53 protein-coding genes, 1 tRNA gene and 2 pseudogenes (1 of these 56 only partly in view) are annotated in these 56,358 nt (G+C 57.8%); 28 read left to right on the forward strand and 28 right to left on the reverse strand.

Annotation, left to right across the window (positions count from 1 at the left end; all coding sequences use genetic code 11):
* From OQ248_RS15965 to OQ248_RS15990, 6 genes are all read right to left on the reverse strand, one after another.
* Window positions 1–1,216 carry the 5' portion of an OprD family porin gene (locus OQ248_RS15965; protein WP_265813285.1) on the reverse strand. 101 nt of this gene lie to the left of the window's left edge, so the window shows 1,216 of its 1,317 coding nt (coding positions 1–1,216); its start codon is at window positions 1,214–1,216; its stop codon lies off the left edge, out of view.
* A gap of 194 nt (window positions 1,217–1,410) precedes the next feature.
* Complete coding sequence (locus tag OQ248_RS15970; protein ID WP_085709734.1) at window positions 1,411–1,632, reverse strand: hypothetical protein; 222 nt, start codon at window positions 1,630–1,632, stop codon at window positions 1,411–1,413.
* Window positions 1,633–1,911: 279 nt separating this feature from the next.
* Complete coding sequence (locus OQ248_RS15975) at window positions 1,912–3,276, reverse strand: heavy metal sensor histidine kinase (protein WP_114885418.1); 1,365 nt, start codon at window positions 3,274–3,276, stop codon at window positions 1,912–1,914.
* Window positions 3,266–3,943, reverse strand: a complete 678-nt coding sequence (locus OQ248_RS15980; RefSeq protein ID WP_053123617.1) for a heavy metal response regulator transcription factor — start codon at window positions 3,941–3,943, stop codon at window positions 3,266–3,268. The genes OQ248_RS15975 and OQ248_RS15980 overlap by 11 nt, the downstream gene beginning before the upstream one ends.
* 8 nt (window positions 3,944–3,951) lie before the next feature.
* On the reverse strand, window positions 3,952–7,053 hold the full coding sequence (locus tag OQ248_RS15985; protein WP_265813286.1) for a multidrug efflux RND transporter permease subunit: 3,102 nt from the start codon (window positions 7,051–7,053) through the stop codon (window positions 3,952–3,954).
* Entirely contained in the window at window positions 7,050–8,210 is a 1,161-nt protein-coding gene (locus OQ248_RS15990; protein ID WP_265813287.1) for an efflux RND transporter periplasmic adaptor subunit, read from the reverse strand. Before OQ248_RS15990 ends, OQ248_RS15985 begins: the two co-directional genes overlap by 4 nt.
* 917 nt (window positions 8,211–9,127) lie before the next feature.
* On the opposite strand from OQ248_RS15990, the gene OQ248_RS15995 reads away from it, so the two are divergent.
* The 3 genes from OQ248_RS15995 to OQ248_RS16005 all read left to right on the forward strand — a co-directional run bounded on the left by OQ248_RS15995 (window position 9,128) and on the right by OQ248_RS16005 (window position 11,592).
* Window positions 9,128–9,487, forward strand: a complete 360-nt coding sequence (locus OQ248_RS15995; RefSeq protein ID WP_265813288.1) for a DUF6124 family protein — start codon at window positions 9,128–9,130, stop codon at window positions 9,485–9,487.
* Window positions 9,488–9,621: 134 nt separating this feature from the next.
* Complete coding sequence (locus OQ248_RS16000; protein WP_265813289.1) at window positions 9,622–9,849, forward strand: hypothetical protein; 228 nt, start codon at window positions 9,622–9,624, stop codon at window positions 9,847–9,849.
* 150 nt (window positions 9,850–9,999) lie between these two features.
* Window positions 10,000–11,592: a PAS domain-containing methyl-accepting chemotaxis protein gene (locus OQ248_RS16005; RefSeq protein WP_265813290.1), complete on the forward strand. Its 1,593-nt coding sequence runs from the start codon at window positions 10,000–10,002 to the stop codon at window positions 11,590–11,592.
* Window positions 11,593–11,688: 96 nt separating this feature from the next.
* Here the strand turns inward: OQ248_RS16005 and OQ248_RS16010 are convergent, their stop codons facing one another.
* The 5 genes from OQ248_RS16010 to norR form a co-directional block, all read right to left on the reverse strand.
* Window positions 11,689–12,438: a YkgJ family cysteine cluster protein gene (locus tag OQ248_RS16010; RefSeq protein ID WP_265813291.1), complete on the reverse strand. Its 750-nt coding sequence runs from the start codon at window positions 12,436–12,438 to the stop codon at window positions 11,689–11,691.
* Window positions 12,439–12,525: 87 nt separating this feature from the next.
* Window positions 12,526–12,843 (reverse strand): hypothetical protein, encoded by a 318-nt coding sequence (locus OQ248_RS16015; protein ID WP_265813292.1) that lies wholly within the window; start codon window positions 12,841–12,843, stop codon window positions 12,526–12,528.
* Window positions 12,844–12,904: 61 nt separating this feature from the next.
* Window positions 12,905–13,363 (reverse strand): GNAT family N-acetyltransferase, encoded by a 459-nt coding sequence (locus OQ248_RS16020; protein ID WP_119427690.1) that lies wholly within the window; start codon window positions 13,361–13,363, stop codon window positions 12,905–12,907.
* 27 nt (window positions 13,364–13,390) lie between these two features.
* A complete protein-coding gene (locus tag OQ248_RS16025) occupies window positions 13,391–14,293 on the reverse strand; it encodes a chemotaxis protein (protein WP_085709366.1) in 903 nt (300 codons plus the stop codon).
* Between the two features lie 308 nt (window positions 14,294–14,601).
* On the reverse strand, window positions 14,602–16,158 hold the full coding sequence (gene norR, locus OQ248_RS16030; protein WP_265813293.1) for a nitric oxide reductase transcriptional regulator NorR: 1,557 nt from the start codon (window positions 16,156–16,158) through the stop codon (window positions 14,602–14,604).
* Between the two features lie 163 nt (window positions 16,159–16,321).
* Here norR and hmpA point away from each other — a divergent pair, with 163 nt between their 5' ends.
* The 3 genes from hmpA (at window position 16,322) to OQ248_RS16045 (ending at window position 18,837) form a co-directional block, all read left to right on the forward strand.
* Window positions 16,322–17,503 (forward strand): NO-inducible flavohemoprotein, encoded by a 1,182-nt coding sequence (hmpA, locus tag OQ248_RS16035; protein ID WP_265813294.1) that lies wholly within the window; start codon window positions 16,322–16,324, stop codon window positions 17,501–17,503.
* Window positions 17,504–17,741: 238 nt separating this feature from the next.
* Complete coding sequence (locus OQ248_RS16040) at window positions 17,742–18,302, forward strand: ester cyclase (protein WP_265813295.1); 561 nt, start codon at window positions 17,742–17,744, stop codon at window positions 18,300–18,302.
* 25 nt (window positions 18,303–18,327) lie between these two features.
* The gene (locus OQ248_RS16045; protein ID WP_085709370.1) at window positions 18,328–18,837 is read left to right on the forward strand and encodes a disulfide bond formation protein B; all 510 of its coding nucleotides are present in this window, start codon (window positions 18,328–18,330) and stop codon (window positions 18,835–18,837) included.
* 494 nt (window positions 18,838–19,331) lie between these two features.
* Here OQ248_RS16045 and OQ248_RS29040 read toward each other — a convergent pair.
* Window positions 19,332–19,633, reverse strand: a pseudogene (locus OQ248_RS29040) (hypothetical protein).
* A gap of 27 nt (window positions 19,634–19,660) precedes the next feature.
* On the opposite strand from OQ248_RS29040, the gene cyoA reads away from it, so the two are divergent.
* The 8 genes from cyoA (at window position 19,661) to OQ248_RS16085 (ending at window position 25,972) form a co-directional block, all read left to right on the forward strand.
* Complete coding sequence (gene cyoA, locus OQ248_RS16050) at window positions 19,661–20,602, forward strand: ubiquinol oxidase subunit II (protein WP_065261342.1); 942 nt, start codon at window positions 19,661–19,663, stop codon at window positions 20,600–20,602.
* Between the two features lie 3 nt (window positions 20,603–20,605).
* Window positions 20,606–22,636, forward strand: coding sequence for a cytochrome o ubiquinol oxidase subunit I (cyoB, locus tag OQ248_RS16055; RefSeq protein WP_114885397.1), 2,031 nt, complete (start codon window positions 20,606–20,608; stop codon window positions 22,634–22,636).
* 3 nt (window positions 22,637–22,639) lie between these two features.
* Window positions 22,640–23,266, forward strand: coding sequence for a cytochrome o ubiquinol oxidase subunit III (locus OQ248_RS16060; RefSeq protein WP_007956720.1), 627 nt, complete (start codon window positions 22,640–22,642; stop codon window positions 23,264–23,266).
* Window positions 23,266–23,601 (forward strand): cytochrome o ubiquinol oxidase subunit IV, encoded by a 336-nt coding sequence (cyoD, locus tag OQ248_RS16065; RefSeq protein WP_065261339.1) that lies wholly within the window; start codon window positions 23,266–23,268, stop codon window positions 23,599–23,601. Before OQ248_RS16060 ends, cyoD begins: the two co-directional genes overlap by 1 nt.
* 10 nt (window positions 23,602–23,611) lie before the next feature.
* On the forward strand, window positions 23,612–24,499 hold the full coding sequence (cyoE, locus tag OQ248_RS16070; protein ID WP_039765651.1) for a heme o synthase: 888 nt from the start codon (window positions 23,612–23,614) through the stop codon (window positions 24,497–24,499).
* A 126-nt stretch (window positions 24,500–24,625) separates the two neighbouring features.
* Complete coding sequence (locus tag OQ248_RS16075; protein ID WP_265813297.1) at window positions 24,626–24,970, forward strand: toxin; 345 nt, start codon at window positions 24,626–24,628, stop codon at window positions 24,968–24,970.
* On the forward strand, window positions 24,967–25,281 hold the full coding sequence (locus tag OQ248_RS16080; protein WP_007956715.1) for a helix-turn-helix domain-containing protein: 315 nt from the start codon (window positions 24,967–24,969) through the stop codon (window positions 25,279–25,281). The genes OQ248_RS16075 and OQ248_RS16080 overlap by 4 nt, the downstream gene beginning before the upstream one ends.
* Before the next feature lie 199 nt (window positions 25,282–25,480).
* Window positions 25,481–25,972 carry a RidA family protein gene (locus tag OQ248_RS16085; RefSeq protein ID WP_085709372.1) on the forward strand — a complete coding sequence of 164 codons (492 nt, stop codon included), beginning with the start codon at window positions 25,481–25,483 and terminating at the stop codon, window positions 25,970–25,972.
* A 69-nt stretch (window positions 25,973–26,041) separates the two neighbouring features.
* On the opposite strand, the gene OQ248_RS16090 is transcribed toward OQ248_RS16085, so the two are convergent.
* From OQ248_RS16090 to OQ248_RS16100, 3 genes are all read right to left on the reverse strand, one after another.
* The gene (locus OQ248_RS16090) at window positions 26,042–26,746 is read right to left on the reverse strand and encodes a hypothetical protein (protein ID WP_085709373.1); all 705 of its coding nucleotides are present in this window, start codon (window positions 26,744–26,746) and stop codon (window positions 26,042–26,044) included.
* A gap of 119 nt (window positions 26,747–26,865) precedes the next feature.
* Window positions 26,866–28,386 carry a HAMP domain-containing sensor histidine kinase gene (locus OQ248_RS16095; protein ID WP_265813298.1) on the reverse strand — a complete coding sequence of 507 codons (1,521 nt, stop codon included), beginning with the start codon at window positions 28,384–28,386 and terminating at the stop codon, window positions 26,866–26,868.
* Entirely contained in the window at window positions 28,383–29,099 is a 717-nt protein-coding gene (locus OQ248_RS16100) for a response regulator transcription factor (RefSeq protein ID WP_265813299.1), read from the reverse strand. Before OQ248_RS16100 ends, OQ248_RS16095 begins: the two co-directional genes overlap by 4 nt.
* Window positions 29,100–29,250: 151 nt before the next feature.
* On the opposite strand from OQ248_RS16100, the gene msrB reads away from it, so the two are divergent.
* From msrB to msrA, 3 genes are read left to right on the forward strand one after another with little or no spacing between them, the layout of a single operon-like run.
* Complete coding sequence (gene msrB / locus OQ248_RS16105; protein WP_265813300.1) at window positions 29,251–29,769, forward strand: peptide-methionine (R)-S-oxide reductase MsrB; 519 nt, start codon at window positions 29,251–29,253, stop codon at window positions 29,767–29,769.
* A 43-nt stretch (window positions 29,770–29,812) separates the two neighbouring features.
* Window positions 29,813–31,621, forward strand: a complete 1,809-nt coding sequence (locus OQ248_RS16110; RefSeq protein WP_265813301.1) for a cytochrome c biogenesis protein DipZ — start codon at window positions 29,813–29,815, stop codon at window positions 31,619–31,621.
* 15 nt (window positions 31,622–31,636) lie between these two features.
* Complete coding sequence (gene msrA, locus OQ248_RS16115; protein WP_265813302.1) at window positions 31,637–32,341, forward strand: peptide-methionine (S)-S-oxide reductase MsrA; 705 nt, start codon at window positions 31,637–31,639, stop codon at window positions 32,339–32,341.
* A gap of 18 nt (window positions 32,342–32,359) precedes the next feature.
* On the opposite strand, the gene OQ248_RS16120 is transcribed toward msrA, so the two are convergent.
* Both OQ248_RS16120 and OQ248_RS16125 read right to left on the reverse strand, forming a co-directional pair.
* The gene (locus OQ248_RS16120; protein ID WP_265813303.1) at window positions 32,360–32,875 is read right to left on the reverse strand and encodes a DUF6622 family protein; all 516 of its coding nucleotides are present in this window, start codon (window positions 32,873–32,875) and stop codon (window positions 32,360–32,362) included.
* An 85-nt stretch (window positions 32,876–32,960) separates the two neighbouring features.
* Window positions 32,961–33,866 carry a LysR family transcriptional regulator gene (locus OQ248_RS16125; RefSeq protein ID WP_265813304.1) on the reverse strand — a complete coding sequence of 302 codons (906 nt, stop codon included), beginning with the start codon at window positions 33,864–33,866 and terminating at the stop codon, window positions 32,961–32,963.
* Between the two features lie 102 nt (window positions 33,867–33,968).
* Here OQ248_RS16125 and OQ248_RS16130 point away from each other — a divergent pair, with 102 nt between their 5' ends.
* Window positions 33,969–35,156 (forward strand): aspartate aminotransferase family protein, encoded by a 1,188-nt coding sequence (locus tag OQ248_RS16130; protein ID WP_265813305.1) that lies wholly within the window; start codon window positions 33,969–33,971, stop codon window positions 35,154–35,156.
* On the opposite strand, the gene OQ248_RS16135 is transcribed toward OQ248_RS16130, so the two are convergent.
* The 5 genes from OQ248_RS16135 to OQ248_RS16155 form a co-directional block, all read right to left on the reverse strand.
* Window positions 35,150–35,404 carry a Txe/YoeB family addiction module toxin gene (locus OQ248_RS16135; protein WP_265813306.1) on the reverse strand — a complete coding sequence of 85 codons (255 nt, stop codon included), beginning with the start codon at window positions 35,402–35,404 and terminating at the stop codon, window positions 35,150–35,152. The genes OQ248_RS16130 and OQ248_RS16135 overlap by 7 nt on opposite strands.
* Complete coding sequence (locus OQ248_RS16140) at window positions 35,401–35,655, reverse strand: type II toxin-antitoxin system prevent-host-death family antitoxin (RefSeq protein ID WP_115079126.1); 255 nt, start codon at window positions 35,653–35,655, stop codon at window positions 35,401–35,403. Before OQ248_RS16140 ends, OQ248_RS16135 begins: the two co-directional genes overlap by 4 nt.
* A 199-nt stretch (window positions 35,656–35,854) precedes the next feature.
* Entirely contained in the window at window positions 35,855–37,774 is a 1,920-nt protein-coding gene (locus tag OQ248_RS16145) for an alkaline phosphatase D family protein (RefSeq protein ID WP_265813307.1), read from the reverse strand.
* A gap of 72 nt (window positions 37,775–37,846) precedes the next feature.
* Window positions 37,847–38,590, reverse strand: a complete 744-nt coding sequence (locus OQ248_RS16150) for a hypothetical protein (RefSeq protein WP_265813308.1) — start codon at window positions 38,588–38,590, stop codon at window positions 37,847–37,849.
* A 117-nt stretch (window positions 38,591–38,707) separates the two neighbouring features.
* Window positions 38,708–39,070: a hypothetical protein gene (locus tag OQ248_RS16155; protein ID WP_265813309.1), complete on the reverse strand. Its 363-nt coding sequence runs from the start codon at window positions 39,068–39,070 to the stop codon at window positions 38,708–38,710.
* 121 nt (window positions 39,071–39,191) lie between these two features.
* Here OQ248_RS16155 and OQ248_RS16160 point away from each other — a divergent pair, with 121 nt between their 5' ends.
* A complete protein-coding gene (locus OQ248_RS16160) occupies window positions 39,192–39,938 on the forward strand; it encodes a hypothetical protein (RefSeq protein ID WP_265813310.1) in 747 nt (248 codons plus the stop codon).
* A 7-nt stretch (window positions 39,939–39,945) separates the two neighbouring features.
* Here OQ248_RS16160 and OQ248_RS16165 read toward each other — a convergent pair whose 3' ends face one another.
* A complete protein-coding gene (locus OQ248_RS16165) occupies window positions 39,946–40,275 on the reverse strand; it encodes a hypothetical protein (RefSeq protein WP_265813311.1) in 330 nt (109 codons plus the stop codon).
* Between the two features lie 261 nt (window positions 40,276–40,536).
* The gene (locus OQ248_RS16170; RefSeq protein WP_265813312.1) at window positions 40,537–41,862 is read right to left on the reverse strand and encodes a hypothetical protein; all 1,326 of its coding nucleotides are present in this window, start codon (window positions 41,860–41,862) and stop codon (window positions 40,537–40,539) included.
* Between the two features lie 932 nt (window positions 41,863–42,794).
* On the opposite strand from OQ248_RS16170, the gene OQ248_RS16175 reads away from it, so the two are divergent.
* Genes OQ248_RS16175 through OQ248_RS16185 form a run of 3 tightly spaced genes read left to right on the forward strand, consistent with a single transcriptional unit; the run spans window position 42,795 to window position 47,373 of the window.
* The gene (locus OQ248_RS16175) at window positions 42,795–45,773 is read left to right on the forward strand and encodes a hypothetical protein (protein ID WP_265813313.1); all 2,979 of its coding nucleotides are present in this window, start codon (window positions 42,795–42,797) and stop codon (window positions 45,771–45,773) included.
* Window positions 45,773–46,222, forward strand: coding sequence for a hypothetical protein (locus OQ248_RS16180; protein ID WP_265813314.1), 450 nt, complete (start codon window positions 45,773–45,775; stop codon window positions 46,220–46,222). The genes OQ248_RS16175 and OQ248_RS16180 overlap by 1 nt, the downstream gene beginning before the upstream one ends.
* Window positions 46,219–47,373 (forward strand): hypothetical protein, encoded by a 1,155-nt coding sequence (locus OQ248_RS16185; RefSeq protein ID WP_265813315.1) that lies wholly within the window; start codon window positions 46,219–46,221, stop codon window positions 47,371–47,373. Before OQ248_RS16180 ends, OQ248_RS16185 begins: the two co-directional genes overlap by 4 nt.
* 142 nt (window positions 47,374–47,515) lie before the next feature.
* Here OQ248_RS16185 and OQ248_RS16190 read toward each other — a convergent pair whose 3' ends face one another.
* The 4 genes and pseudogenes from OQ248_RS16190 to OQ248_RS16205 form a co-directional block, all read right to left on the reverse strand.
* Window positions 47,516–47,881, reverse strand: a complete 366-nt coding sequence (locus tag OQ248_RS16190) for a histone-like nucleoid-structuring protein, MvaT/MvaU family (RefSeq protein ID WP_265815101.1) — start codon at window positions 47,879–47,881, stop codon at window positions 47,516–47,518.
* A 313-nt stretch (window positions 47,882–48,194) separates the two neighbouring features.
* Window positions 48,195–49,037, reverse strand: a complete 843-nt coding sequence (locus tag OQ248_RS16195; protein ID WP_265815102.1) for a chromosome segregation protein SMC — start codon at window positions 49,035–49,037, stop codon at window positions 48,195–48,197.
* A 219-nt stretch (window positions 49,038–49,256) separates the two neighbouring features.
* Window positions 49,257–49,659 (reverse strand): annotated as a pseudogene (locus OQ248_RS16200) (DNA/RNA helicase, superfamily II protein); the annotation flags it as partial.
* A gap of 350 nt (window positions 49,660–50,009) precedes the next feature.
* A tRNA-Leu gene (locus OQ248_RS16205) sits at window positions 50,010–50,094 on the reverse strand.
* Window positions 50,095–50,202: 108 nt separating this feature from the next.
* Between OQ248_RS16205 and queA the strand changes: the two genes are divergently transcribed.
* The 6 genes from queA (at window position 50,203) to OQ248_RS16235 (ending at window position 56,303) form a co-directional block, all read left to right on the forward strand.
* Window positions 50,203–51,267: a tRNA preQ1(34) S-adenosylmethionine ribosyltransferase-isomerase QueA gene (gene queA, locus OQ248_RS16210; RefSeq protein WP_265813316.1), complete on the forward strand. Its 1,065-nt coding sequence runs from the start codon at window positions 50,203–50,205 to the stop codon at window positions 51,265–51,267.
* A 14-nt stretch (window positions 51,268–51,281) separates the two neighbouring features.
* The gene (gene tgt, locus OQ248_RS16215) at window positions 51,282–52,397 is read left to right on the forward strand and encodes a tRNA guanosine(34) transglycosylase Tgt (RefSeq protein WP_162803510.1); all 1,116 of its coding nucleotides are present in this window, start codon (window positions 51,282–51,284) and stop codon (window positions 52,395–52,397) included.
* A gap of 43 nt (window positions 52,398–52,440) precedes the next feature.
* Complete coding sequence (gene yajC, locus OQ248_RS16220; protein ID WP_065257675.1) at window positions 52,441–52,776, forward strand: preprotein translocase subunit YajC; 336 nt, start codon at window positions 52,441–52,443, stop codon at window positions 52,774–52,776.
* Window positions 52,777–52,840: 64 nt separating this feature from the next.
* Entirely contained in the window at window positions 52,841–54,709 is a 1,869-nt protein-coding gene (gene secD, locus OQ248_RS16225; protein ID WP_248742673.1) for a protein translocase subunit SecD, read from the forward strand.
* Between the two features lie 9 nt (window positions 54,710–54,718).
* The gene (gene secF, locus OQ248_RS16230; protein WP_085709391.1) at window positions 54,719–55,633 is read left to right on the forward strand and encodes a protein translocase subunit SecF; all 915 of its coding nucleotides are present in this window, start codon (window positions 54,719–54,721) and stop codon (window positions 55,631–55,633) included.
* Window positions 55,634–55,754: 121 nt separating this feature from the next.
* A complete protein-coding gene (locus OQ248_RS16235) occupies window positions 55,755–56,303 on the forward strand; it encodes a glycine zipper 2TM domain-containing protein (protein WP_085709392.1) in 549 nt (182 codons plus the stop codon).
* Window positions 56,304–56,358: the final 55 nt, after the last annotated feature.

Raw genomic sequence — 56,358 nt, forward strand, 5'->3', positions numbered from 1 at the left:
GTCGTACCGCCAGGTCTTTGGCCTGGCCGCTCTGCACCACGTACTTGAGGTCGATGTCGCGTTCCCAGTGCTTGGCGTTGCGGCCTTCGGCGCTGTACCACGAGGCGTAGCCCTTGCTGTCCGGGTCGACTTTGGTCAGGTCCAGCGTACCGCGCGAGTAAGACACCGCCGAGGTCAGGCCCGGCAGGCCGACGCCTGCGAAGTCGTAGGCGTACTTAAGTTTCCACGAGCGCTCGTTCGGGCCGTTGAAGTCCGAGTATTGCTGGGAGTTGTCGAGGTAGATGCTGTCGCCCTGGCTGATGTAGTCGAACGGCGTGTTGCCGTTGACCCGCTGGTACGCGGCGGTGACGCTGTGGCTGCCGATGCCGACGGTGAAATGCAGGCTGTAGGTGTTGTTGTCGATGTTGCCCAGCAGCGCGTCGCCGGTGTCCTGGGTGTGATAGAAGTGCAGGCCCGGGTTGAGGGTCACCAGATCGTTCAGCGCCCAGGTGTAGTCGAGGTCGTAGTAGTACTGGTTCCAGATGTCCTTCAGCTCGGCGGCGTACAGGTTGCTGGTCAGGCCTTCGATGCCGCTCCAGGACACACCGGCCCAGTTCAGGTGCTGGCTTTTATCGCCCTCGGCGAGGGTGCCGTACGAGGTGCCGATGCGTTTGTGGCCGCTCTGGTTGTACGGCTTGGTGAAGCTGGCCTGGCCACCTTCGATCATCCAGCCGTCGAAGCTGTGGTTGGTCACGCTGACGCCACGGAAGGTCTGCGGCAGCATGCGGCTTTCACCGCCGGCGATCACCGGGTTGGTGAGGAACAGGTCACCGGCCTTCAGTTCGGTATCGAACGCGCGCATTTTCAGCGTGCCGCCCGCCGTGGAGAACGAGCCCGGCGCTTTACCGTTGCCATCGCTGACCGGCAGGATGCTGGAGTTGTCCGTGCCGCCACCGCCGTCGAGTTTCAGCCCGAGCATGGCGTGGGCATCGATGCCGAAGCCGACCGTGCCTTCGGTGTAACCCGACTGGAATTTGCCGAGGAAACCCTGGCCCCACTCGATGTTGTCGTCCGCTTTCTGCAAGCGGTTGCGATTCATGTAGTAGTTGCGGGCGTTGAGATTGAGGCTCGAACCTTCGACGAAACCTTCCTTTTCGGGTTCGGCGGCGTGGGCGGTGGGGGCAATCGTTGCGGCGATTGCAATGAACAGCGGGGTAAAGCGGACTGGGTAACGCACTTGCGGTAAAGCTCCTTGGGTCAACTGACACTTCAATGTCTTGAGGTGCGGGATGTTTCTAATTGTAAGAGACGAACTGGACCGCTTTCACACCACAACGAAAAAAGGCCACTGAACATCAGTGGCCTGGAAGGACGACGGTTGAACGGGAAGAGCCAAACAACCGCGTCGAGGGAAACTGTGCTGTGCGTGACTCAGCTGTCTTTCTCGGCTGCCTGAGCCTGGGAAGTTGCGGCCTGAGGGGCTTGTGTGGCGTCTTGGGCCTTGGCCATCACTTCTGCCTGATGCTGTTCGAATGCGTGAGCGCGAGCGGCATTCTGCGCTACAAACGACTGCGATTCTTCAGCCATCGCCATCGGCGACAGGATCAATGAGGACAAAACGAAAGCGCTGGCAATACCCATACTGTTGGACATCTTGAAAACCTTCTTGCTTGGCAAGTGCTGTTTGGTGCGGGCAAAGATAAGGTCGCCGGGCACCGGGAAACAGCGTGATTTTCATAAATGACTGTTACAGCAAAAGCAAAAGTCACCCCCTCACCCCGGCCCTCTCCCCCAAGGGGGCGAGGGGGAAAGGGAGCCGATTGGGGACTTTTCAAAGCCTGAGTTCGGCGCGGTGGTTCAGGTCGATGTAACTCGAAACGACAACTCGGTCAGTCCCCTCTCCCTCCGGGAGAGGGTTAGGGTGAGGGGCTTTCAGACCGGAAGGTGAATACCAAAAGTGTTCATCCCCCGGTCACTGCGCACAAACACATCCCCCCCATGCATCAGCGCAATCGCCTTGACGATCGCCAGCCCCAGGCCGTGGTTGTTGCCACTGTTACTGCGCGATGCATCGACCCGGTAGAAGCGCTCGAACAGCCGTGGCAAATGCTCGCTGGCAATCGGCGCACCGGGGTTGGCCACGCCGATGCTGACCTGATGTTCCTCGACCGTGATCTGCACTTCGATCACCTGTCCCGGCGCGGTGTGCTGCACCGCGTTGCTCAGCAGATTGATCAACGCCCGGCGCAGATGGGCGATCTCGATCTGCACCTGAGCGTCGCCACTCACATGGACCTGGACCTGTGCATCTTCGAGGATGAAATCGAGGTATTCGAGGGTGGTCGCCACTTCGTCGGCCAGCGACGTGGAGGTCAGTTTGGTGGCCTTGCTGCCCTGATCGGCGCTGGCCAGAAACAGCATGTCATTGATGATCGAGCGCAGGCGTTCCAGCTCTTCGAGGTTGGATTGCAGCACTTCGAAATAATGCTCGGCGGAGCGCCCGCGAGTGAGGGCGACCTGGGTCTGGCCGATCAGATTGGTCAGCGGCGAGCGCAGTTCATGGGCCACGTCGGCGTTGAACGATTCCAGCCGTGAATACGCCTGTTCGACCCGCTCCAGCGTCGAGTTGAACGAGTCGACAAACTGTTCCAGCTCCGGCGGCAGCGGCGACAGACGCAAGCGCCCGGCCCGCAGCGGCGGCGCCAGGCGTTGGGCCTCGTGGGAGAGTTTGATCAGCGGCTTGAGGCCGATTCGCGCCACCCAGTAACCCAGCGCCGAAGCCAGCAGCACGCCGACAATCGCCAGGCCGATCAAGGCGATCAGCAAGTTGTGTTGAGTCTGGTGAAACGTCTCGGTGTCGATGCCGATCATGAAGCGCAGAGGCGGGCGTTGATCCTTGGCCGGGAACTGGCTGACCAGCACTTTCAACGGGTAGGGCTGACCCGGCAATTGCAGGTCACGCATGCCCAGCGGGCCATTGGCGAATTCGCGAATCTGCGGGGTGAAATCGCCGTACTCGTACTGCGGATCGCCGCTGCTGATCCAGAAACTGATGCGCTTGTCTTCTTCGCCGAGCAGCTTGAGTTTGCTGTTGATCTTGACCCAATGCTCGGGCGTGCCGTAACGGCCGACGGTGGATTCGAGCACGCTGTAGCGCGCATCCAGCTCGGCTTCCGGTAAAAGCCCCAAGCCCTTGTCCACTTGCTGATAGAGCGCGCCGCCAATCAACAGAAACACCAGCAGCGCCACCAGCGTGAACATGCCGCTCAAGCGCAAAGCGATGGAGTTACTGGACACCACGGCTCTCCAGCACATAACCCATGCCACGGATGGTGTGCAGCAGCTTCTCGTCAAACGGCCCGTCGAGCTTGGCCCGCAGGCGCTTGATCGCGACTTCGACCACGTTGGCATCGCTGTCGAAATTGATGTCCCAGACCATTTCCGCAATCGCGGTTTTCGACAGGATCTCGCCCTGACGCCGGGCCAGTACGCTGAGCAGCGAAAACTCTTTCGCCGTCAGATCCAGCCGGGTGCCGGCGCGGGTGGCCTTGCGACTGATCAGATCGATCCACAGGTCGGCGATGCTCACTTGCACCGGTTCATGGCCGCCACTGCGGCGGGTCAGCGCTTGCAGGCGCGCCACCAGTTCGAGGAAGGAAAACGGTTTGCCGAGGTAATCGTCGGCGCCGTCGCGCAGGCCCCGGATCCGGTCTTCGACCCGTTCGCGGGCGGTGAGCATGATCACCGGCGTCTGCTTGCGCGCACGCAAGGCGCGCAGCACGCCAAAGCCATCGAGGCCCGGCAGCATGACGTCGAGGACGATCACCGCGTAGTCGCTTTCCAGCGCCAGGTGCAGGCCCTCGATGCCGTCGCGGGCCAGATCCACGGTGTAGCCCTGTTCCGTCAGGCCGCGGTGCAGATAGTCCGCGGTTTTCTCTTCGTCTTCGATAATCAGGACGCGCATGACCCGCCTCAGTCTGTCGTTGCCAGCGCCGCAACGGGCGCCGGTTTGGGCTTGTGGAACAGCCGCTCAAGCCACAAGTATATGACCGGCGTGGTGAACAGCGTCAGCATCTGGCTCACCAGCAAGCCACCCACCACGGCGATCCCCAGCGGCTGACGCAGTTCGGCGCCGGTGCCGTAGCCGAGCATCAGCGGCAGGGCGCCGAGCAGGGCGGCGAGGGTGGTCATGATGATCGGCCGGAACCGCGTCAGGCAGGCTTCGAAAATCGCATCCTGGGGTGCCAGTCCACGATGACGCTGGGCTTCGAGAGCGAAGTCGATCATCAGGATGCCGTTCTTCTTGACGATACCGATCAACAACACCAGCCCGATCAGCGCCATGATCGAAAAGTCCTGGCCGCAGATCCACAGCATGATCACCGCACCCAGACCTGCCGCCGGCAAGGTCGAGATGATCGTCAGCGGATGGACAAAGCTCTCGTAGAGCACACCGAGAATGATGTACACCGCCACCAGCGCCGCGAGAATCAGCCATCGCTGACTCTTCAGCGAACTCTGGAACGCCTGGGCCGCACCCTGGAAGTTGCCGCTGATCGCGGTCGGCATGCCGATCTCGGCCTTGGCCTGGTTGAGCAGGATCACCGCATCGCCCAACGCCACGCCGGGCGCCAGGTTGAACGACAGGTTGGCGGCCGGGAACATGCCGTCGTGGGCGATCGACAGCGGGCCGATGGTCGGTGCATCGAATCGGGCCAGCGCCGACAGCGGCACCATTTCCCCGCTCAGCGGTGAGCGCAGGTAGAAGTAGTTGAGGCTTTCGGCCTTGCCGCGCTGCGCGGTGTCCAGCTCCAGGATCACGTTGTACTGGTTGACCTGGGTCTGGAACTCATTGATTTGCCGTTGCCCGAACGCGTCGTACAGCGCCTCGTCGACATCACTCGCCGTCAGGCCGAAACGCGCGGCGGCGCTGCGGTCGATGCTGATATGAGTGATGCTGCCGCCCAGTTGCAGGTCGTTGGAAATGTCGCGGAACGCCGGGATGCTGCGCAGTTTTTCCGTGAGCTTCTGGGTCCAGGTGGCGAGGGTCGGCCCGTCGTTGCTCTTGAGCACATATTGATACTGCGCACGGCTCGGGCCGGAGCTGAGGTTGATGTCCTGACCGGCGCGCAGATACAGCACGATGCCGGGGACTTTCATCAGCTGCGGACGGATGCGGTCGATGAACTGGCTGGCCGAGACATCGCGGTCACCGCGTTTTTTCAGGGCGATCCAGAAGCGGCCGTTGGCGATGGTCTGGTTGCTGCCGGACACGCCCACCGAATGGGAAAACGCCTGCACGGCGGGATCGGCGGCGACGATTTCCGCCATCGCCAGGTGCTTTTTCACCATGTCGCTGTAGGAGATGTCCGCCGCGGCTTCCGTCGTACCGAGGACGAAACCAGTGTCCTGCACCGGGAAGAACCCTTTGGGGATAAAGATGTAGCCGCCGATGGCCAGCGCAACCGAGATACCGAATACGCCGATCATCAGTTTCTGGTGGGCGAGGGCGCGACGCAGGCCTTTTTCGTACCAGCCGAGCAGGCGTTCGCTGAAGCCCGGTTTGTCATGGGCGTGATGCACCGGTTTGCGCATGAACAGCGCGGCCAGCGTCGGCGCCAGGGTCAGCGACACCACCACGGAAATCATGATGGTCGAGGTGGCCGTCAGTGCAAACTCCTTGAACAAACGCCCGACCACACCGCCCATGAACAGCAACGGAATGAACGCCGCCACCAGCGAGAAACTGATCGAGACCACGGTGAAACCGATCTCGCCGGCACCCTTGACCGCCGCTTCGCGCATGCTGTCGCCGGCCTCCAGATGGCGGTGAATGTTTTCCACCACCACGATCGCATCGTCGACCACGAAGCCTACCGCCACGACGATGGCCACCAGCGTCAGGTTGTTCAGGCTGAAACCGAGCAGATACATCAAGGCGAAACTGGCGGTCAGCGACACGCCGAGCACCGCCGACACAATCATCGTCGCCGACAACTGACGCAGGAACAGCGCCATCACCGCCACCACCAGCAGGATCGCGATCAGCAGGGTGATTTCCACTTCATGCAGGGAGGCGCGAATGGTCTGGGTACGGTCGATCAGCACCTTGACCTGCACCGAGGCCGGCAACATGGCTTCGAGGCCGGGCAGGGCGGCCTGGATGCGGTCCACGGTCTCGACGATGTTGGCCCCCGGCTGGCGGGATATCACCAGGTTCACCCCCGGTTGATCGCCGGCCCAGGCTTGCACGTAGGCATCTTCTGAACCGTTGACGACTTTGGCGACATCCTTGAGGTGAACCGGGGCGCCATCCTTGTAGGAAACGATGAGCTGGCTGTATTCCTCGGGGTGGAACAGTTGGTCGTTGGTCGACAGCGTGGAAATGCTCGACTCGCCGTATAACGCACCTTTGGCAAGGTTGAGGCTGGTCTGCTGGATCGCCAGACGAATGTCGGCGAGGGTCAGGCCGATGGCCGCCAGTTTGTCCGCCGAGGCCTGCACGCGAATCGCCGGACGTTGCTGACCGGTGATGTTGATCTGGCCTACGCCGTCGATCTGACTGATCTGACGGGCCAGCAGGGTTTCCACCAGGTCACTGAGTTCGGTGCCGGGCATCTGCGTGGAACTGACGCTGAGGATCAGCACCGGGCTGTCGGCCGGGTTGACCTTCTTCCAGGTCGGCAGGGTCGGCATGTCTTTCGGCAGTTTGCCGGCGGCGGTGTTGATCGCGGCCTGCACTTCCTGGGCGGCGGTGTCGATGCTCTTGTCGAGGGTGAATTGCAGGGTCAGCAGGCTGGAGCCCAGCGCACTGCTGGAGGTCATCTGGGTCATGCCGGGGATGGCGCTGAATTGTACCTCCAGGGGCGTGGCCACGGACGAGGCCATGGTGTCCGGGCTGGCGCCGGGCAATTGTGCGGAGACCTGAATGGTCGGAAATTCCGCTTCCGGCAACGGCGCAATCGGCAGGCGCGGGAAGGCAATCACCCCCACCAGCACCAGCGCGATGGTCAGCAGAATCGTCGCCACCGGGTGATCGATGCACCAGGTCGAAACGCCTTTGTGCTGCTTCATGGCTTGGGCTCCGCTTGCACCACCTGCGGCGGCTCGGTCATGACCTGCACGGTCGAACCGGGTTTGAGCCGTGACTGGCCATCACTGACCAATACGTCGCCGGGGTTCACACCCTTGATGATGTCCTGGCCGCTGCCCTGATAAACCATCTGCACCTGCACGGCTTCAACCTTGTCGCCGTTGACCCGATACACGAAGTGTTGATCCAGCCCACGCTGTACGACGGTGGGCGGAACCACCAGCGCATCTTTATCCAGTGCCGTCTGAATCTTTACCGTCACCAGCAGGCCGGGCCAGAGCTTCTGGTTGGGGTTGTCGAACTCGGCCTTGGCGCGGATGGTGCCGGTGTTGGCGTTGATCTGGTTGTCGATCAGGGTCAGGTGACCTTCGCCGAGCAGGTTGCCGGTTTCGCCATCGGTGTCGGCGCCGATGTAGGCCTTGACCTGGGCGCGCTGCGGATCGCTGATCAGGCCCTGAAGGGTCGGCAGCATTTGCTGGGGCAGAGAGAACTCGACGGCGATCGGGTCGATCTGGGTCACGGTGAACAGACCCTGGGTGTCGGTCATGCGCAGGAAGTTGCCTTCGTCGACCGTGCGAATGCCGACGCGACCGGTGACCGGGGAGCGAATCTGGGTGTAGGAAAGCTGCACCTGTGCCGCGTCAATCGAGGCCTGATTGCCCTGGGCGGTGGCCTTGAGCTGGTTGACCAGTGCCTGTTGCTGATCGTAGGTCTGCTTGGAGACACCGTCGTCGACGCTGAGCAGTTTGTAGCGCTTGAGGTTGACCAGCGCCACTTGCAGTTGCGCCTGGCTTTCGCCCAGTTGCGCCCGGGCCTGATCGAGGCTGGCGCGGATCGAGCGGTCGTCGATGGTGGCGAGCAGGTCGCCCTGTTTGACCAGTTGACCCTCTTTGACCAGCAGTTTGGTGAGGATGCCGTCGATCTGCGGACGTACCACCACGCTGTGCAGCGAGAGGACCGAGCCGATGCCGCTGGTGTAGCGGGGGACGTCTTTTTCGCTGACGGCGACGACCCTGACCGGGATCGCAGTCGGGGCGGCGAGTTTGGCCGGTGCGGGTTTTATCGCATACCACAGGCCGGCGGCTGCGAGGGCGATCAGCAGGGTGGCGAGCAGGGCCTTTTTCTTCTGGATTTGCATGCTTGTGGGGCGCCAGGGGGACGGGGTTTGGGCAGGTTGGTTCTTTATAAACTTGTTTGGGGGTCAGGAGGGTGACGGCTAGCTGACGGCGCTGTCAGTTTCGGCTTTGGCTTGGCGGCCTTTGGGCCGACCATGCTGTTTTGGGTTTGGGTGTATATCCGTTTCTTCGGGTGTTGCGGCTGGCGGTTCCGCTCTTACAGCGGCTCACTTTTCCAAACGCCGAAAAGTAAGCAAAAGGCTTGGCCCCTGCGTTCGGCGCCTCGCTGTGGCTCGGCGTTCCTTCGTTCCGGGATTCATCCGGGGCATCGCCTACGGTTTGCTTCGCTGCACCTCCTCTCGATGTGTTTGGCTTCGCCAAACGGTCGCTGCGCTCCCACCCCGGATAAATCCCTCCACTCAGCCTTCCGATGGGGCCGGCACGTCAAAAGCGGTACTCGAGCTAACGCTCATCGTGTTGAGTGGTGAAGAGCGTAGTGCGGTGCTGCTCAAAACTGGAGTTCAGCTCGGTGATTCAGGTCGGTGTATTACGTATAAACAACACGGTCAGTCCCCTCTCCCTCTGGGAGAGGGCTAGGGTGAGGGCAGCTCTTGAAGTTGTTTAAATTTCAACAACAACTCCGGATCCTTCCCACAACGTTTTCAGGTTGTCCGTCGGAAGCACGCTCTCTAGTCTTTGGCTGTCGCTGCCAATTCAGCGAACAGGTGTGGAAACCTGATTTCAAGTAGTTGCAAAGCATCTCCCCGTAATCGTTGCCGATGTCTTCTTTCGTCTGCAAACTGCGTCGCGGCGGCTGTGCGCAGGCAGACTTCGGTCTGGCCGGTTGCCTACTTATCGGTTTTCCACCCTGCGTACAGCTGCCACCTTTTGTCGTGTGGAAACGACAAAGGATGGCTCCATAGCCAAGTAGGAGTTTTTCATGGACAAACTGATACCCGATCCACCCCTCGAATCCCCCACCCTTCTCGAAGAAGCCATGCGCGCCGAAGACCTCGCCCGCAACCGCGAAGCCATCAAACGCGCTCTCGACTATTACCTTTGCCCCAACCCCTCCAAGCCGCGCCCGAGCACAATGTTCATGGTCACTCCCAATATCGACACCGAAAGCCTGTTGGCCAATGCCTGCGAATCCCTGGCCTCGGCCAGTACCATCGCCAGCAATTTCGCCAATGAACTCACGGGCCCGCAGCGCAGTACGGCGTTGGGAATCCAGCAGATCATCATGCTGGCGGAGCTGGCGGTGAACAGGGCGCTGGATCGGGTTGATCCGCAGGCGTGATCCGTTAGTCGAGCAGTCCCAAAAAGGGACCGGTCGTACCCTTTTTGGGACTCTTTAAAGTCCTCGCGCACAGGTATACTGCGCGCCTTCGCGGCTCATCCACCGGGCCGGACTTTTTGCTTTCCGGAGCTTTCATGACTTCTCCAATCGACAACGCTGTGAGCGATGTCCCGGCAGAGCTGGCCGAGGCCGGTGAGACCAAGCCGACCATTCCTGCGTTCAAGTTTCCGTTCAAGCCAGGTGAACTGGCCGCCGCCAAAGCCGCCAAGCAGCCGCAATTCAAGGGCAAGGACGGTGACCGTCACGCCAGGACCCCGGGTGTGGCGCCGTCGGGCACTCGTCGTTCGATGGGCAAGCGCTGATTCACTTCCCTCCTGCAGCCATCGTCTGTGATTTTCGGTCACAGTGATGGCTAATTGCTCAGTTCCTGAGCCAGATCAACGTTTAACCGATTAGTGCGCTTAGAGTCAGCAGCCCTGCCGACTCTTTCCAATAAAACGAGCGCGCTTTCCATGAAGATCAATCTCCCGGTGACCGAGCGCAATGTCGATGTTGCGCCGGATGCGAACATTCTCTCGACCACCGATCTGACCAGCGCGATCACCTACGCCAACGACGACTTCATCAAGATCAGCGGTTACAGCCGTGACGAGCTGCTGGGTACGCCGCATAACCTGTTGCGTCATCCGGACATGCCGGCGCAGGCGTTTGCCCATATGTGGCAGACGCTCAAGCGCGGGCGATCGTGGATGGGGCTGGTGAAGAATCGTTGCAAGAACGGTGATCACTACTGGGTCAGTGCCTATGTCACGCCGGTCACGCAGAACGGTGCGGCGGTGGAGTTTCAGTCGGTACGCACGCGGCCGGATGCGCGGCAGATCGCGGCGGCGGAACGGGCCTACGCGCAGTTGCGTGGCGAGCGGGTGCCGCGTTGGCAGCGGCTGCCGGTGTCGGGCTTGCGGGCACGGATCATGGCGTTGACCAGTTCGGTGCTGGCGGTAGTGCTGGGGATTGAAGCCTGGTTGCGGCCGGAGTCCATGGGCATCGAAGCCGCTGCGCTGGTGGCTGGCAGCGGCGCCTGTGCTCTGGGCGTGAGCTGGTTGTTGCGTCCGCTGGAGCGGCTGACCGAACGCGCGAAACAGATTGCCGACAACCCGTTGAGTCAGGGCATTTATACCGGGCGGCGGGATCAGTTCGGGCAGATCGAGTTTGCCTTGCAGATGCTCGAGGCCCAGGTCGGCGCGGTGGTCGGGCGGATCGGCGATGCCTCGCAACGGCTGGCCGGGCATGCGGCGCAACTGGTGGATCATCTGCACAGCAGTCATACCAGCACGTTGGCGCAGCAGGCGGAAACTGATCAGGTGGCGGCGGCGATTCATCAGATGGCGGCCAGTGTCGCCGAGGTGGCCAGCCATGCGCAGCAGGCGTCGGTGGCGGCCGATATGGCGGGGACGGAAACCCGAGAAGGTCATCTGCTGGTTGGCGAGAGTCGCAGCGCGGTGTTGCGGCTGGCTGAGGAGTTGGGCCGGGCGACCGAGGTGATTCATCAGCTCGAAGGCCACAGCAGCGAGATTTCCGGGGTGCTGGAGGTGATCCGCAGCATCGCCGAGCAGACGAATCTGCTGGCGCTCAACGCCGCGATCGAAGCGGCGCGGGCCGGGGATGCCGGACGCGGGTTTGCGGTGGTGGCCGATGAGGTGCGGGGTCTGGCCCAGCGCACCCAGCAGTCGACCAACGAGATTCAGCGGATGATCAGCACTCTGCAAAATGGTGCACGGGATGCGGTGCTGGTGATGCAGCAGAGCAGCGAGCATGTGGATAACAGCGTCGAACAGGCGCAACGCGCGGCCCGGGCGCTGGACGGGATCAGCGGGCGCGTCGAACAGATCACCGAGATGAGCCTGCAGATTGCCGCCGCAGTCGAGGAGCAGAGCGCGGTGAGCGAGGACATCAACCGCAACATCGTCAGTATTCGCACGGCGTGTGAACTGACGGTGGATGAAGGGCGCCAGAGCCAGCTCAACTCACAGGATGTGGCGGGGCTGGCGGGGGATTTGCGTTCGCTGGCGCGGGAGTTCTGGGGGCGGCGGCAGGTTCGGGATTGAGGCTGCTTTCTCCGGCCCAATCGCTAGCAGGCTAGCTCCCACATTTGAAATGCGTTTCCCTGTGGGAGCTAGCCTGCTAGCGATTGGGCCATCAAATCAAGCCGCTCTTAATGAAATGAACGCGTAAGTCTGCGGCGGTTCGGTCACCACCTGTGCCCCGGCCGCCAGCACTTGTCCGGCGACATCATCACCGGAGAGGTGAAACAGCCATTCGCTGGAAACTTCGCTCAATGGCTGCGCCGTGACCTGATCGATCACCGAGGAAAACGCGCCCATGTCCGGCAGGTATGCAGTAAAACCGTCGCCTTTTAGCGCGGTGGTGCGGATGCCGAGCAAGCCGCAAATCGCATCCTTGATCCGGATGTCGTCGCGATCGGCCTGACGGGAGCGCTGGATCAATGTCACCAGTTCCTGATCCACCAGTTCGCCACCGACGATCAGCTCCGGTCCCTGTTCCCACGATTCCGGCGGGCAGTCCTTGGCGGCAGGGTTCAGCGCAATATGCGGATTGATTTCGGCAGGATAGATGCGGCACACCAGCGGCCGGCGCTCGTAGATGCGGCACAGCTTGTCTTCGTCAAGATTCCGGCAGGGGCCGACGTTGTAGGCGGCGAAGGTGATCGCCACATGAGCGTCGGACGTTCCGCTGCGCACCACCGCCGAACGACGCTGCGCATGCTCACGCTGTTGCGCCGGCAAACCCAGGCCGTTGGCGAGAAAGGCCTCCACCAGCACGATCACCTGACCGCCGTCGGCCGCCCACATGCGGGCTTCGGCCAGGGTCAGGGGTACATGGTGATCGGTGCAGCATTTGCCGCAACCTACGCAGGAAAAGGTCGTATTCATTGGGCGGGCAATCTTCAATCAGGGTTTGAGTCGGCGACATAAAGCCGCCGTACATGCCCGGAGTGAAGCAAGTTGTGCGCCATTCGCTCAGGGTTTGGCGGTCGGGCGGATCGAGTCCCATTCGGTGACGTACGCGGTTTTCGACTTCTTGTTGTACAGGCACAGCTCGGTGCCTTGCTGGCCCTTCATGTGTTTTTGCGGGTACTGGCCTTGCAGCAACAGCGCGGTGTAGCCGACGCGGTCATCGAATTGCGCGGTGTTGCCGACCGGTTTGGCGTCTTTCAGGCCGCTGGCCTTGGTGCAACTGGCGAGCACGGTTTTGTCGTAGGCGGCCCAGGCGTCGGGGCTGGAAGCGTGGGCAAACGGGGCGATGAGACAAAGTATGGAGAGGGCGAGGCGTTTCATGGTTCGGGCATCCTTGGAGGTTGATCGCCAGGGTTTGAGTATGCCGCAGGATTTTAGTTTGTCAGTCCGGCACCAATTCCCGGCGGACCGCATACATTCCAGACTTTTCGTACAGCCGTCGCGCCCGCAAGTTGTCCTCCAGCACCTTCAGATCGACAAAGCCCTCGCGCCGATCCTGAAAAGCCTTGAACGCATGCAGAAGTAACGCCCGACCGAGTCCGCGACCTTGCGCCCGGGGATGCACCACCAGATTCTTGATATAGGAACTGGTCCAGCATTGCGCCACACCGATGACGCCGTCGGCATCGCTGGCGATGAAACACAGCGCCGGATCGTATTCGGCGTCCGTTTCATATTGTTGCTGCCAGACGTCCAGTGCCGGCACCCGCCCGCCGCCTTCGCGGTAACCGATTTGCATCAGTTCATGCACGGCGGCCGCCCGTTCAACGCTGTAGGTGGTGAGTTCGATGCCGTTCGGCCACTCGATGGCCGGCACGTCCTGGCTCAGGTCGCGCCGCATCAGAAAGCAGAATGTCTCGCTCAAGGCTCAGTAACCCTGGGCGGCGACGTGTTTGGCCGCTTCGATCAGGCAGTGGGTCAGCTCCGGCGAGGAGAACTTGGTCAACACGCCGTTGGCGCCGGCGAGGCGGGCCTTCTCGCTGTTCATCGCGCTGTCCAGCGACGTGTGCAGCAGCACGTAGAGGTGAGCGAAGTCCGGGGTTTCGCGCAGGGTTCGGGTGAAGGCGTAGCCGTCCATCTCGGACATTTCGATGTCGGAGACGATCAGGTTGATCTGCTGCGCGGTGCCTTGCAGGTCCAGCAGGCAGTCGATGGCTTCCTTGGCGCTGCGGGCGGTGTGGCATTGCAGGCCGAGGTTGCGCAGGGTGTGAACCGATTGCTGCAACGCCACCTGGCTGTCGTCGACCACCAGGATCCGCGCGTTGCCCAACACTTCGGCGTCTTCCATGCTCAGCTCGGTCGGGGCCATGTCGATCTGCGCCGGGGCGATACCATGAATGACTTTTTCGATGTCCAGCACTTGCACCAGCGTACCGTCCACCGAGGTTACGCCGGTGATGTAGGCGCGGGAGCCGCCGGAGCCGAACGGCGGCGGTTTGATGTCGGTGGTCAGGCAATGCACGATTTTGCTCACCGCCTGCACATGCAGGCCCTGTTTCGAACGGCTGACGTCGGTGACGATCAGGCAGCCGCCGTTCGGGTCCTCCAGCGGGCGCTCTCCGATGGCGCGGCTCAGGTCGATCACCGACAGCGAAGCGCCGCGCAGGGTGGCGATGCCTTTGACGTGCGGGTGCGACTCCGGCAGCTTGGTCAGCGGCGGGCAGGGGATGATTTCACTGACCTTCAGCAGGTTGATCGCCATCAGCTTGCCGCTGCGCAAGGTAAACAGCAGAAGCGAAAGTGAATCTGCGCGGGCTTTGTTGGAAGACATAAAAACCTTCTGTGGAAAAAGGTGGTGGGCGAGGGTGGAAATCGCCAGAAACTATTGATGCCGGGTTATCGGCGTCAAAAGGTTGGGCTTTAGGTTAGTTGTCGGGTGGCGTCGAGATCCAGAGCCCCTCACCCCAGCCCTCTCCCGGAGGGAGAGGGGGCCGACCGAGGTGTCTTGCGTCTTACATCGACCTGACCCACTGAGTCGATTATGGATTCAGTAAAGATCGTTCACGTCGGCGGACTTCTGCAATATTCCCCAATCAGTCCCCTCTCCCACTGGGAGAGGGCTAGGGTGAGGGTGTGCTTTTAGCCCTTCATCCCCAACCGCTTGGCCAGCCGCCCCAGGTTCGCCCGGTCCAGCCCCAGTTCGCGGGCGGCGCTGGCCCAGTTGTCCTGATTGTGCTCGAGTGCTGAAGTGATCAACTGCCGCTGATATTGCTCGGTGGCTGCGCGCAGATCTCCGAAAATCAATGGCATCGCAACGACAGCACTGGCCGGTGACGGCGAGTTATCCACAACCTCGCGCGGCAGATCGAGATCCATCGCGCTCAAGCTGAGAATCTTGGGCCGCACCTTGCAGTTGCCCAGTGCCTTTAGCGCGCTGCGCCCGATCAGGTGTTCCAGTTCCCGCACGTTGCCCGGCCAGGTGTAGGCCAGCAGCGCTTCCTGGGCATCGCTGCTCAGGCGCAGGCTGTTGAGGCCCATGCGCGAGCGATTCTGCTCCAGAAAATAGCCGCTGAGCAGCAACACATCGCGACCCCGTTCACGCAGCGCCGGCACCTGCAACGGGTACACACTCAGGCGATGGTAGAAGTCGGCGCGGTAGCGGCCGCTGCGCACTTCTTCGGCCAGATCGCGGTTGGTTGCGGCGATCAGGCGCACATCGACCTGATGCTCCTTGTCCGACCCCAGACGCTGCAACTGGCCGCTCTGCAAAACCCGCAACAACTTGGCCTGGACGGTCAGCGACAACTCGCCGACCTCATCGAGAAACAGCGTGCCGCCGTTGGCCAGTTCGAACTTGCCGCGCCGGTCGCTGGTGGCACCGGTGAAAGCACCGCGTACGTGGCCGAACAGTTCGCTTTCCACCAGCGTATCCGGCAGGGCCGCGCAGTTGAGGCTGATGATCGGTTTGTCGGCGCGCTGGGAGGCGGCATGGATCGCCTGGGCCACCAGTTCCTTGCCGACCCCGGTTTCCCCGGTGATCAGCACGGTCAGGTCGCTTCCGCCCACCAGATTGATTTCTTCCACCAGCCGTTTGTGGGCCTTGCTCTGGCCGATCATTTCGCGGTTCTGCTGGCCGCTGGCCTGGCGATAGACCTCGGCGCGCTGGTGTTCGTCCTCGGCGCGAGTCGCCAGACGTTCGATGCGTTCGGCGGCGTTGACCGTGGCCGAGGCGAGGCTGGCGAAGGCTTGCAGCGCGTCGAGTTCGATGGGTTCGAAACGCTCGGGATCAAGGGCGTCCAGGGTAATCAGGCCCCAGAGTTTTTCATCGACGAACAGCGGGCAACCGAGGCAGTCGTGGACTTCGAGGTGATCGTCGAGGCCGTCGACCAATCCGTCATAAGGATCGGGCAGATCGCTGTCGGCGGCGAAACGGGTCGGCCCTTCGCCGGCCAGCAGCACTTCAAAGCGCGGATGTTCGCTGACCTTGAAGCGGCGACCGAGGGTATCGGTGCTCAAACCGTCGACAGCCAGCGGCACCAGCCATTCACCGTCGAGGCGCAACAGGGCGGCGGCGTCGCAGGGAAGCAGGGCGCGCATGGCTTCGAGCAGTCGTCGGTAGCGTTCGCCTTCAGGCAATTCGCGGGACAGGTCGGAAACCAGCGGGAGCAGGGCGGTAAGCAGTGATTTGGCGGACATAGGCTTGTAGTCAAAGAGACGCGTTGTAGTCGAAGCGACTATAGAGGTGCTTGTGTCGATCTGACTACATAAATTTCAACTTATTGATTTATATAGAAAAAATACTTGGCACGATTACTGGAATACATAAGGCACTTTTAGAGAAAGCTCAGGAGTCACCCTTATGCTTAGCGTCCAGGATCGTGCCATCGTCAAATCCACTGTGCCTCTGCTGGAAAGCGGCGGTGAAGCGCTGATCACCCACTTCTACCGCATGATGCTCTCCGAGTACCCGGAAGTCCGCCCGCTGTTCAACCAGGCTCACCAGGCCAGCGGTGACCAGCCTCGCGCGCTGGCCAACGGTGTATTGATGTACGCCCGTCACATCGATCAACTCGACCAGTTGGGCGATCTGGTGGCGAAGATCATCAACAAACACGTGGCGTTGCAGATTCTGCCGGAGCACTACCCGATCGTCGGCACCTGCCTGCTGCGCGCCATTTCCGAAGTGCTGGGCGATGAAATTGCCACGCCGGAAGTGATGAGTGCCTGGGGTGCCGCTTATGGCCAGTTGGCCGAGATCCTGATCGGTGCCGAAACCGCGATCTATGACCAGAAGGAACAGGCCGTCGGCGGCTGGCGCGGGGCGCGGGAGTTCATCGTCGCGGCCAAGGTCGAGGAGAGCGCGGAAATCATTTCGTTCTACTTCGAGCCGGCGGACAAAGGCCCGATTCTCGCGGCCGAGCCAGGTCAGTACATCGGCATGAAGCTGATCCTCGATGGCGAAGAAATCCGCCGCAATTACTCGCTCTCGGCCCTGGCCAACAAAGGTCAGTACCGCATCAGCGTCAAGCGCGAACCGGGTGGCCGCGCCTCCAATCACTTGCACGATCAATTGCACGTCGGCGCCAGCATCCAGCTGTTTCCGCCATCGGGCGAGTTCACCCTGACTGCCAGCGACAAACCGCTGGTGCTGATCAGTGGCGGTGTGGGCATCACGCCAACCCTGGCGATGCTGGAAGCGGCGCTGGAAACCGAGCGTCCGGTGCATTTCATTCACTGCGCGCGCAATGGCAGCGTGCATGCGTTCCGTGACTGGATCGATGGTCTGGCCGAGCGCCATCCGCAGCTCAAGCGCTTCTATTGCTACGCCGAAGATGACGGCGTGAGCCCGGCGGCGGACAAGGTCGGGCTGTTGAGCCAGGAACAACTGGGCGAGTGGCTGCCGGCGCAGCGTGATGTTGACGCCTACTTCCTCGGGCCGAAAGGCTTCATGGGGGCGATCAAGCGTCATCTGAAGGCGCTGGGTGTGCCGGAGAAGCAGAGCCGGTATGAGTTCTTCGGGCCGGCGGCGGCTCTGGAATAAGCCTTAAGACCGAGTCGTCTGTATCGCGGGCAAGCCCGCTCCCACAGGGGTTGGTGTCGTTCACAGATTGTGTATACGACGCCAATCCCTGTGGGAGCTGGCTTGCCAGCGATTGGCCGTTACACGGTCCTGATTCTTAAATTCTGTTTAAAGGTTAATCGTTTCTTAACCGGTTTATCGTTTATTCCCCGATGCTGATGATAGGCGCTCGTTCGTTTACATGATCAGGATCGCCCCCATGTCGCACATCGCCTCTTCCCGTCGTTTCAGCCTGGCCGCGTTGGGCCTGTCGGTTGCCTTGCTGTCCAGTCCGTTTGCCTTTGCCGAATCCGCGTTGATCCAGCCGCAGACCCTGATCGTCGATCAGAGCCTGCCCCAGGCCCAGCGTGATGCAATGGAACTGGCGGCGCGGCGTTACGGCAGTTTCTGGAACACGGGCGAAGAGGCGCTGGCCACGGCGGCCCTGTCGCCGCAGTTTGTCGACAAGACTCCGCCGGAAGGCCGGGTGCAAGGGCCGACCGGGCCGCTGCTGGCGTCGAAGTTCTTTCGCACGGCGGTGCCGGACCTGAGCTGCGAGATCGAGCAAATGATCGTCGCCGGTGATCGCGTGGTGGTGCATCTGCACTTTCGCGGGCAATTCACCGGTACGTTCAAGGCTCTCAAAGGGCAGGGCCAGCGTGTAGACTTCCGGGCAACCGATATCTATCAGATCGACAACGGTCGCATTGCGGCCAATTGGCATATCGAAGACAACATCAGCCTGATGGCGCAACTGCAAGCGCAGCCGCCGGCCAGCTGAACCATGGACATGAAAGGGAAACGCGATGAGCGAGGAAACGATTCGATTGGGACGTGAACGGCGCTATCTGGTGTTGCTGGGCGTCATCTGCCTGGCGCTGATCGGTGGCGCGCTGTACATGCAGATCGTGCTGGGCGAGGCGCCATGCCCGCTGTGCATCCTGCAGCGTTACGCACTGCTGCTGATCGCGCTGTTCGCGTTCATCGGCGCGGCCATGCGCACCCGCCGCAGCATCACCGTGTTCGAGGTGCTGGTGGTGATTTGCGCGATTGCCGGAGCCGGCGTCGCCGGGCATCACGTGTACACCCAGTTCTACCCGGCGGTGAGTTGCGGCATCGATGTGCTGCAACCGATCGTCGATGACCTGCCGCTGGCGAAGATCTTCCCGCTGGGCTTCCAGGTCGACGGTTTCTGCTCGACGCCGTACCCGCCGATCCTCGGTCTGTCGCTGGCGCAATGGGCACTGGTGGCCTTCGTGCTGGTGGTGATCCTGGTGCCGCTGCTGACCTCGCGCAACCGAAAAGCATTGCGCTGAATCAACTTTTCGGCCCCTGCGCCGATAACACAAACGCCTCGATTTGCAGTGACGCAAATCGGGGCGTTTTGCATTTCAGGGTCTTTGTGAAAACGTCGTGACGAACGGCAAGGGACGGTGCGACAGGTGTGCGACATGTTGTCACACACGCCATGTCGCAGTGGCTTTCGCAGGCCCGGATTGGAGTGTTGTTACAAAAAAGGATTGGTCTGTTTCAGGGTTTTTCGGCTTTGGGACGCTGGTGCCGGAACAGGCAGTTTTAACAACCTGTGGCAATTGGCCAAAGCCCTTGGGTTATCGGGGTTTAAGCGCTTCACGGTGTCGGAAAAAGTCTTCGGAACTGTCTGATCCGAGCCAGGTACACCTACATTTTTTGGTGTTTTTGTTGAGAATCGATTTCGATAACATGCGGAACTTTTGCAAAAACGGTGATGGATTGTTGCTCTGAGCGATAAAAATTATTTCGGGATAAGACATGGTGTATAGGGCGCTACCTATCTACAATCGCCCGCACTGAATTCCCGGCACTGTTCAGCCTTTATAAGGAACTGAGCAGGAAGTCGGGTGTCGAGGGGCCGAAAGGCTTGCGAGACACCCAGGTGTCGGTGCCTTCCAACTTTCCGCACCAAATGGAATTGGTCTTTAACAAGGCCTTTGACCACGAATTCGAATAAGAACTGACCGCTGTCCCAGGATTTGTCGAGCGTCTGACGCGCGACGGGCGGCCCTTATTCAATCCAAAGAAAATGCCAACCCTTGGCAGGGTGAAGTGTTGGCGATCAAAACCCAACTGCATTGCGCAAGCTGCTTTAGAGGTCGTGAGATGAGTAAAAACAGGTACCCCAGATTACTAGGCCTAGTGCCGCTGCTCGGCACGTTGTTGCTGGGAGGCTGCAACATGACCTTGCTCAATCCAACGGGCCAGGTCGGCCTGGAACAGCGCAACCTGATCATCACCGCTACGCTGCTGATGCTGTTGGTTGTTGTGCCGGTCATCGTCATGACCTTCCTGTTCGCCTGGAAGTACCGCGCCTCCAACAAGAACGCCGTCTACACCCCGAAATGGTCGCACTCGACCAAGATCGAAGTGGCAGTCTGGACCATTCCGGTCCTGATCATCATTGCCCTGGGTTACATCACCTACAAGTCGACCCACTCGCTGGATCCGTATCGTCCGATCGAGTCCGACGTCAAGCCAGTGACCATCGAAGTGGTCGCGCTGGACTGGAAGTGGCTGTTCATCTACCCGGAACAAGGCATCGCCACGGTCAACAAGATCGTGTTCCCGGCGCACACGCCAGTTAACTTCCGGATCACTTCGGACGCGGTGATGAACTCGTTCTTCATCCCGGGCCTGGGCGGCCAGATCTACGCGATGGCGGGCATGACTACCAAGCTGCACCTGATCGCTGACCGCAACGCTGAAATGGACGGTATCTCCGCCAACTACAGCGGCGCTGGTTTCACCGGTATGAAATTCAAAGCGATCGCAACTTCTCAGGAAGATTTCGACGCCTGGGTAAGTGAAGTCAAAAAGGCACCTAAACAGCTTGAACAAGCTGAATACGCAGCCCTTGCCAAGCCAAGCCAGAACAATCCAGTCGAGCTCTACTCCTCGGTCACGCCGAACCTGTTCCAGACCATCGTCGACAAGTACGAAGGCATGAAACCGGGCAAGCCGCTGAAGCACGAGAAGAAAGAGAAAGAAGTGGCGGCAACGGATATGGACTCGAATTCGCATTCAGCTGCCGGGGCAGAGGAGTAAACGATGTTTGGTAAATTAAGTTGGGAAGCGATCCCTTTCCACGAGCCGATCGTGATGGTCACCATCTCGATGATCGCGCTCGGTGGTCTGGCGTTGTTCGCTGCAATCACCTACTTCAAGAAGTGGACTTACTTGTGGACCGAGTGGCTGACGTCGGTCGACCACAAGAAAATCGGCGTGATGTACATCATCGTTGCCATGGTCATGCTGCTGCGTGGCTTTGCCGACGCCATCATGATGCGTACCCAGCTGGCCATGGCCACCGAGGGTTCGCCTGGCTACCTGCCACCTGAACACTATGACCAGATCTTCACCGCTCACGGTGTGATCATGATCATCTTCATGGCGATGCCATTCTTCACCGGCCTGATGAACCTTGCAGTGCCGCTGCAGATCGGCGCCCGTGACGTTGCGTTCCCGTTCCTGAACTCCCTGAGCTTCTGGCTGCTGGTGTCCGGCGTCGTGCTGATCAACCTGTCCCTGGGCGTCGGCGAATTCGCCAAGACCGGCTGGGTAGCGTATCCACCGTTGTCGGGTCTGCAATACAGCCCTGGCGTGGGGATGGACTACTACATCTGGGCGCTACAGCTATCGGGTCTGGGTACAACGTTAACCGGGGTTAACTTCCTCGCGACCGTGCTGAAAATGCGTACCCCTGGCATGAAACTGATGGACATGCCGATCTTCACCTGGACCTGCACCTGGGCAAACGTTCTGATCGTGGCTTCGTTCCCGATCCTGACCGCTACCCTGGCACTGCTGACTCTTGACCGTTACATGGATTTCCACATTTTCACCAATGAACTTGGTGGCAATCCAATGATGTACGTCAACCTGTTCTGGGCATGGGGCCACCCTGAGGTTTACATCCTGATCCTGCCGGCCTTCGGCATCTTCTCGGAAGTGATCTCGGCCTTCACCGGCAAGAAACTGTTCGGCCACCACTCGATGATCTACGCTTCGGGCGCGATCTCGGTACTGGGCTTCATGGTTTGGCTGCACCACTTCTTCACCATGGGTTCGGGTGCCAGCGTCAACGCCTTCTTCGGTCTGGCGACGATGCTGATTTCCATCCCGACGGGTGTGAAACTGTTCAACTGGCTGTTCACCATCTACCAGGGCCGTCTGCGCTTCACCAGCCAGGTTCTGTGGACCCTGGGCTTCATGGTGACCTTCGCCATCGGCGGCATGACCGGCGTACTGCTGGCCATCCCGGGTGCTGACTTCGTTCTGCACAACAGCCTGTTCGTGATCGCGCACTTCCACAACGTGATCATCGGCGGCGCGGTATTCGGCTACATCGCAGGCTTCGGCTTCTACTTCCCGAAAGCGTTCGGCTTCAAGCTGCACGAAGGCTGGGGTAAAGCAGCGTTCTGGTTCTGGATCTCGGGCTTCTTCGTCGCGTTCATGCCGCTCTATGCACTGGGCTTCATGGGCATGACCCGTCGTCTGAACGCCACCACCAACCCTGAGTGGGTACCGTACCTGTACGTTGCCATGTTCGGTGCGGTGATGATCGCTGTCGGTATCGCTTGCCAGCTGATCCAGCTGTACGTTTCGGTACGTGACCGCAACAAGCCGGAAAACATGTGCGAACACGGTGACCCGTGGAATGCCCATACCCTGGAATGGTCGACCTCGTCGCCACCTCCGTTCTACAACTTCGCTGTGCTGCCTAAGGCTGACTGCATCGACCCGTTCACCGAAGCCAAGGAAAACGGTACTGCGTACCAGACTCCGGCCAAGTACGAGCCGATCCACATGCCGAACAACACCGCCACTGGCGTGGTGATGGGCGCACTGCTGACCGTATTCGGTTTCGCGATGATCTGGCACATCTGGTGGTTGGCGATCGCCAGCCTGGCCGGCACTGTCATCTACTTCGTGATCCACGCTGCACGTGACGACCAGGGCTACATGGTTCCGGTTGAAACGATCGAGCGCATCGAAGCCGAGCAGCACAAGCGTCTGGTAGCGGCCGGGAAGATCCCTGCTTCCGCGACCCGTGTTGAAACCAAGTTGGAACAGGCTTAAACAATGTCGAACTTAGTGACCAATGCTGGACACGCCCATGGCCACGACCATGGGCACGATGACCATCACCACGACTCGGGCGAGATGACCGTATACGGTTTCTGGCTCTACCTGATGACCGACTGCATTCTGTTTGCGTCGATCTTCGCGGTGTACGCGGTACTGGTAAACAACGTCGCCGGTGGCCCGTCGGGCCACGACATCTTCGAACTGCCATACGTGCTGGGCGAAACCGCTCTGCTGTTGTTCAGTTCGATCACCTACGGCTTCGCCATGCTGGCGTTGTACAAAGGTAAAAAGCAGCAGGTTCTGGGCTGGTTGTTCATGACCTTCCTGCTCGGCGCAGGCTTCATCGCCATGGAGATCAACGAGTTCCACCTGCTGATCTCCGAGGGCTTCGGTCCTAGCCGTTCGGGCTTCCTGTCGGCGTTCTTCACCCTGGTCGGTACCCACGGTCTGCACGTATCCGCGGGTCTGATCTGGATGGGCATCATGATGTACCAGGTCAACAAGCACGGCCTGACGGCGACCAACAAGACCCGTCTGAGCTGCCTGAGCCTGTTCTGGCACTTCCTGGACGTGGTGTGGATCTGCGTATTCACCGTTGTTTACCTGATGGGGACCCTGTAATGGCTAATGCACACTCCCATGACAGCCATGATGCTGGCCACGGCAGCGTAAAGTCGTACGCCATCGGCTTCATCCTGTCGGTGATCCTGACCGTGATCCCGTTCGGCCTGGTGATGTTCCCGACCCTGCCGAAGTCCACCACGCTGGCAATCGTCCTGCTGTTCGCGGTAATCCAGGTGATCGTTCACCTGTATTACTTCCTGCACCTGGACCGCTCCGTGGCCCAGCGTAACAACGTGATCGCGTTCGTCTTTACGGCCATCGTGATCCTGCTGCTGGTCGGCCTGTCGCTGTGGATCATGTTCAGCATCCACACGTTCATGATGGCGAAGTGAGGTAGACCCGATGTCGCTCAAGCACTTTATCCAAATCACCAAACCGGGGATCATTTTCGGTAACGTGCTTTCTGTGGCAGGCGGGTTCTTCCTGGCCTCGAAAGGGCATGTGGATCTGGCGGTGTTCCTGGCCGCCATGATCGGCACTTCCCTGGTCGTGGCCTCCGGTTGCGTGTTCAACAACTGCATCGACCGCGACATCGACCTGAAGATGGAACGCACCAAAAACCGGGTGCTGGTCCAGGGCCTTATCTCCCTGAAACTGGCCCTGGTCTATGCGACCGTCCTGGGTGTCGCCGGCGTTGCGTTGCTGTACAAGGTGGCCAACCCGTTGGCTGCCCTGTTCGCCGTGATCGGCTTCATCATCTACGTCGGCTTCTACAGCCTGTACCTCAAGCGCAAGTCGGTTCACGGCACGCTGGTGGGCAGTCTGTCGGGCGCCATGCCGCCGGTGATCGGTTACGTGGCCGTGACCAACAGCTTTGACATGGCAGCGCTGACCCTGCTGGTGATGTTCAGCTTGTGGCAGATGCCGCATTCCTACGCCATCGCGATCTTCCGCTTCAACGATTACCTGGCCGCATCGATTCCGGTGCTGCCAGTGAAGCGCGGAATCCAGGTGGCCAAGAAGCACATCCTGTTCTACATCCTGGCGTTCCTCGTGGCGACCCTGATGCTGACCTTCAGCGGCTACGCCGGCATGAGCTACCTCGCCGTCGCCGCGGCCATGGGCATGTACTGGCTGTACATGGCCTGGACCGGCTACAAGGCGGTGGATGACACGGTCTGGGCACGCAAGCTGTTCGTGTTCTCGATCTTCACCATCACCGCGTTGAGCGTCATGATGTCCCTGGACTTCAAGGTGCCGACCGAGCTGCTGCTGACGTACGCGCCGTAAGGTTCGAACGTTGTACGAAAAACCCCGTTCATCGAGAGATGAGCGGGGTTTTTTGTTGAGGATTGTTTATCCGAAGAGAAAGGTGTTTATTGTTCGTCTATAGGCAATTTGCTTATAGTTTTTTGTATGAGAACAATATTCTTTGAAACCACACTGTTCACCGCAAACCTGGGTCATTACCTCACGGACGACGAATATCGTGAGCTACAGACCTACATGCAGAGCAATCCGCATGCGGGCGATGTCATGCCTCGAACCGGTGGCTTCCGAAAACTGCGTTGGGCGGATGCTCATCGTGGCAAAGGCAGACGAGGCGGCTTGCGAGTTATCTATTATTGGCTTATGAATGATGGCCAGTTTTGGATGTTTGCGATTTATGACAAAGATGAGCTTGAGAATTTGACCGCCGATCAAGAGAGGGCGCTCAAGGGAGCCATAGAAAAAGAGTTGAAAACACGAGGTACCCCATGAAAAAACGCGACCTGTTTGCAGAATTAATGCAGGGCGTTGATGAGATGGCGGCTCAACGCGAAGGAAAAATCACGCTACGTAATACGACGCTTGAGGACAAACCAGCTCCCGAAGTCGGTGCTCAGGAAATCGTAGCGCTACGGGAAAAACTGCACATGTCACAGGCCGTTTTTGCCAGAAGAATCAGGACAAGTCCAAGCACCCTTAGAAACTGGGAGCAGGAGAAATCAAAGCCCAACGCTCAGGCTGCCTTGCTGATCCGTTTGGTGGAAAAATTCCCTGATATGGTCGAGCGATTGAGCGCTGTTTAAAGTCGTTTCCAAGTCTGCGTAAAGCCCTGCACGTTTAATGTCGTGCGGGGCTTTTTTGTACAAGCACCCACAGGTTGCGGTGTTTCGGCAAAAGCCCTAGATTTGGATCCAACCCTGTCAGTTATGGCGCCATGCACTGCTCGGCGCTCGACTGTCGTAACCTGCAATTCTTCACGCATCGATCAAGAGGCTGGGCGAAATGACTGAGAGGATGACCTGCGACGAACGCTTCATTGCCCTGGCAAAAGAGCTGAATTACGACATCAATGGCGAGAACACGGTGGGCGGCAATTACGCGCCGCTGGTGCGCCATCACGATGAGCTGTACATCAGTGGCATGGTGCCGCGCACCGAGGGCAAGATCCAGTATCCCGGCCGGGTCGGTCTGGAGCTGACGCTCAAGGATGCGCAAGCCGCCGCGAGCATCAGCGCCATGCGTTGCCTGGCGTTCATCGTCGATGCGGTCGGTTCGCTGGACAAGGTCAGGGCGTTGTTGCGGGTCACGGTCTATGTGAAGTCGACACCGGACTTTGTCGACCTGAGTGAAGTGGCCAACGGCGCATCCGACGTTTTCAGTTATGTGCTGGGGGATGCCGGTCGCCATACCCGCACCACCGTCGGCGTCTATCAGTTGCCGAAAAACGCGGCCATCGAAGTCGACATGATCGCAGCGGTACATCCGTCGGCGTAATCGCTGAACGCCGAACAGCAAAAAGCCCCGCCTGAGATTCAGAGCGGGGCTTTTTCGTCAGCGCTGCGCTTACTGGGCGGCGATGCTGTAACCGTCGAACGCGGTTTGCTGTTGCAGGGCGGTGATGATGTTCTTGCGGTTGATCGCGTGTTCGGTGCCGGCGTTGTCGACGAAGGTCTCGCCTTCGATTTCTGCTTCTTCGCCTTCACCGACGAAGGTGAAACCGAGGAATTCCAGCGCCTCACGATCCACGCTCAGGCGCGAACGCGGCGTGCGCATTGGCAGGGTCACGCTGATGCCGTCCTTGCTGATGCTGAATACTTCGACGTCTTTCTTGGCGCGTGCGGCTTTGCTCTTGCCGCCGCTCGGGTTGCTGATCGCCTGATGGGTCTGGTTCAGCACCTTGAGGGCCAGGCCGTAGACGATTTCCTGGAACGCCGGATCGTCCTTGAAGCTGGACAGGATGCGGCTGATCGGGAACTTGCTGCTCAGGTCTTCGAGGGCTGCGATGTCGGCCGCCTCGGCGTCCTTCAGGCGCTTGAGCTGGCCCATCAGCTCGTAGGCCTGATCGTCATCGAAGCGATCATGGGCCTGACGGATCGCGGCACGCAGCTCGCGGATCTGCTCACTCTCGCGGGTCGACTGGAACGCGTCGAGCACCATCTCGCTGATGATCTTCGCTTGTGGAATGTGTTGTGAAAGATTGATGGAGTTTTCGTATTCCGCTTTGGACGACAGGGTGACTACGGATTCAGCGGTGTTGAAATCGGACATTGAAATTTCACTACTTTTTAACTTGGGATAAGACGAGAAAGCATGGGGGGCTTTTTCAGGCCGACTAATTTAGGGGAGCGGGGCAGTGTTGTCACGGAGCAACGGCCCGATGGAGTTGATTATTTGCCAGGCGTATTCAGGTTCATCGAACGGACGATCCATTGTTCGGCGTTCTGTTGATCCACCGGCAGCGAGAAGCGAAAGGTCGCGCCCCGTCCTGCGACATCGAGCAACTGGATCTCGCGCCCGTGCAACTGCAGGATCCGGTGCACGATCCGCAGGCCCAGTCCGCCGTCGCGTCGCGCGCCGCCGATATTGAACGGACGCAGGAACAAGCCCTCACGCAACTCGGCGGCGATGCCGGGGCCGGTGTCGCTGACGGTGATTTCAACCAGTGCACCCCGGGGTTTCAGGCCGAGTTCGATTTCGCCCCCCGGCGGCGTATGGCGCAAGGCGTTATCGAACAGGTTGGTCAGCACCCGTTCGATCAGCCCGAGGTCAGCGCAGACGGTCGGCAGATTGGCACTGAAACTGGCCTTGAGTTCGACATTCCGGGCTTCGGCGCCGAGTTCGAATTTCTGGAAGATGTCCTGGACCAGATCGGTCAGGGAAAATTGCTCCAGCACAGGCTGCACGAAGCCATGTTCAAGGCGCACCAGCTCCAGCAGCGATTGCGCGAGTCCGCCGACCTTGCGGCTCTGATCCAGGGCGATCCCCAGATAGCGGCGGCGTTCCTCCGGAGACAGGGTGGCGTCCTTGAGTGACAGGGTTTCCAGGTAACCATGCAGCGAAGCCAGCGGTGTGCGCAGGTCATGGGAAATGTTCGCCACCAGTTCCCGGCGTTCCTGATCCTGACGGGTCAAAGAGCGCCACTGTTCACCGAGGCGGTTTTGCATTTGCCGGAACGCTGCGTCGAGTACGGCGATTTCGTCCGGGTCGGCAGACTTGTCCACAGGCGTCGGCGCGATTGGCAGCGATTGCGGTGCGCCGTCGATGTCGAATTGGCTCACGGTTTCGGTCAGCCGACGCAATGGCCGGGTGATCAGATTGAATGCCGTCAGACCGGCAATCAGGCACAGGAACGCCACCAGACCGATGGACAGCAACGCCGTATTCAACGCTGCACTGGTGGCGCCGCGTTCGGCGAAACGGTCGTGCGCTTCGCTGAGCAAGACCACGTAAAGGTAACCGGCCGGCTTGCCGTTGACCTGCAACGGCGCGGCGCTGAACACTTTGCGCCCGTCGACGCTGCGCGGGTCGTCGCCAAGGATCGGCAGCGGTTGATCATTGAGCAGTCGTCGAATCGGTTGCAGGTCGACAGTCTGCCGACGCAGGCGTCCTTCCGGCGCCGCGTTGCCAACGATCCGGCCTTCGGTGTCGAGCAGGTACACCTCGACACTCGGGTTGACCAGCATCAACTGGCTGAACAGTTCGCGCACCGCGCCGGGCACCAGGCCGTTGCTGTCCATCAGCACCGTGTCGTGGGCGATGTGCTGCGCCAGATCCCGGGACAGACCCTGCACCACCTCCAGCTCATGCATCTGGCTGGAGCGCACCTGCAACCACGCCGATGTGCCGCAGCACGCCAGCAGCAACACGGCGAACACCAGGGACAGGCGCTGCGTCAGGGTCAGTTTCATGGTTGTTCTGTACTCGTGCCGAATTTGTAGCCACGGCCCCACACCGTGAGGATGCGCACCGGTTGTGCCGGATCGGTCTCGATCTTCGCCCGCAGGCGATTGATGTGGGTGTTGACCGTGTGTTCGTAGCCTTCGTGGCTGTAGCCCCAGACCGCGTTGAGCAGATCCATGCGCGAGAACACCTTTCCCGGCTGGCGGGCGAAGAAGTACAGCAAATCGAATTCCCGTGGGGTGAGGTCCAGGCGCTGGCCGTTCAGGGCGACGTCACGGGTGATCGGGTCGATGGTCAGGCCGTCGAGGCTCAGGCTGCCGGCGTCCATCTTCAGGTTGCGGGCCATGGCGTCTACCCGGCGCAGCAGCGCTTTCACCCGGGCCACCAGCTCCAGCATCGAAAACGGTTTGGCGAGGTAATCGTCGGCGCCCAGTTCAAGGCCAAGGATGCGGTGCAGTTCGCTGGAGCGGGCGCTGGTGATGATGATCGGTGTATAGCGGGCCATGGCCCGGGCGCGGCGGCAGATTTCCAGGCCATCGACGCCGGGCAACATGAGGTCGAGGATCAGTGCATCCCAGTGACCTTGCTGCAGCAGGCGCATGCCTTCGTCGCCGTCAGCGCTGTGGACCACCTCGAATTGTTCGTCCCGCAGATGCAGGCAAATGAGGTCGGCGATGTGCAGGTCGTCCTCGACCACCAGGACGCGTTTGGTCTGTTCCATGAAGCTCAATCCTTCGGCGCAATGTGCGCATTGTGCGGGTTTTCCTCGGGGCGAGTTATCACGAATTGTTTAACTTCCCGTGAGGATTTGGCGATCAACCCAAGCCTAGGCTGTGTTCCACGACAGGCATCTGGAATTTTGGGAGACGGCCATGTTTTCACGGCGACAGATTCTCGCAACGGGCGGCGGGCTGGGGCTTGCAGCGTTACTGGCGGGTGTATTGCCAAAGTTATCCACGGGCTCTGCGCTGGTCGGCGAGGCGTTTGCCGACGAAGCGTTTGAAGTGACCCACAGCGACAGTGAATGGCATGCACTGCTGACAGACGAGCAATTCGACGTGCTGCGCAAGGAAGGCACCGAACGGGCCTACAGCAGTCCCCTGAACAACGAGCATCGGGCCGGCACCTTTGCCTGTGCCGGCTGCGATCTGGCGCTGTTTTCGTCGGACACCAAGTTCGACAGCCGCACCGGCTGGCCGAGTTTCTGGGCGCCGCTGGAGCACGCTGTGGCCACCCGCCAGGACCGGTCCTTCGGCATGACCCGGGAGGAAGTTCACTGCCGGCGTTGCGGCGGTCACCTCGGCCATGTGTTCGACGACGGACCCAAACCCACCGGTCTGCGGTACTGCATGAACGGTCTGGCCATGACCTTCAAACCCGTGGCGGTCTGAGTCATGGCCCGCCTGCAATCTTCACTCACTACAGGACGACACCATGTGGCTCTTGGTTCTCGCTTATCTCGGCGGTGTGCTGACGATCGTCAGCCCGTGCATCCTGCCGGTTCTGCCTTTTGTCTTCGCTCGCACCGGGCAGCCGTTTATCAAGAGTGGCTTGCCGCTGTTGGCCGGGATGGCACTGACCTTCGCCCTCGTCGCGACACTGGCGGCGGTGGGCGGCGGCTGGGTGGTGCAAGTCAATCAGTACGGTCGCTGGCTCGCGTTGCTGTTCGTTGCACTGTTCGGGCTGACCTTGCTGCTGCCGCGTCTGGCCGAGCGTCTGACCCGGCCGCTGGTGTCCGCCGGCAGTCGCCTGTCGGAGGCCGCCGGCCAGGACAATCGTCCGCGTCCCGGCGCGTCGTTTCTGATCGGTGTCGCCACCGGGCTGCTCTGGGCACCGTGCGCCGGGCCAATCCTCGGCTTGATTCTGACCGGTGCCGCGCTGCAAGGGGCAAGCATCGCCACTACGCTGTTGTTGCTCGCTTACGCGGCGGGCGCGGCTACGTCGCTGGCCGCGGCGCTGCTGCTGGGCGGTAAGGTTTTCGCGCTGATGAAGCGCTCGATCGGCAGCGGCGAGTGGATCCGCCGCGGGCTCGGCGCTGCGATGCTGGCCGGTGTGGCCGCCATTGCGCTGGGCCTCGACACCGGGATTCTGGCGCGGGTGTCGACGGCTTCCACCGGAGGTCTGGAGCAGGCACTGGTCGGCAAGCTCTCGGGCAAATCCCCTCAGGGCAACGGCACGATGTTGGCGCAGATTCCCGCAGCGGATGACGCGGCGAACGGCAGCATGATGGCTGCTGGCGGTGCGATGAAAATGGCCGCCAAGACACCAGGCTCGCTGCCGGTCGAAGGTCAGCTGCCGCCCCTCGATGGCGCGGTGCAATGGCTGAACTCCGCGCCTCTGGATGCACAGGCATTGAAGGGCAAAGTGGTGCTGGTGGATTTCTGGACCTACTCCTGCATCAACTGCCTGCGCACCTTGCCTTACGTCAAAGCCTGGGCCGAGAAGTACAAAGATCAGGGCCTGGTGGTGATCGGTGTGCATGCCCCGGAATTTGCCTTCGAACGTGATGTAGGCAACGTCACCAAAGCCATGAAGGAACTGGGCATCAACTACCCGGTAGCCATCGATAACGACTATAAGATCTGGCGCGCTTTCAACAATGAATACTGGCCGGCGCATTACTTTGCCGACGCCCAGGGGCGCATTCGTTACCACCACTTTGGCGAAGGGGACTACGCCGAATCGGAGCGGGTCATCCAGCAACTACTGCGTGAGGCCGGTGCGAAAACTGTTGCCAACGGTCTGATCAATGCCGATGCCCAGGGCGTGCAGCTGGCGCCGGACATGAATCAGGTGCTGTCGCCGGAAACCTACGTCGGCTACCAGCGTGCGGAACATTTCGTACCGGAAACCAGCCTTGTGCCTGACAAGGTGGCGGCTTACACGGCGCCGACCAACCTGGCTCTGAATGACTGGAGTCTCGGTGGCCAATGGGCAGTCGGTGCCGAGCGCGCCACCGCCAGCGCGCCGGCCAGCCGCATCGTCTATCGCTTCCACGCCCGTGACCTGCATCTGGTGCTGGGGCCGGGAACGGACGGCAAACCGGTGCGCTTCAGAGTGACCATCGACGGTCAGGCGCCGGGCGATGCCCACGGTGTCGACGTGGCGCCGGACGGCAGTGGTCGGGTCACCGAGCAGCGCTTGTATCAATTGGTGCGGCAAAACGATGGGGTTAAGGACCGAACCTTCAGCATCGAGTTTCTCGATCCGGGCGTGTCGGCCTACGCCTTTACCTTCGGCTGATCAGGAGTGCGTGACATGAAAACTCGAATTATCTGGCGTCGTCTGTTGTTGGGCGTCGCGGCGGCCGGAGTGATCGGACAGTGCTCGGCGTTTTCCTTCGGCGCCGAGGAAGGCGTGGCGATTCCTCCGCCAGCTCTTGATGAGAGCACCCAGGCGCACAGCGAGACGGCAGTCTTCGCCGGCGGCTGTTTCTGGGGTGTGCAGGGTGTTTTCCAGCATGTCAAAGGTGTGCAGAAAGCCGTCTCCGGATACGCCGGTGGCGCGGCCAACACGGCGGAATATGAACGGGTCAGCGAGGGCGACACAGGCCATGCCGAGTCGGTACAAGTCACTTTCGATCCGACCCAGGTCAGCTACGGCAGCCTGTTGCAGATCTACTTCTCGGTGGCCCACAACCCGACAGAACTCAACCGTCAGGGGCCGGACAGCGGCACCCAATATCGCTCGGCGCTGTTCCCGGTCAATGCCGATCAGCAACGGGTGGCCCAGGCCTATATCGCTCAACTCGATGCGACGCATGCCTACAGCAAACCCATCGTGACCAAACTGGAAAGCTACAACGGCTTCTATCCGGCGGAGGACTATCACCAGGACTTCCTCACTGAACATCCGACCTATCCGTACATCGTGATCAATGATCTGCCGAAAGTGGCGCAGTTGAAGCAGCTGTTCGCCAAGCGTTATCAGGAGAAACCGGTGCTGGTGAAAAACGGGTCGTGATCACCGGTTATGCAAGGGTTATTGTGCGGTCACTGGCGACTGTCGGGCGGCGAGGGCTCGCAGTGCCCAGTAGAGCTTCAGCGAGCGGGTGCTGATCAGGCCGCACATGAACCCCGATACCGTGGACTTGAGCAGCAGCATGTCGGGGGAAGCGGCCAGCTCCGGATTTACGGCATCCTGATAGCCGAAGTAATAGTTCGCGAAAAAGAACATCAGGAACATGATCAGGATTTTCACGGTGCCCGGCATGATCAACCCCGTCGCGGTATCGTCGAGTGCCACGCCCTTGCGGGAAAAAACCAGCCAGGCCGAGAGGCTGCCCAGCAACAGCGCGCCAAACCAACTGCCAAGGAACAGGACCGGGTCGATCGTCAAGTTCACGGAGTACAGCGACCACGCAAGAAACGCCGGCGGTGTGATGAGCATCGAAAGACGGCTTTCACGGCGGGGAGAAAAAGCCTTGATGCCGAAATAAACCACAAGCAGAAAAAACACGTAGGCCCGAATCGGGGTGTTTTGCAGAATCGTGAGCATCGCGCAGCATCCATGCTGGAAAAGAGGAAGTTGGATAATAGTCGGGGCCGCTGTAAGCGTCGGTTTTTTGTTGACCCCAGGCAGATCAAGTTTTCCCCCATGTCCGCATCGCAAACTCGACGAAACGCCGCAGCTTCGGCAGCCGATAACGATCCTGTGCATAAAGCAGATGCAAAGGACGGCTCGGTGGCTGGTAGTCGGGCATCACCGTCATCAGTCTGCCGTCGCGCAGATCCTGTTCCACCAAGGCATCGGGCAGCATCACGATGCCCATGCCGGTACGCGCCGCCTGGTGCAAGCCTGCCGAGGTGTTCATCAGCATCGGCCCGCTGACATCGACCATGATTTCACCGTCCGGGCCGCTCAGGCGCCAGCGCTTTTCCACTGATTGCCAGTCATCGCCGGCGGGGTAGGCGAACGACAGACAATCGTGCTGTTGCAGGTCTTCAGGTGTCAGGGGCATGCCGCGCCGGGCCACGTAATCCGGAGACGCGCACACGGTCAGGGTGTAGTCGATCAGGGGGCGGGCGATCAGGTTCGATTGCTCGAAATGGCCGAGTCGGAACGCCACATCGAGACCACTTTCCAGCAGATCCGGGCGACTGTTGGTCAGCACGACATCCATCCTGACCTGCGGGTATTGCAGGGAAAACTCGCTGAGCGCCGGAGCCAGGCGTTCGACACCGAAGGTCAGCGGCGCGGTGATGCGCAACAGGCCGCGAGGCTCATCCAGCGTCTGCTCGGCGAGCCGTTCGGAGTCTTGCACCAGCCCCAGCACCTCCAGACAGCGTTGGTAATACACCGTGCCGAATTCGGTCAGCCGCTGACGGCGGGTGGTGCGTTGCAGCAGTTGTACGCCGAGGCGCTGCTCCAGTGCCCTCAGGTGATTGCCGACCATGGTCGTGGACATTTCGCACTGCAGGGCGGCGGCCGTCATGCTGCCGGTTTCCACGACCTTGACGTAGACGCTCATCGACTGGAACAGATCCATTATCAAGCCCTGCTTATAAATGATTGAAGTTTTGCCGAGTTTATCCAGCTCTGGTGGCTAACCATACTGCAAACACACCGACCTTCACTGGAGTTTGAAGTCATGACCGCCGCCCTGATGAACACGTACCAACCGTTGGCCCTGAGTTTCACCAAAGGCCTGGGCACCCGTCTGTGGGATCAGGCCGGTCGCGAGTACCTCGATGCTGTCGCGGGTGTGGCGGTGACCAATGTCGGGCATTCGCATCCGCGGATTGTTTCGGCGATCAGCGAGCAGGCGGGATTGCTGTTGCACACCTCCAACCTCTACAGCATCGACTGGCAGCAGCAACTGGCGCTCAAACTGACGCAGTTGTCGGGGATGGAGCGGGCGTTCTTCAACAACTCCGGGGCCGAGGCCAACGAAACCGCGCTGAAACTGGCGCGCCTGCATGGCTGGCGCAAGGGGATCGAGCAGCCGCTGGTGGTGGTCATGGCCAACGCCTTTCATGGCCGCACCCTGGGCACCTTGTCAGCCAGCGATGGCCCGGCGGTGCGCCTGGGATTCAACGAGTTGCCGGGGGATTTCGTCAAAGTGCCATTTGGCGATCTCGAAGCTCTGGAGCTGGTGCAGCAGCAATACGGCGAGCGGATTGTGGCGATTCTGGTGGAGCCGATCCAGGGCGAAAGCGGCGTGCAAATGGCACCGCCGGGTTACCTGAAAGCCCTGCGCGAACAGTGCAATCGCCACGGGTGGCTACTGATGCTCGACGAGATCCAGACTGGTATCGGCCGTACCGGGCAGTGGTTTGCGTTTCAGCATGAAGGCATCGTCCCTGACGTCATGACCCTCGCCAAGGGCCTGGGTAACGGTGTACCGATTGGTGCCTGCCTGGCTCGAGGCCGGGCAGCGGAACTGTTTACGCCGGGCAGCCATGGCAGCACCTTCGGTGGTAATCCGCTGGCCTGCCGGGTGGGTTGCACCGTGCTGGACATCATCGAGGAACAGGGCCTGCTGGAGAATGCCCGGGTACAAGGCGAGCGCTTGCTCAACCGCCTGCGGGCGGAACTGGCGGACAACCCGAATGTGCTGGCGATTCGTGGGCTGGGGTTGATGATCGGTATCGAACTGAAACAGCCAATCCGCGACCTGACCCTGATTGCCGCGCGGGATCACGGGTTGCTGATCAACGTCACTCGCGGCAAGACGATACGGCTGCTGCCGCCGCTGACGATTGATGAGCGGGAGGTGGGGATGATTGTCAGAGGGGTGAGCCGTTCCCTGAGCCATGTCTCATCCCTCGGTCAGTAGTGAAGTCTGCATGTAATGACGCAGATTTCGCCGTCTACGATTGCATAGACCAAGCGATGCTCCGCAGTTATCCGCCGGGACCAGAAACCGCTCATGTTGTGCTTGAGCGGCTCCGGTTTGCCCAAGCCTTCAAAAGGTTGGCGCTGGATCGCTTTGATCAAAAGATTGATTCGTTTGAGACCTGCCTTATCGTTTTGCTGAAACCATAAGTAGTCTTCCCAGCCCGTTGGCGTGAACTGGATTTTCATTCTTCGATCAGTTGCCTGACTTGTGCTTTTCCAGCGCGCATTTCGCCAATCGATTTGATCAAGCGCTCGGCATTGGCCGGAGAGCGCAGCAGATAAGCCGTTTCTTCCAGCGCGTTGTATTCGGCCAGAGACATCATCACTACAGGCTCGCCTTTTTGGCGGGTTACCAGCAGTGGGGCGCAGTCTTCATTCACGCGATCCATGGTTTCAGCCAAGTGCGCACGAGCTGTGGTGTAGTTGATAGTGTCCATGTTGTAGTCCTCGCTTGATGCAAAGAACGTACAGAAATCAGTACAGAGTGACAAGGCGATACCTACCAGTGGTTGTGTCACAGACGGGTTGTCTGCGGCGTACTGAGTATCACCGAACTCTCATCGAGACGTTTCTGAGACTTCTGTAATCTGATTCCGACGAGACTGCCATCTCCCTCGCCCTCTACGTGAGATTTTTCTAATCAGGGGTGTCCGACAAATCCGGCGCCAGCATCCTAGTCTTCGGCGCGCCGTTCGAATTGTGCTGAATGATGTCCTGGGGTTGCCCTTGTTCATTGAAAAACACCTGACCAATCCCCGCCGAATTCCATAGCCGTTCACCTGCTTCAGCATGCTCGGGAACGTACGGCACGATACGCATGCGTCGGCGTTTGGTCAGCCAGTTCAGTGGCGAGCGGGGTGAGTAGAGCCATCGGTTCAGGCGATCGAACCACTCCAGCAGTGTGGGCGGGAATTCGTTTTTGATGCCGCTGCTGGTGATCTGCCAGATGCGCGGGCCGGCCTTGCGGTGTCGGATAAGTACTTCGTAAACGAAGGAGTAATGCACATCCCCCGACAGCACCACGTAGCTGCCGGGGGTACGGGTGTGTCGGAAAATATTCAGGATCACCTGGGCCGCGCCGCGATGGGCCATCCAGTTTTCCGCGTCCACCAACAGGGGATAACCGCACCAGCTGAAGACCTTCTGCACGGTTTCGATCAGCTTCACGCCGAAGATCGGTGCCGGCGAGACGATGATCGCCGACGGATGATCGAGCAATTCCTGTTGCAGTTCGCAAAGGGCTTCCCAATCCAGCAAACCGGAAGGTTGCTTGAGCGCCATCTCGCTGCGCCAGCGCCGGGTGCGGGTGTCGAGCACCACCAGTGCCGGGCTGGTCGGCAGCACGAAATGCCAGTGCTGAAAGCGCAGCAGTTCATCAATCAGATCGTCCTGCACCGACGCGTCGAGATAGCAGTCATCACCGCTGTCACTCAGTCGTCGGATTGTCTCCAATAACCCGCTGAATGCGTCCGGGTTGTTGCCCCAGCCCTGACACAACATATAAGCGATCAGCGCATTGCCGATGATGCGTCTGGAGAACGGATGACCATAGGCGGTTTCTTCCCACTGTGCGGACAGGTTCCAGTCATCGGTGATGTCGTGATCGTCGAAGATCATCAGGCTCGGCAAGTGCGCCAGCGCCCGGGCGACATTGCCCAGACCTGCCTTGAAGGTATCGATCCGGGTCTGTTCCAGTGCGTAGCGCTGGCGGCGTTCGGGCGTCAGGTTCGGGACTTGTGGATCGATCAGCGTCCATGGTGTTGGCGACCACACCAACAGGTACATGGCCATGACTTCAGCGAACGTCACCAAGTGATTGTCGGCGCTGCTGCTGGTGAAAATCGGCTTGCGCGCGCCACCGAAAAATCGCTCACGCAAAGTCTCGTTGCTCTCAAGTGCCGGTAACAAATCCGCACGGTGGTAATAACTGGCCGGGTGCTCATACAGCCTGGAACTGTCGCTGACCACCGCGCCTTCGAGTTGCTCACCAAGCAGGCCGAGTCGCTCGATCAAGGCATGAGTTGCCCGCAGCATCGGACCGGCGACGTCATCGGCGTAAATCTGATCGCCGCTCATCATCAGCAGGGCCGGGCGCTGCTGTGGCTCGCTTTCAGCCGCGAGCAGTTGATCGACACAGAGCAATCCGTCAGCCGCCGGGTGATGCGGTTTGCGGCACGAGCCGTGGAGCAGTTGATCGATCCGTGAGCGCACGACAAGGTTCGGGCACGTGGCTTTGCCGTACAGCAGATGCGGCGCCCAGTCGGCGACGGGATGTTGGCCATCGATCAGCAAGTCGTAATCGACCTGTGTGTCAAAAGGCAGGGGGCTGTCGAGCGTGACGTCTATCAGGTGAATGAATGCATGAATGCCTACAGGAATGACCGTGCATTTCCCGGCATCCAGTGGCATGTCTCCTATGCCTTGCAGGCGCAAGGCCAGCGACAGCTCGCGACTGCCAACCAGCCAAAGCACGATGCGTGTCGGTTCCAGCCGTCGCAAGAGCGGGCCGGCCAGTACTGGAGGCAACGGAGACAGGTCAGCAGACATTCGAGACATCGGAGGGCAAAACTCAGGTCGCACAGGCTGGCGATGATAGCTCAGCCCGTGCTTTCAACCCTTAAGCGAGGCTTAAGAGTCCGACTTTTGCAGCTTCAGCGCCAACAGGCGCCATTCGGCAGGCGTCGCGTCGACTCTTGGCTGTTCCTGCACGGAGCAGTCGAAACGGTAAGTGACGTCGTCGCCATTCATGTTTCGCGCAGTGACGGTGTTGCTGAAGGTGTAGACCTGATCCTTGAAGCGTTGCGGTGCGATGCTTTTGCTATCGGCAAAACGCGCGGAAGCAGGGAAGCGCAAGGTACTGGTCACGAACGGGCTGCACATGACATAGGCGAGCATCGACTTGTCAGCCTGCGCGTCGCTGCGCAGTTTTTTGCTCAGGGCTGTCAGGGCTTTGCGCCCCTGGTCGTCACTCTGGTCAATCACGGTTTGCACCGACAGGGTCTTCGGCGCACGACTGGCGTAGTTCGGCAGCAAGGCTGAGTCCGGCGGCGAAGGTTTGTCGTCTGGCTCGATAGCGGCAAACACCGGTGCGGCTTTCAGCGCAGATGGGCTTGCAACCGACTCGGCTTCCGGCAGCAACGAAGTTGGCTCGGCTTCCCGTGTCACAACGTTTTCAGTCTGCGCAGCTTCGTAGTGATGAGCCGACGGGAACAGTGAAAGCGTGATCGACAACACCACCATTGCCACAATAAAGCCGCCCGCCGCACCGACCAGATTGCCGTAAAACAGATGCCAGCTGCCGCGGTTTTTCACCACCCAGCGCCACATGAAACCCCAGGCCGCGACAAATGCCAGAAAACGCAGAAACTCCATTCGATCCTTTCCTTAAACCTGCAAAAACCGGAAATCAGCGTCGCCCCGACGATGAGCGCTGAAGATGGACGGCAAGATATCAAAATAGAAGCGTGATACCAGTGACGTAAGCGTTGTTCAGCGAAAGTTGAGTACGAAAAACATTAGCGTCGTGACGCCGGCAGTCAGTCCGCACAGGCCTGCGAGCAGGTGACGGGCCAGCGGTTGTTCGGGTTGGGGGCGGCGGAGCATCCACATCCAGACCCCCGCGAGCGCCCCGGCGGTTGTCATCACCTCCAGCAGGTCGCGGAGCAAGTTTGCGGAGGACGGGGGGACGGCTGAGGGGAAAAGGCCGGAACATACAATCGAGATGGCCAGCGCCACCAGGAAACCGCTGGCGGCGCCTGCCAGATTGGCCAGAAGCAGATTCCAGTTGCCACGCGTCTTCACGACCCAAACCCACATGGCGGCCCAGGCGAAGAAATAAAACAAGGCATACATGCGGTTCGTTCCTTGAATGCGATTTTTTGGAGTGAGGCGCTGTTGATGCGCTTGTCAGCAGTGGACGAGAAGATATCAAAATAGTAGCGTCGCGCCACTTCTCTCCTGTAATGGATTACCTATGTTTGCCGCCTTCAATGCCTCGCGTCTGTTCGCCGCGATCACACTCGTTTTCGCGGTAACCCCGGCGTTCGCAGCCTGGACAGAAGCTCCACAGGCCAGTTGGCAGTACTACAGCGCCAACTGTCAGCGAATGCAGGAAAAAATGGCTGACGTCCAGCGTGGTCGCACGACGGCCTTCGAGATTATGTTTGGCCTGGAGGATAACCTGCGAGTCCTCGATGAGCGCCGCCCGAACCTGACGCCCGAATATCTCTATTCCCGCGAATACGCCCAGTGCGACAGCACCATCGCGCAAGCCGAATCGATGATTGCCCAAGGCAAGGCCGATTATGCAGCCAGCACTCAGCGTGCCGTTCAGGAAGGCCGGATCGCTCACGAGAACTCCCCCGAGTATCAGCGCGCCCGCTCCCTGGGATTCAGCGATGTGGGCGAGCTCTCATTCCTGAAACTGCATGAAGACATGGATGGCGAAGCTCGCCTCAAGACCATGATGATCACCGTCGATGCAGTCTGCGGCCGGCACTTTCGCGCCACGCAGTATGTGAAACCGTATGTGATCTACACCGTCAGACCATCGGATGGCGGGTGCGGCGAGGAAAAACGCGTGGCGGTACTGGGAGGTCGGTCCGTGGAGAAGGGCGATTACATCGATGAACGCGGGACGTTCCAGTACGTGGGATGGAAGAAACTGGTTGGCGCGGATGGTTTTCCCACAGATATCCGTGTCGTGAAAGCGCTGCGCTGATGACGAATTACAGGATGTCCTTCAGGTAGCTTTTAAGGGCTAGGAGTGGTGCATCCATCTGCGCCACCGATCGTGCCTGGCCGAAGTCAACCGACAACCTGTTCAACTCACGCCCCAACGGTTTTTCGATACCGCCCAGGGCGTCCATCGCCAGGCCCAGGCATTCGTTCATCTTGAACTGAATGGTTTCGACATCATCCCGGCGTACCAGCAGCTCGAACACATCCCGCTGGTAATCGCCCATGACCAGATCATCGCGCAGGATCGGGCTCAGGCCTTCTTCCTCGTACGCGAGTTTCAGGGAGAAAAGGGCGACTGTTTCCAGTGACGTTTCCATGGGGTGAACCTGTGTGAGATCTCGCCGGATGGCCAGCGGCACTTTCCGGCAGGCGAAAAAAAAGGCCTTGCAAAGCAAGACCTTTTCTAATTTTGGTGCCCGAGGGAGACTGGAGCAGTCCATATAAATCGTGGTCTCTAGCCTCATTTTACTTCAAGGGATACACATAGGGATACATGCTTCTGGATGCTGGCAGGATGATTGGAATTGTGAGCCGCTAGTGATCCACTCACAAATCCAATCTTGTTGTCCGGCACGCAGTTAAACAGGGGGACGCTGACGCTGACGGATGCGTACTAGGTAGTCTGCGTGGTTTTCATTTAGCAACACGTCGAGCTCTGCATCCGGAATAGTTCCTGTGGTGCTGACCTGCTCAATGAAATTGCGGTACATAGTTGCGCCTAGTAAATCTGCCCCAGTTTCCCTAGGCATGCGTATCACCCTCTCGATATCTTCTCTCGTTAAGCTTGGAAAAATAGGTATCAACAATCGGTCGAATACATCATTGGTTGTATTCCAGCTGCCAGATGCCGATAGCAAATCCAATGCGCGATCTTTCGCAAGATCAGCCATGCCGTGTTCTTGGATTGCCGAGACCAACCGCTCAATACCGAAGCCCATAATTCGCGTCCGTGCAGCCTCACTCATAAGTGGGTGACGGCCTAACCCTGCCATCGCTGGGAGCACATCAGCTTCAGGGCCGACTCTCAGAAACTCGATCAACCGAAGCTGCGCAGCGTTATCAATTAGGCCAATCGTCTCGGGGGCGGCTGCAACGAGTCTTGCAACTGCAGGGAAGCCATTGTCGTCCGTTCTTCGAACGAGAGCGCTCATCTGCTGGGCAATTCTCGGTTCGGCCACTTGGCGATGAGTATCAAGAAGAGATGACAAAGCGGCGCCTACCTGCAGCTTCTCGTGCACTGGCCCACCGGCTGTAGCATATCCGAACACAAGCGCATCAATGAGCCCACGGATCAGTGCATCTGAGGGGTTCGCTAGAGGTGTTTGTCGTAATACGGTAGCAGCCTGAACTCGATCCTTCGGAAAATACTCTGAGGCAATTGTGGTAATGATTTCTGCGATGGCTGAGCGGCCTTGGACTGGAGGTTGTGACAATACGTGCTCAACTGCATTTCTAAGATGTAGCCTGGCGAGTTCCGCCGAGGGACGGTGGGGCACCCCAGCTCGCTGGAATGATGGATGTGCGCATTGATGACGATCTTCTCTCAGGCGCTCAAGGTCAGTCATTTGCTGATGATCGAAGAAGTCTAGGTCTTTCCGGCAAATTGCAAGAATTGTGCGCTCGAACTCAAGGGCATTCTTCACACCTTGGTCATTACCTTGGTTGATTTGGGTAACGTAGGTTTCGTACTGGGTATTGATGCGTAAGCCAATAGGGTCATTCGCAACTGCCAGCTCTCGGATCTTGTCTACGAGGTCGAATACCACTGCAATCCAGGTGTTAACTATGGAGGAGCGATAGGCACCCGCCCGATAGCATTGGATCGATTCGGAAATGTAGTCCCTAGAGCGTTCTGCTCTACATTTCAACGCCAGCGCATCTAAGTCAGCTAAGGAGTCTGTCATCAATTATTCCTATTCCGTTATGGCGTCAGGGACTGAGCCCATCCTGAGTAAGGCAGATGGTCGTTTTATCACATCAGTTTGCGGCCGTGCGAAGGAGTGCCCCGGGGACCCTGAGAGAAACTCTTCGTTACGGGGTCGGAAACCCGCGGGGTTTCGTTAGTGGGAGGGCTCAAGAGTTACTGAAATTTCAGTCATTGAAATTGAAAGAAACACGTCGAAAAACAACCACCATTACCGTATCGGTAATGGTCACCTCAGATAGTCCATTCCATAGGGCAAATGCACAGGTGAACCGGCAGTTTACCTGTTCACTAAGCTGGGAGTTCTCCCGCTAACAAGGTCCTGCGGGTTTCCGACCCCGTGTGCGGTGGAAACCCTAGGGACCCCGGCGCCTATTGGAGGCTGCGCCTTTTCTTCGCTGGAGGAGATAATGCTTCCGGGGAGCTGGGGAATGACTCATATAAAAAAGCGTGTTACGTAGGTTACCTGTGTAACGGGTGTCGCTAAGCCGCTGTATTTATTGAGTATTTTTACGGTAACACGGATCTTTTAAGTCGCTAGGGACATGTGTTACTGGCTCATTTGGTGTAACAAGCTGCTTCCTTGGAGCCCATCAATTTCCTGGCAGGCTTATACAATTCGGCTAACGTCTAATTTATATCTGTTACAACATAACTTAAATGATTGTCTGTCGTGCCGGCTGTCGCCTGTGACCATCTTCGTTGAATTAACAAAAAATAGGTTGAAATACGAAATCTCGGGCGGTTATTGTCCCGCTAGGAAACTGGATTCGACAATATAATTAGGTATTGGGAAGTGATGCAGAGGGTCACCCAGCCGATCTAGTGTTTAGGGGGGGAGAAGACTTAAACGTCGAAGCCTTCAGGTGATACGGTTTGTAAGTAGAATTATAAACGCAGGAGCGGAAATTTATGTCTCGAAAGCTTAGGTTCTCTAATTCGGGTCGGTCGCCTCAGGTCCATCGATTAATTTCAAGTGTCGGATCTCTGAAAAAAAGAAATCTCGTACGCGGCTATATTTCTCAGGAATTGAAAAGTCGAGCTGAGATTGATGCTGTACGTAAAGCTAATACTGCCAACGATATGATGGTTATTGGGGCTCTTCTTAAGGGTAGGGACGGTCTTTTAGGTGACAATGGAAAAAAAACGAGCGCGGATCTCTTTAGATTTACAAGATTTTCTGCCGTGGACTGGAAAGACGAAATAAGGTACACCGCCGGGTATGTAAATGCGATGGTTCTAGAGTCATTGGAGGCATTGAAACTAATGCTTCCACTAGGGCGGGTAGAACTTCTTGATACGGACGAAGCGCTAGAAATTATCCATCAGCTAAGTATAGCTCATGGCGCTTCTAACTATTTATCTTATAAGTTGGCGTACCTGAGAAGTACTAGGAAGTTCTCTCCTCCTCAATTAGCAAAAATAAGTGCAATTGAAGAAGAGATCGGTCATCGCGAGAAGCCAGGATTTCATTTTAGCGCGCTCGAGAATTTAAGTCCGAGAATATCTTTGTTCTTAATTGCCCAGAGAAGAGTGAGCGGGCTTGTAGGGAAAGTTGATGGGGATATCAGAAAGTCCTATTCATTAAGTAATTTTATTCCCACGCCGTTGAATAGCAGCGACTTGTCGGGTTTTTTGCTGCGAGCTACAGAGTCATCATTAATTGACACGCTTCTCGCTATTATGATTTTGTTGAATCTTGAAAGTGAGTTCTTGCCGCAAGTAGCTGAATTAAGAAGGCGGTTGCTACCAGACGTGTTGGGCGGTATCAATATATTAATCGCAGATGCTTGTAGCGGTGATGATGATTTGCTTGTCACTTCGCATTACGCGCTTAAGCATGAAGGAGGTTCTGAAAGTACATTAGATTTATACAGGGTTTCGGCTGCTTTCTTAGAGCGTACTCATTTGACAAAGTTTAGAAATAAGCTGGATCGTGTTATTAGCGCTAGATTGTTAAGTGAGATTGTAAGCAGTAGGGAAGATACTTTAGATGGTTCGGATTTTGATAAAGGTATTTTGCTTCAAGCGGATGGTGCCTTTATAAGTTCAATTCCTAATGTCAGGATGGATTCATTTTATCGTACTTTTCTTTTTATGAATTTCATAGCTCAACGAGTTAATTTGTTGGCGTTAAATGAATATGATATAAAGTACATTTTTGAGAATACTTCCGGATTGGAAAGTCTTTTGACCGAATCGGAAATGCGTTCTATATATGGTATTGCTCCAGAGGGAAGCCAAAATATTATTGCAGTGTTGTCCTTGGCACTGTTTCGCAAGAAATCAATTGATCCTGATGTCGATTTTGAGTTTCGCACGGATTTTATATCCTACGTAAAATCCTATTATGACGGATCAATAATAAATTTTATTGATGATTTGCTGGGTGACTCTCCACAGATAGCAAGTTATATTGTTGAGTCTCTGGATGAGGTAACTCTTGAGAAAATGTATGAGGTAGTAACAAATGCCTCCCAGGCAGCTGAAATTAGGCGTGACATTTTAACTCTTCTTGGGAAAAAGCTTAATAGAATTGAATACCTGATCGAAGCGGATGCTATTGAGACTAGGTCTAAGCTATCAACATTGCAGAAATATTTTGATAACAGTCGAATGTATGTTGATAGTGTGGCTATGAGTAAGTGGCTTGATGGAAATCCCTCAGTATCCACGGAGCAGTTCCGTACATTGTATCCGAGCATCCAAGCTACGGTTAGGACTGTTGAGTATGAGGAAGGGGAAAGCAAGGATGTATATTTCATAACGCTGAATGACCAAAGCGAGCATCTTATTTCTCAGATAGCCAAGGATGCGTTTGAACAATTTTGTTTGAATACAGAGTTCGGTATTGAATCCTATCTTGGTCGGCGCATTAGACATAATACACTGGACGGGGTTACAACGGAAACAGTGGATGCGGTATTAAATAAACAGGAATACCGAATGCTGATGACTAGTCCTGGAATGAAGAGGACTGTTAGTGCATGGATGGCGCAATATAAAGAAATTGTAGACAAGTTAAGGCGAGAGCATCTTCAGTTTAAGTCTCCTACGTCATTGTTTAATGCGAATATGAATCTGGAGGATTCAGCAACGAGAGAAAATATAAGGATACTCTCTAGCAGCTTACGCGCTACAGGAAGCCAATTACTGAATGATCTCGTAGTTTCTTTTTGTTGGAAGCAAATTTCGCCTCAGCTTGAAAATGCTGCAAGATTTATAAAAACAGAACTGCTGCAGGAGGCTACAAGCAGCATTGGTAAGCACTTTTCCGGAACGTTTGGCAGTATGGAAGAGCAATTTAAAATAGAACTGCACGAGGCGGTAAGTGGTGTGTTCAAAAAAGTAGCGGATTGGTTCAGGGTTCCTCAAACTGGATTTATCTCCGCTTCTGTTCGTGAACTGTGTGGGGTTATTCTTTTTGATCTAAATCGGCAAAAAGTTGTGGAATATTCAGGTGATGGTTTAGAGAATAAGTATACGGGGATAAGTGTGCACAGGCTGTATGACTGTATAGCTGTTCTCTTGCAAAACGCGGTGATCCATGGAGAGGATGGTGCTCCTGTTGTAGTTAATGTGTCGGCCACTAAAGCTGATAGTAATGATATTTTAGATATAGTTTCAGTTGATATCGCCTCGACGGTTGATCCAAGTGAATACCAAATATCAAAAGATCGTATAAATAAAGCTATTCGCTCCGAAGAAAACGGAATTGATATGGTCACCGAAGGTTATACAGGGATTAAAAAAGTAAAATTTATAACGCGAAAAAGCGAGTCGAAACATACAGTGAGATGCGTTGAGAATGATCAGCGTAGAGAGTTGAAGTTAGGCTTTACATTGCATTCTGAAACCGTAAGTGATGATTCTGCTGTCGGAGTGGTGTAATGAATATATTACTGGTGGAGGATGAGGTTCATAAACGTGATGAAATAAATGGGTGCGTTAACGAAGTTTTCGGTTTTTTACCAGATATAGTTGATAGCGTGAATAGCGCGGTTCTTAAAGTAAAGGCCGTGGATTATGATTTGATAATATTGGACATGGCGCTGTCAACATTTGGGGAGAGCTCAGGTGATAATAAAAAAGGGCATGACCAAGCGCAGGGAGGTGTTGAAGTGTTGCGTGCTTTGAAAGCGTATAAGAAGACGGCTGATATTTTAATTGTTACTCAGTATCCTGATTTCTTTATCGCCGGCGTGAAGGTCAAGTTAAAGAATTCAATGGGAGTTATAAAGAGCAAGTATAGTCAAAATGTAATAGGTGCAATTCTTTATACCTATAAATCTAAACCGACTTTGCAGAAGATTACGTCAATTTTGAGGTTGAAGAAATGAAGGTTCTGATTATTGAAGATGATGATGCAAAGTACAATAATATTGAAGGTCACTTGCTGGAAAAAGGTGTTTCTGTAAGTGATGTTGTTCGAGCGAAGAATATGAGCGACTTCGCTGGGAGTCTGAGTTCTGAAGAAGTTGGGTTGTTTATAATAGATTTTAAAGTTCCAAGTTTTGATGATGGTACTGCAATTGCAAATGGTAAAGCTATTCTTGAGGCTATTGTTAAGGCTGGAAAAAATGATGCCTTGCTGTTAGCTATTAGTTCTTATCCAGATGATTTTTCGGAGCTTCGAGCTGAGTTTGAAGCTCGAGGATGTATTTTAGCTGACTATAAAAATGTGGCTGGATGGAAGTCTACACTCAATCATTTGCTTGTTCAGCTTAAGAAGAATATTCGAATGGATTTTCTGATTTTCTGTGCTCTGCATGATGAGAGAAAGCCGTATGTAGTATTGGTTGACGGAAAACCGGTAAGCAGAGGTGGTGTAAGTTGCTGGGATTTTGAAATTGAAGGTAAGAAGGGGTCTATTATTCTACTTCCGCAAATGGGATTGGTTAATGCTGCAATACTGGCTGCTACATGTATAGATCGATATAAACCTAAATTGGTCGGCATGAGTGGTATATGTGGAGGGTTCAGTAAGCATGCTGAATTAGGACAGCTCCTCGTTTCAAGAATGGCTTATGAGTACCAAAGTGGTAAGTGGTCTACTGATGGTTTTCAGAATGAGCCATATCAGGTGCAAACTGAACCGAGTTTTGTGACGCTTATACAGCAAATTCTTGATGACGAAAATCTGATAGTGGAGCTTGAGAACGGGCATCGAGGTAGTAGACCTATGAAACCATCCAATCCAAAACTGGGTTTCTTTACAAGTGGGTCGGCGGTGATTGCTGATAAGACGTATTTGGATCAGATTGAGAAAACTCACAGAAAAGTTAGTGGGCTTGATATGGAAGTTTTTGCCGTGCAAAGAGCGGCTGAATTATCGGTAAGTAAGCCGGTATGCTTGTGTGCGAAGACGGTTGTAGATTTGTGTGATGACGATAAGAATGATGATATTCATGATTATGGATCATATGTTTCCGCGAAGTTTTTGTTGAAAGCAATTCAAAGCTATTTTAAGAGTGAGCATGAAGCTTGTTGATCGTTTGACGCTTATGGTCGCGCTTGTCAATTTGTATTTTTAGAAGGAATAACATAATTGTATGTCGTCAGTATCGGTTTTGCCTGACTCATTAGGTTCTACTCATTAAACAAAAGGCCTCTATGAGGCCCTTTGTTAATTTTTACTGGTTTAGCCAGCTCTCGACAACGTCGGCACCGTGTTGTTTTTTCCACTCTTTCAGTGCTTTATAGTTGCCTCCTTTCGTCTCGATTACTTCGCCGGTATGCGGGTTCTTGTAGACCTTCAGTTCACGAGGTTTGCGCTTGTTAGGAGCTGCCAGGGGCGTTGAAGAGCGCTTCGTGCTCTGTGGGTCCAGAATGTTGATGATGTGCTTGAGGCTGAAGCCGTATTGGTTGAGCAACTCGCGCAGCTTGGTTTCGAACTCGATCTCTTTTTTCAACGCGCCATCGCTCTTCAGCGCTTCCAGCGCCTGCATCTGCTCAGCCAGATGTTTTTCTAGCTGACGGTATTCGGAAAGTTTGGATATTTTTTTTCCTATGTTTGTTTGATGACAGTTTGAATGTTCGTGCGGCTCACAAGTTCAGCGCTATTCTGGCAGTTTCAGATACTCTTGGATGCTAATGATCTCGGCCTTGATCAATTTTACGGTGAGAATCTCCACTTTCGTTTTTATGCGGGGCTTGTCCACGAATTCCAGCATTTCCTTTAAGGACACTATTCGTGCTTTCAGTAGGTCTTTCCAGTTGGGATAATTTCTGAGGTCTATTTGGATGATCATTTTTTAGCCTGTGGAGGTTTAAACAGCCTACCTGCGTAGGCTGTTTCGGTGGCTCAGCGGCTTACAGTGAAAGGATGTCTTGCACACTGTACTGGCCGGATCGATCCAACAGCTCGCGCCAGTTCCAGCTGTGGAAGTCTTCACCTTCTTGTGGAAGAACCAGCTTCATCAGGCTGAGGTGTTCACCCCCCAGCATGCCTTGCACATTCCACAGCTTGCCGCCCAGATCCATCAGCGCTTGCGCTTGTTCGTTCCACCGTTCCTCTAACACTGTCCGGGCCAGCGACATGGCTTTTCTCTGGATGGTTTGATATTCCCTTTGCGCCTCGGCAATGTGCTGATCGACGATGGCCCGCTCCTGTTCCAGCGCAGTGATGATCAGTTGTTGACGACGATTGTGTTCGGTCGCCGTCGTGAGGTTTTTCGCGGCCTTCTGTGCGTCGGCATTGGCGTTCTTTTCGCCCTCGGTATCGCCCCAGGCCACAGCCTGTGCGTAGGCGGTGGCGGCATCGGTTTCGGCTTGCCGGGCCTTGGTCATGTCCTCTTCCGCTTGCTGCTGGATCTGCGCCAAGCGAGTGCTGAGGCTGTCGCGCTTTTCGTTGAGTTCTTGCTCGTCGGCTTTCCAGTTCGCCATCGACTCGGTGTAACCCGCCATCAGGGTTTCATGAATGAGCAGTTTCTCGCGGCGAGTGATCTTCGCATCGAGCAGCCAGGCACGGTGCTTACTGGCGTCGTAAGGAACTTTCAGGCTGCTGTGCTCCTTGCGGATTTCGGTTAGCCGTTCCTCCTCGATGACTTCGTCGCCTTCCAATAGCGCCTCCAACGGCGCGATCTTGGTGTGGTGCTGTTCAGCGTCGTTCAGGTGTTTATCGCGTTGTGCGGTCAGTTGGTTGATCTCATCGATCAACCGTTGCTTCTTGTCGCAATGACCGGTCGCGGCAGTGCTGTCCGAAACCGGCTGTGCTAGCTCGGCGGTCTCGCGGCCGGCCAGCAGTTCGTGTTGTTCGGTAGAAGCTTGGAATTCGTTCATCAGTCTTGTTCCTTCAAAAGTTGGATTTGGGTTGAATGAGCGGCTGGCGAGGCCGGGAATAAGCCGGCGCTACCTCGATCAGCGGACGTGCCTTCAGGCAGCCCGAGCCTCGCTCTCATCCGTTCCCAGAATCCTCTTCACGATGTAGCAGCGCTGGGCCCCAAGGCCGGGCAGGCGGGACCAAACTCGATGCCTTGCCATCGCTGGCCGGCTCCAACACGCCGCGCTGCAACAGCTCCTTGTTCACGGCGTTGATGTTCATGCCCCGGAAGATCTCGGAGCGCCATGCTTCGGGCAGCACGTAATAGGTGTTGGTGGTGTGCATGGTGTCGCCCATGCCGTGCTCCAGTGTCTTGCGAAAGCCGAGGCGGTCGATGGTGCGCGGGCCGTGTTCGTCAATTTTGGCCGCCGCCGATTCCCAGCAGGTGAAGCGGCTTTCGCCGAAGCGCTCGATGACTTGGCGGAGTCGCGCCAAGATCGCATCGCCCTCGAAGTTATTGGGTGGGGGCGAGGCGGGATAAGCCGGTCTCGGCAGCGAGGTTTGCGCTAGGGATTAATGGGCGCAAAAGGCATGTTGTTTTTTCGACTCTCGCATGTGGGTCTTTGTTGAACGGAATCGGAGAAACTCAACCTTGGCTACTTTGGAGGGGGGGGAGCCGGCTTGGTAATAATGGAAAGTCGAATGGGAGCTCAGCGAAATCTCCGAGATTGCTCGGAAAAATTGAAAGCGGAGTAGGAGGGGGGGGAAGTGCAAATTGAGTAGAGCGAAGGGGAAGAAAATACAACGTCGGCACTTTCCGGCAGGCGAAAAAAAAAGGCCTTGCAAAGCAAGACCTTTTCTAATTTTGGTGCCCCGAGGGAGACTCGAACTCCCACTCCTTTCGAAAACGGATTTTGAATCCGCCGCGTCTACCAATTCCGCCATCAGGGCTCAATGGCGGCGAAGTATAGAGAGGTGCCTACCGTTGGTCAATCACGTTTCATGGTCAATTTTCGATATTTCCGCTAGACTTTCCGGCCCTGCTAGACGAACCCCATCATGCGCGTTGCTGACTTTACCTTCGAGCTTCCTGATTCGCTGATCGCCCGCCACCCTTTGGCCGAGCGTCGCGGTAGTCGCCTGTTGACCCTGGATGGGGTCAGCGGCGCCCTGGCACACCGTCAATTTACTGATCTGCTTGAGCATTTGCGCCCGGGCGATCTGATGGTGTTCAACAATACCCGGGTGATTCCGGCGCGGCTGTTCGGGCAGAAAGCCTCCGGCGGCAAGCTGGAAATCCTCATCGAGCGGGTGCTCGATACGCACCGCGTGCTGGCCCATGTGCGTTCCAGCAAGTCGCCGAAACCGGGTTCGAAGATCCTTATCGACGGTGGTGGCGAGGCCGAGATGCTGGCGCGTCACGACGCGCTGTTCGAGCTGGGGTTCTCTGAGGAAGTGCTGCCGTTGCTCGACCGCGTCGGGCACATGCCGCTGCCTCCTTATATAGATCGCCCGGACGAAGGTTCGGATCGCGAGCGTTATCAGACCGTTTACGCCGAGAAGCTGGGCGCGGTGGCTGCACCGACCGCCGGGCTGCACTTCGACCAGACGCTGATGGAAGCGATTGCCGCCAAGGGCGTCGAGACTGCATTCGTCACCCTGCACGTTGGTGCCGGTACTTTCCAGCCGGTGCGGGTCGAGAAGATTGAAGACCACCACATGCACACCGAGTGGCTGGAAGTCGGCCAGGACGTGGTCGACGCAGTCGCCGCTTGCCGCGCACGCGGTGGTCGAGTGATCGCCGTGGGCACCACCAGCGTGCGTTCGCTGGAAAGCGCCGCCCGCGACGGCGTGCTCAAGCCGTTCAGCGGCGACACCGACATCTTTATCTACCCGGGCCGGCCGTTCCATGTGGTCGATGCCCTGGTGACCAATTTCCATTTGCCCGAATCCACGCTGTTGATGCTGGTTTCGGCATTTGCCGGTTACCCGGAAACCATGGCCGCCTATAAAGCCGCCGTGGACAACGGTTACCGCTTTTTCAGCTACGGTGATGCGATGTTCATCACCCGTAATCCCGCACCGACTGCCCCTGAACAGAAAGGCCCAGAGGAAACAGAATGAGTCGCGAATGTCGCATGTCCTTTGAACTCCTGGCCACCGATGGCAAGGCCCGTCGTGGTCGCCTGACCTTCCCCCGTGGCACCGTCGAGACCCCGGCCTTCATGCCGGTGGGCACTTACGGCACGGTCAAGGGCATGTTGCCGCGTGATATCGAGGCGATTGGCGCGGAAATCATTCTGGGCAACACCTTCCACCTGTGGCTGCGTCCGGGCACTGAAGTGATCAAGGCCCACGGCGACCTGCACGATTTCATGCAGTGGAAAGGCCCGATCCTGACCGACTCCGGCGGTTTCCAGGTGTTCAGCCTCGGCGCCATGCGCAAGATCAAGGAAGAGGGCGTGACCTTCGCCTCTCCGGTTGACGGCTCGAAAGTGTTCATGGGCCCGGAAGAGTCAATGCAGGTCCAGCGCGACCTGGGCTCGGACATCGTGATGATTTTCGACGAATGCACCCCGTACCCGGCTGACGAAGACGTCGCCCGCGTGTCCATGGAGCTGTCGCTGCGCTGGGCCCAGCGTTCGAAGAATGCCCATGGCGACAACACGGCGGCGCTGTTCGGCATCGTTCAGGGTGGCATGCACCAGGACCTGCGTATGCGTTCGCTGGAAGGCCTGGACAAGATCGGCTTCGACGGCCTGGCCATCGGCGGTCTGTCGGTGGGCGAACCGAAGCACGAAATGATCAAGGTGCTCGATTACCTGCCGGGCATGATGCCGGCTGACAAACCTCGTTACCTTATGGGCGTTGGCAAACCGGAAGATCTGGTTGAGGGTGTGCGCCGCGGTGTGGACATGTTCGATTGCGTGATGCCAACCCGTAATGCCCGCAACGGGCATCTGTTCATTGATACAGGCGTGCTGAAGATCCGTAACGCGTTCCATCGCCATGATGATTCGCCGCTGGATCCGACCTGCGATTGCTATACCTGCCAGAACTTCTCCCGCGCTTATCTGCATCACCTGGACAAGTGCGGCGAAATGCTGGGAAGCATGCTCAATACCATCCATAACTTGCGCCATTATCAGGTGCTGATGGCTGGTTTGCGCGAGGCTATTCAACAGGGTACATTGGCCGCCTTTGTCGATGCCTTCTACGCCAAACGCGGGCTCCCCGTTCCGCCTTTGGACTGAGTTTTCTGACCCCAAGATTCAACATTTGCAACTGGAGTGCTAAATGAGCTTTTTTATCTCTAACGCCATGGCTGACGCGGCTGCACCGGCTGCAGCGCCTATGGGCGGCGGCTTCGAGTGGATTTTCCTGGTCGGCTTCCTGGTCATCTTCTACCTGATGATCTGGCGTCCACAGGCCAAGCGCGCCAAAGAGCAGAAGAACCTGCTGAACAGCCTGCAGAAGGGCGACGAAGTGGTCACCACCGGCGGCATCGCCGGCAAGATCACCAAAGTGGCCGATGACTTCGTGGTTCTGGAAGTTTCCGACACCGTGGAAATGAAGTTCCAGAAGGGCGCCATCGCCGCCACGCTGCCAAAAGGCACGCTGAAAGCGATCTAAGGGCAACAACTTCTACTCAATCGACGGGGCGCGCAAGGCGCCCCGCGTCATAACGGGCGGCGTGATGCTGAACAAATATCCTCTGTGGAAATACATTCTGATCCTGGCGGTGCTGGCGATCGGTCTGATTTATTCCGCTCCGAATCTATACCCCGATGACCCGGCCATCCAGATCAGCGGCGCCAGCACGGCCCTGCAGGTCAACCAGGCCGACCTGGACCGCGTGAGCACCGCGCTGCGTGAATCCGGGATCAACGTCAAGGCGTCGAGCCTGGCAGCCAACGGCAAGGGCGGTCTGATCCGTCTGACCAAGGCTGAAGACCAGTTGCCGGCCAAAGACGTTGTGCGCAAGGCATTGGGTGATGACTACGTCGTCGCGCTGAACCTGGCACAGACCACTCCGCAATGGCTGCGCAACATGGCTGCGCACCCGATGAAGCTGGGTCTGGACTTGTCCGGTGGTGTGCACTTCCTGCTGGAAGTGGACATGGACAAAGCCCTCGACGCACGCCTGAAAGTCTACGAAGGCGACGTCAAGAGCCTGCTGCGCAAAGAGAAGCTGCGCTATCGCAGCCTGCCGCAGCTCAATGGCGCCATTCAGCTGGGCTTCAGCGATGCTGATTCCCGCGAACAGGCCCGTGCGCTGATCCGCAAGAACTTCAACGATTTCGACATTGTTCCGGCCGACCTCAACGGTCAACCGGTACTGCGTCTGGCGATGACCCCGGCCAAGCTGGCGGAAATCCGTGAATACTCCATCAAGCAGAACCTGACCACGGTACGCAACCGCGTCAACGAGCTGGGTGTTGCCGAACCGATCGTCCAGCGTCAGGGCGCCAACCGCATAGTGGTTGAGCTGCCGGGCGTGCAGGACACTGCCGAAGCCAAGCGTATCCTCGGCAAGACTGCCAACCTGGAATTCCGTCTGGCCGCCGAACCTGGCGCTTCGAAAGCCACTTCCGAGACTTTCGAGTTCCGCGAAGGCAAGCGTCCTCCTGCGCAGATCGAGCGTAGCCTGATCATCACCGGTGACCAGGTGACCGATGCCAAGGCCGGTTTCGGCGAGCACGGCACACCTGAAGTGAACATCCGTCTGGATGGTCACGGTGGCGAACTGATGAGCCGCGCGACCCGCAGCAACGTCGGTCGCAGCATGGCGGTGATCTTCATCGAACAGCGCCCGGTGACCACCTACGTCAAGCAGATGGTCGACGGCGTCGAGAAAGACGTTGCCGTGCAGACCTTCAAGGAAGAGAAGAAGATCATCAGCCTGGCGACCATTCAGTCGCCGCTGGGTGCGCAATTCCGTATCACCGGCCTGAACGGCCAGGGCGAGTCGTCCGAGCTGGCGCTGCTGCTGCGTGCCGGTGGTCTGGCGGCTCCGATGTACTTCGCTGAAGAACGTACCATCGGCCCGAGCCTGGGTGCGGACAACATCACCAAGGGTATCGATGCATCGCTGTGGGGCATGCTGTTCGTCTCGCTGTTCATCATCGCCATCTACCGCTTCTTCGGCCTGATCGCCACCGTCGCGCTGGCGGTGAACATGGTGCTGCTGCTGGCGCTGATGTCGCTGCTGGGTGCAACCCTGACCCTGCCGGGTATAGCCGGTATCGTGTTGACCATGGGTATGGCGGTCGACGCCAACGTGCTGATCTTCTCGCGGATTCGTGAAGAGATCGCCGCCGGCATGACCGTGCAGCGTGCAATCAACGAAGGCTTCGGCCGGGCATTCACCGCGATTCTCGACGCCAACCTGACCACCTTGCTGGTCGGCGGCATCCTCTTCGCCATGGGCACCGGCCCGGTGAAGGGTTTCGCAGTGACCATGTCCCTCGGGATCTTTACCTCGATGTTCACGGCCATCATGGTGACCCGCGCGATGGTCAACCTGATCTTCGGCGGTCGTGACTTCAAGAAGTTGTGGATTTAAGGGGCTGCCATGTTACGTACAATCAACTTCATGGGCGTTCGCAACTTCGCGTTCGGCGTCACATTGTTCCTTACCGTGCTGGCCTTGTTCAGCGTGTTCCACAAGGGCATGAACTGGGGCCTGGACTTCACCGGCGGTACGCTCATCGAGCTGACCTACGAGCGTCCGGCCGACGTCACCAAGGTGCGTGAACAACTGGTTACCGCCGGTTATCACGAAGCGGTCGTGCAGAACTTCGGTGCGACCACCGACCTGCTGGTGCGCATGCCGGGTGAAGACCCGCAGCTGGGCCATCAGGTGGCGGAAGCGCTGCAGAAGGTCGGCGGTGAAAACCCGGCGACGGTCAAGCGCGTCGAGTTCGTCGGCCCGCAGGTCGGTGAAGAGCTGCGTGACCAGGGCGGCCTCGGCATGCTGCTGGCGCTCGGCGGCATCCTGATCTACCTGGCTTTCCGCTTTCAGTGGAAATTCGCGGTCGGTGCCATCGTTTCGCTGATTCACGACGTGATCGTGACCGTGGGTATCCTGTCGTTCTTCCAGATCACCTTCGACCTGACGGTGCTGGCGGCGGTACTGGCGATCATCGGTTACTCGCTGAACGACACCATCGTCGTGTTCGACCGGGTGCGTGAGAACTTCCGCGTGCTGCGCAAGGCTTCGCTGATCGAGAACATCAACATCTCGACCACGCAGACCCTGCTGCGCACCATGGCGACTTCGATCTCCACCTTGCTGGCGATCGCGGCACTGCTGTTCTTCGGTGGCGACAACCTGTTCGGCTTCTCCATCGCCCTGTTCATCGGTGTTTTGGCGGGTACCTACTCGTCGATCTACATCGCCAACGTGGTGCTGATCTGGCTGAACCTGTCTTCGGAAGACCTGATTCCGCCGGCCAATACCGAGAAGGAAGTCGACGACCGTCCATAACGGCCATCGCTTCCCCGGTTGTCAGTCAAAAAAAGGCGCGAGTTGAACTCGCGCCTTTTTTATTGCTCCAAGGCTGGGAGAAGCGCGGGCGCGTCCCGCATGTGATGGTCAGGAGGTTCATGTGAACAAGTCGTTGCTGGTTGGTGCGGTACTGGGTGCTGTCGGTGTGACTGCCGGGGGCGCTGTTGCCACCTACAGCCTGGTTAAAAGCGGCCCTGAGTATGCGCAGGTTCTGGCCGTTGAACCGGTCAAGACACAGATCAAGACGCCACGTGAAGTATGCAAGGATGTCGCTGTGACCCGGCAGGCGCCGGTCAAGGATCAACACCAGATTCTCGGTACCGCCATCGGTGCCGTGGCAGGTGGTTTGCTGGGTAACCAGATCGGCGGCGGCACCGGCAAGAAGATTGCCACGGTAGCTGGCGCGGTCGGTGGCGGTTATGCCGGCAACAAGGTGCAGGAAGGCATGCAGAATCGCGATACCTACACCACCACCCAGACTCGCTGTAATACGGTGAATGACATCAGCGACAAGGTCGTAGGTTATGACGTCCGCTACTCGCTGGACGGCAAGGAAGGCAAAGTGCGGATGGATCGTGATCCGGGCAACCAGATTCCGGTCGACAAGGAAGGCAAGCTGATCCTGTCGCAGGCGCAGCCTGGGCAATAAGCGGTTGTAGTAAAAAGAAGCACCCTTCGGGGTGCTTTTTTGTGCTCGGGAGTCA

Source organism: Pseudomonas sp. COW5 (assembly GCF_026240005.1).
Taxonomy (GTDB): Bacteria; Pseudomonadota; Gammaproteobacteria; order Pseudomonadales; family Pseudomonadaceae; genus Aquipseudomonas; species Aquipseudomonas kribbensis.

Excerpts from the sequence above, each read along its gene's own strand:
- OQ248_RS15970 (WP_085709734.1), bottom strand. The coding sequence starts at position 1,632 with ATGTCCAACAGTATGGGTATTGCCAGCGCTTTCGTTTTGTCCTCATTG.
- OQ248_RS15980 (WP_053123617.1), bottom strand. The coding sequence starts at position 3,943 with ATGCGCGTCCTGATTATCGAAGACGAAGAGAAAACCGCGGACTATCTG.
- OQ248_RS15985 (WP_265813286.1), bottom strand. The coding sequence starts at position 7,053 with ATGAAGCAGCACAAAGGCGTTTCGACCTGGTGCATCGATCACCCGGTG.
- OQ248_RS15990 (WP_265813287.1), bottom strand. The coding sequence starts at position 8,210 with ATGCAAATCCAGAAGAAAAAGGCCCTGCTCGCCACCCTGCTGATCGCC.
- OQ248_RS15995 (WP_265813288.1), top strand. The coding sequence starts at position 9,128 with ATGGACAAACTGATACCCGATCCACCCCTCGAATCCCCCACCCTTCTC.
- OQ248_RS16000 (WP_265813289.1), top strand. The coding sequence starts at position 9,622 with ATGACTTCTCCAATCGACAACGCTGTGAGCGATGTCCCGGCAGAGCTG.
- OQ248_RS16005 (WP_265813290.1), top strand. The coding sequence starts at position 10,000 with ATGAAGATCAATCTCCCGGTGACCGAGCGCAATGTCGATGTTGCGCCG.
- OQ248_RS16010 (WP_265813291.1), bottom strand. The coding sequence starts at position 12,438 with ATGAATACGACCTTTTCCTGCGTAGGTTGCGGCAAATGCTGCACCGAT.
- OQ248_RS16015 (WP_265813292.1), bottom strand. The coding sequence starts at position 12,843 with ATGAAACGCCTCGCCCTCTCCATACTTTGTCTCATCGCCCCGTTTGCC.
- OQ248_RS16020 (WP_119427690.1), bottom strand. The coding sequence starts at position 13,363 with ATGCGGCGCGACCTGAGCCAGGACGTGCCGGCCATCGAGTGGCCGAAC.
- OQ248_RS16025 (WP_085709366.1), bottom strand. The coding sequence starts at position 14,293 with ATGTCTTCCAACAAAGCCCGCGCAGATTCACTTTCGCTTCTGCTGTTT.
- norR (WP_265813293.1), bottom strand. The coding sequence starts at position 16,158 with ATGTCCGCCAAATCACTGCTTACCGCCCTGCTCCCGCTGGTTTCCGAC.
- hmpA (WP_265813294.1), top strand. The coding sequence starts at position 16,322 with ATGCTTAGCGTCCAGGATCGTGCCATCGTCAAATCCACTGTGCCTCTG.
- OQ248_RS16040 (WP_265813295.1), top strand. The coding sequence starts at position 17,742 with ATGTCGCACATCGCCTCTTCCCGTCGTTTCAGCCTGGCCGCGTTGGGC.
- OQ248_RS16045 (WP_085709370.1), top strand. The coding sequence starts at position 18,328 with ATGAGCGAGGAAACGATTCGATTGGGACGTGAACGGCGCTATCTGGTG.
- cyoA (WP_065261342.1), top strand. The coding sequence starts at position 19,661 with ATGAGTAAAAACAGGTACCCCAGATTACTAGGCCTAGTGCCGCTGCTC.
- cyoB (WP_114885397.1), top strand. The coding sequence starts at position 20,606 with ATGTTTGGTAAATTAAGTTGGGAAGCGATCCCTTTCCACGAGCCGATC.
- OQ248_RS16060 (WP_007956720.1), top strand. The coding sequence starts at position 22,640 with ATGTCGAACTTAGTGACCAATGCTGGACACGCCCATGGCCACGACCAT.
- cyoD (WP_065261339.1), top strand. The coding sequence starts at position 23,266 with ATGGCTAATGCACACTCCCATGACAGCCATGATGCTGGCCACGGCAGC.
- cyoE (WP_039765651.1), top strand. The coding sequence starts at position 23,612 with ATGTCGCTCAAGCACTTTATCCAAATCACCAAACCGGGGATCATTTTC.
- OQ248_RS16075 (WP_265813297.1), top strand. The coding sequence starts at position 24,626 with ATGAGAACAATATTCTTTGAAACCACACTGTTCACCGCAAACCTGGGT.
- OQ248_RS16080 (WP_007956715.1), top strand. The coding sequence starts at position 24,967 with ATGAAAAAACGCGACCTGTTTGCAGAATTAATGCAGGGCGTTGATGAG.
- OQ248_RS16085 (WP_085709372.1), top strand. The coding sequence starts at position 25,481 with ATGACTGAGAGGATGACCTGCGACGAACGCTTCATTGCCCTGGCAAAA.
- OQ248_RS16090 (WP_085709373.1), bottom strand. The coding sequence starts at position 26,746 with ATGTCCGATTTCAACACCGCTGAATCCGTAGTCACCCTGTCGTCCAAA.
- OQ248_RS16095 (WP_265813298.1), bottom strand. The coding sequence starts at position 28,386 with ATGAAACTGACCCTGACGCAGCGCCTGTCCCTGGTGTTCGCCGTGTTG.
- OQ248_RS16100 (WP_265813299.1), bottom strand. The coding sequence starts at position 29,099 with ATGGAACAGACCAAACGCGTCCTGGTGGTCGAGGACGACCTGCACATC.
- msrB (WP_265813300.1), top strand. The coding sequence starts at position 29,251 with ATGTTTTCACGGCGACAGATTCTCGCAACGGGCGGCGGGCTGGGGCTT.
- OQ248_RS16110 (WP_265813301.1), top strand. The coding sequence starts at position 29,813 with ATGTGGCTCTTGGTTCTCGCTTATCTCGGCGGTGTGCTGACGATCGTC.
- msrA (WP_265813302.1), top strand. The coding sequence starts at position 31,637 with ATGAAAACTCGAATTATCTGGCGTCGTCTGTTGTTGGGCGTCGCGGCG.
- OQ248_RS16120 (WP_265813303.1), bottom strand. The coding sequence starts at position 32,875 with ATGCTCACGATTCTGCAAAACACCCCGATTCGGGCCTACGTGTTTTTT.
- OQ248_RS16125 (WP_265813304.1), bottom strand. The coding sequence starts at position 33,866 with ATGGATCTGTTCCAGTCGATGAGCGTCTACGTCAAGGTCGTGGAAACC.
- OQ248_RS16130 (WP_265813305.1), top strand. The coding sequence starts at position 33,969 with ATGACCGCCGCCCTGATGAACACGTACCAACCGTTGGCCCTGAGTTTC.
- OQ248_RS16135 (WP_265813306.1), bottom strand. The coding sequence starts at position 35,404 with ATGAAAATCCAGTTCACGCCAACGGGCTGGGAAGACTACTTATGGTTT.
- OQ248_RS16140 (WP_115079126.1), bottom strand. The coding sequence starts at position 35,655 with ATGGACACTATCAACTACACCACAGCTCGTGCGCACTTGGCTGAAACC.
- OQ248_RS16145 (WP_265813307.1), bottom strand. The coding sequence starts at position 37,774 with ATGTCTCGAATGTCTGCTGACCTGTCTCCGTTGCCTCCAGTACTGGCC.
- OQ248_RS16150 (WP_265813308.1), bottom strand. The coding sequence starts at position 38,590 with ATGGAGTTTCTGCGTTTTCTGGCATTTGTCGCGGCCTGGGGTTTCATG.
- OQ248_RS16155 (WP_265813309.1), bottom strand. The coding sequence starts at position 39,070 with ATGTATGCCTTGTTTTATTTCTTCGCCTGGGCCGCCATGTGGGTTTGG.
- OQ248_RS16160 (WP_265813310.1), top strand. The coding sequence starts at position 39,192 with ATGTTTGCCGCCTTCAATGCCTCGCGTCTGTTCGCCGCGATCACACTC.
- OQ248_RS16165 (WP_265813311.1), bottom strand. The coding sequence starts at position 40,275 with ATGGAAACGTCACTGGAAACAGTCGCCCTTTTCTCCCTGAAACTCGCG.
- OQ248_RS16170 (WP_265813312.1), bottom strand. The coding sequence starts at position 41,862 with ATGACAGACTCCTTAGCTGACTTAGATGCGCTGGCGTTGAAATGTAGA.
- OQ248_RS16175 (WP_265813313.1), top strand. The coding sequence starts at position 42,795 with ATGTCTCGAAAGCTTAGGTTCTCTAATTCGGGTCGGTCGCCTCAGGTC.
- OQ248_RS16180 (WP_265813314.1), top strand. The coding sequence starts at position 45,773 with ATGAATATATTACTGGTGGAGGATGAGGTTCATAAACGTGATGAAATA.
- OQ248_RS16185 (WP_265813315.1), top strand. The coding sequence starts at position 46,219 with ATGAAGGTTCTGATTATTGAAGATGATGATGCAAAGTACAATAATATT.
- queA (WP_265813316.1), top strand. The coding sequence starts at position 50,203 with ATGCGCGTTGCTGACTTTACCTTCGAGCTTCCTGATTCGCTGATCGCC.
- tgt (WP_162803510.1), top strand. The coding sequence starts at position 51,282 with ATGTCCTTTGAACTCCTGGCCACCGATGGCAAGGCCCGTCGTGGTCGC.
- yajC (WP_065257675.1), top strand. The coding sequence starts at position 52,441 with ATGAGCTTTTTTATCTCTAACGCCATGGCTGACGCGGCTGCACCGGCT.
- secD (WP_248742673.1), top strand. The coding sequence starts at position 52,841 with ATGCTGAACAAATATCCTCTGTGGAAATACATTCTGATCCTGGCGGTG.
- secF (WP_085709391.1), top strand. The coding sequence starts at position 54,719 with ATGTTACGTACAATCAACTTCATGGGCGTTCGCAACTTCGCGTTCGGC.